Below are 57,671 nucleotides of genomic sequence, written 5' to 3' on the forward strand. Positions count from 1 at the left end.
CCTGGCACCTCACACCGGCCGGCGCATGACCACAGGGGCTTGTCCGGCCTGACGGCCGGACAACCCCTCACCAAGATCTTCATGAGCCTTCTAGGGGCTGTTTGAGGTGGTGACCGTGTGGTTGAAGTGCGCCGGGCCATCGGAGTCGGCGCCGGCTCCGACTCCGGCCTCGGTATTGTGACTTCGTATGACCGACTCCGAGATCGAGATCACCGCAGAGCTGGTGCACGATCTTCTCAAGGACCAGCATCCGGACCTTGCAGGGCTGCCCATCCGTGAGGTGGCGGGCGGCTGGGGCAACCAGATGTGGCGCCTCGGGGATGAGTTGGCCGTGCGCATGCCGCGCATGGAAGGTGCCCCGGATCTCCTGCGCAAGGAGTGCCGGTGGCTGCCTGTCCTGGCCCCGCGTCTTCCGCTCCCGGTTCCGACACCTGTGCGGATCGGCGAACCGTCCGCGCGCTTTCCGAGGCCGTGGAGCATTATGACGTGGGTTCGCGGCGAGCCACTGGACTACACCTCGATCAGTCGCGGCGACCACGCGGCCGACACTCTGGCGGGCTTCCTCAGGGCGCTCCATGTGGAGGCGCCCGCTGAGGCGCCGGCCAGTTCGGACCGCGGCGCTCATCCCAAGGAGTGCACGGGCGGCTTCGAGAGGTTCTTGCAAGCCATTGCCCCCGGGGGCTTTGCCGCCGACGTCCGGGCCGTCCGTGCCGTCTGGGACGACGCTGTTGCGGCCCCCGAGTGGGAGGGTCCGCCGGTATGGCTGCACGGTGACCTGCATCCCGCGAATGTCGTCGTCGCGGACGGGACGCTCGCGGGCGTGATTGATTTCGATGCCATGTTCGCCGGCGATCCGGCGTGGGACCTGGCGGCCGCGTGGGTGCTGCTTCCCGCGGGCGCGGGCTCACGGTTCTTCGAGGTGTACACGCACGCGGACGAGGCGACGATCCGGCGCGCCCGCGGACTGGCCGCCATGAAGAGCCTCTTCCTCATCCTTATGGGCCAGAGCGGGGACCGGGGCCTTCCCGGCGGCAAGCCGACCTGGGGACCCGCAGGCCGGGCAGCGCTCGATCGTGTTCTGCAAGGTGGGTTGACGTAGGCACCGGGGGCATCGTGAGTGACGCGAGAGCGACGTCGCGACGGTTCCGAGCCGGTGCGCGTCCGTCGCAGGTGAGAATATGCAGGATATGTGACGCGCTCATGGCATGGGGGCCCGATGGGTACGCTGAACGGCAGAACGGCTCTGGTCACTGGCGCCGGGCGGGGGATCGGCCGAGCCATCGCCCGCCGTCTCGCGGCGGACGGCGCGCTCGTCGCCGTGCACTACGGCAGTGACGAGTCCTCGGCCCGTGAGACCGTCGCACTGATCACCGATGCCGGCGGGCGAGCTTTTCCCGTGCATGGTCCGCTCGACGCGCCCGACGACATCCGAACGGTTTATGAGCGGCTCGATGCCGGCCTGCGCGCACTGGGCGAGCCGACCACGCTGGACATCTTGGTCAACAACGCCGGCTTCAACATCGGGGGCGGTGTCCGCGAGGTGACCCCGCAGGACTTCGACCGGCTCATGGCCGTCCACGCCAGGGCACCGCTTTTTCTCGTGCAGGAAGGACTTCCGATACTGCGCGAGGGCGGACGCATCATCAACATCAGTTCGGCGGCCACCCGTGTTGCCCTCCCGTCCTCCCTCGCCTACTCCATGGCCAAGGCGGCCCTTGAGGCTCTGACACACACGCTCGCCAAGGAACTTGGGGCCAGGCAGATCACCGTGAACTGTGTGGCACCGGGCTTCGTCAAGACGGATTTGAACCGAAGGCGCTGGGCAACGCCCGAGGCCGAGGCCCAGCATGCCGCGTTCTCCGTGTTCGGCAGGATGGGGCAACCCGCGGACGTCGCGGACGTCGTGGCCTTCCTCGCCTCCTCGGACTCCCGCTGGGTGACGGGGCAGTGCATCGATGTGTCCGGCGGGTCGGCTCTGTGACGCCCGTTGGCCGCCGGGGTCACAGCGGCAGCGTCATGCGAAGACGCGGCGGCGGAAGGTGCCCGAGGAACCGGAGGGCGTCGAGCGACAATCGACACGAGCAGGCCCCACCCGGTACGCGTCTACGACTGGCTGCTGGGCGGCAAGGACAACTGTCCGGTCGATGAGGAGGTGGCGGCGAAGCTGCCACCGGAAGCGCGTCTCAACGCCATGCGCAACAGGGCGTTCATGCACCGTGCGGCGGCCTGGCTGGCCAGCAACGGCATCGTACGTTCCTGGACTTCACCCGGCCGGTCGCCCTGTCGGTGATCGCGCTGATGTACTTCGTCACCGACGACGAGAACCCCTACGGTCTTACGCGGACGCTTCTCGACGCGCTGCCTTCGGGATTCACCGTCACCCACCCAGGAGCCGAGCGGCTTCTACGTCGGCGTCGCCCGCGTGCCGTAAGGATGTCCTCGCACCCGAGGGCAGGGGGCGGCCGAGGATGGAGGGCTGCGCAGGGCCGTGTGAGGCGACAAGCCCGGCCAAAGCCCCCCGCCCGGCCCGCTGTCCAGCACCCCGGACACCTGTTCGCGGTCGGTTCGCCGACCTTCGGCCGCCGCGTACCTCACCTGCTCACACCCGAACTCGGGCGCGACGCGCTACGAGTGAAAAACCCTCATTTGCCGGACTTTGCGAGCCTCTCCCCTCACGATGCAGACAGCAATGTCGAACTTCGGAGGTCATCCGACATGAGAGGGACCAGTGGTATGTCACATACCACCACGGCTCTCCGGCGCACACGGCTGTGCCTCGCCGGGGCGCTGACAGCGTCCGTGCTGCTCACCGCCCCCGCCGCAGGGGCCGCCGAACCGACCGACGGCCACCTCGCCGACCTGGTGAACCCCTTCATCGGCAGCCAGGACGACGGCAACACGTTCCCCGGCGCGGCCGTGCCCTTCGGCATGGTGCAGCTCTCCCCGGACACCGGGCACAGCACCGGCTACGACTACTCCCAGCGCCGGATCCGCGGCTTCTCCCTGGTCCACCTCTCCGGCGTCGGCTGTGCCATCGGCGGCGACCTGCCCGTGCTGCCCACCACCGGGGACGTCACCCGGACGGACTACGCCGCGTACGCCGCCGGGTTCCGGCACGCCGACGAGGCGGCGAGCCCCGGCTACTACCGCGTCGGCCTCGACTCGGGCGTGACCGCCGAGCTGACCGCGACCGCCCGCACCGGCGTCCAGCGCTACACCTTCCCGGCCACCGACCGGGCGAACGTCCTGCTCAACGCGCACCAGGCGCTGCACAAACCGGTCAGCAGCGACGTCGAGATCCTCGACGACCACACCGTCCGCACCAGGATCACCGGCCACGGCTTCTGCCGCGAGAGCGCCCCCTACACCGTCTACACGGTCACCCGTTTCAGCCGCCCCTTCACCGCGTACGGCACCTGGAACGGCAGCAAGGTCACCCCCGGCTCCCGCACCGGAGCCGACGGCGCCTACGTCCGCTTCGACACCACCCGGGACCGTACGGTCGAGGCGACCACCGCCCTGTCGTACGTCGACGCGCAGGGCGCCGAGGTCAATCTGCGCGCCGAGGGCGGACGTTCGTTCGATGCGGTACGACGGCAGGCGAGGGACGCGTGGGAGCGGCGGCTGGGCGGCATCCGCGTCCAGGGCGGCTCCCCGACCCTGCGCCGTACCTTCTACTCGTCCCTGTACCGCACCTTCCTCGCGCCCAACGTCGGCGGAGACGCCGACGGTCGCTACGCAGGCTGGGACCGACGGATCCACCGCGCCCAGGGGTTCACCTACTACCAGAACTGGTCCCTCTGGGACACCTACCGCACCCAGGCCCAGGCGCTCGCCCTGCTCGCCCCGCGTGAGGCCCGGGACATGGCCCTGTCGGTGCTGAAGATCGACGAGGAGGGCGGCTGGCTGCCCAAGTGGGGCTACGGCACGGTCGAGACGAACATCATGACCGGGGATCCGGTCACCCCGTTCCTGACCACCGCGTACCAGATGGGCCTGCTCAAGGGGTACGAGGAGCGGGCCTACCGGGCGCTGAAGAAGAACGCCGACGGTGTGCCGCCGGCCGCCAACGCCGGGGTCGGCCGCGAGGCCAACGCCGAGTACCTCGCCGACGGTTTCGCGCCATACCTCAAGGGCCGCCCGCACACCAAGGTGGGCGACTCCGACTACGACCACGGCGCCTCCGTCACCCTGGAGTACGCGCTGTCGGACGCGATGCTCGGGCAGATGGCCCGGGACCTCGGCCACGGCGCGGACGCGGCCCGCTATGCCAGCCGGGCGCAGAACTACCGCAACGTCTTCGACCCCTCCACCGGCTTCTTCCGCGCCCGCGACGCCTCCGGTGCCTTCACCGGCAACCCCGACCCGGCCCGCGGCATCGGCTTCCACGAGGGCACCGCCTGGCAGTACCAGTGGCTCGTCCCGCAGGACCTGCCCGGTGTGATCTCCCTGATCGGCGGCGCGCGCGCCACCAACGCGCGGCTCGACTCCTTCTTCGCCTACGACCGGCTGCTCGCCGACCCCGCGAAGACCGCGCGCGAGGTGTGGGTGCACGGCAACGCGTACGCCTACTACAACGCGGCCGTGTACAACCCCATGAACGAGCCCGACCTGATCGCCCCGTACACCTACCTCTCCACCGGCCAGCCCTGGAAGACGACCGACGTGGTGCACGCGGCGCTGACCCTGTTCACCGACGGCCCGACCGGGATGACCGGCAACGACGACCTCGGCACCATGTCGGCCTGGAACGTCCTGTCGTCCCTCGGTCTCTTCCCGGTGCAGCCCGGCTACGGCACCTGGGGCCTGTCCACGCCCGTCTTCGACCGGGCCGACGTCCGCCTCGACCGCCGTTTCTGGCCGAGCGGCGGGTTCACGGTGACCGCGCCGGGCACCTCGGCCGCCGTCCGTTACGTGCAGTCGGCCCGGGCCGACGGATCGGAGTACGGCCGTACCTATCTGACGACCGGTGCGCTGCGCTCCCTGCGGTCGCTGGCGTTCACGGTCGGCTCGCGCCCGTCAGAGTGGGGTACGTCACCCGTGGCGGGGCCACCGGCCCTGAAGTGACCTCAGGTGTCCCATGAGTCCCGCCTCTTTCGGAGGGGGCGGGACTTAATCTGCTGTTAACTGAGCGTAGCGTGATCGTACTTGACCGTAATCATGAGTCGGCGTTTGACTGCTGATCCACCCTCCGTCGACGCGAGGCACCCCCTTTGAAGACTGAGACTGCTGACCTGCTCGCTCCTCTCGACCTGGCGTTCTGGAACATAGAGTCCGACCAGCACCCGATGCACCTCGGTGCGCTCGGCGTGTTCTCGGCGCACTCGCCGACCGCCGGCGCGCACGCCGCCGACCTGCTCGCGGCCCGGGCCGCCGCCGTGCCCGGACTGCGCATGCGCATCCGCGACGTCTGGCAGCCGCTCGCGTTCGGCGGCGCCGCCCGCGAGACCGACCCGGACTTCGACCCCCTGAACCACGTCCGGCTGCACGCCCCGACCTCGGACTTCCAGGCCGTGGCGGGCCGGCTGATGGAGCGTCCGCTGGAGCGCGGCCGGCCGCCGTGGGAGGCGCATGTGCTGCCCGGCGAGGACGGGGTGTCCTTCGCGGTGCTGTTCAAGTTCCACCACGCCCTCGCCGACGGGCTGCGCGCCCTCAAGCTGGCCGCCGGCGTCATGGACCCGCTCGACCTGCCCGTGCGCGCCCCACGCTCGATCGAACCGCCGCGCCCGATGCTGGCGCTGCCCGACGTGCGCAGGCTGCCCGAGCTGGTGCGCGGCGCCCTCTCGGACGTGGGCCGCGCCCTCGACATCGGCGCCTCCGTCGCCCTGTCCGCCCTCGGGGTGAGCTCCTCGGCCGCACTGACGTCCGAGCCCACCGGCACCAGGAGCATCGCCGGGGTCGACCTCGACATCGACGACGTGCACCGGGTCCGCAAGGCCGTCGGCGGCACCGTCAACGACGTCCTGATCGCCGTTGTTGCCGGTGCCCTGCGCCGCTGGCTGGACGAGCGCGGCGACGGCACCGAGGGCGTCGCCCCGCGCGCCCTGATCCCCGTCTCCAAGCGCCGCCCGCGCACCGCGGCCCCACAGGGCAACCGGCTCTCCGGGTACCTAATGCGGCTCCCGGTCGACAACCCCGACCCGATCGCCCGCCTCGACCGCGTCCGCCAGGCCATGGTCCGCAACAAGGACGCCGGGCCCAACCGGGGCGCCGGTGCCGTCGCCCTGCTGGCCGACCACGTGCCCGCGCTCGGGCACCGGCTCGGCGGGCCGCTCGTCGGCCAGGCCGCCCGGCTCTGGTTCGACATCCTGGTCACCAGCGTGCCGCTCCCCGGCGTAGGGCTGCGCCTCGGCGGTCACCCGCTCACCGCCGTCTACCCACTGGCCCCGCTCGCGCCCGGCCAGTCCCTGGCGGTCGCCATCTCCACCTACCGCAACCACGTCCACTACGGGCTCGTCGCCGACGCGACCGCCGTCCCGGACCTCGACGTGCTCGCCCGCGCGGTCACCGACGAGGTGGACTCGCTGATCGCGGTATGCGATCCGTGATCCGGACGGGTTTGGAGGTACGGCCCGGTGCTCCGTAAAATTCCCGGTTCGAAAGCGGGCGCGAGTCGGAGCGCCGCTGGTGGACCAGGGAAGCGGCAGCGCGATGACGGTGACACAGGACGGCACGACGGCCGAGGACGCGGTGGAGGCCGTGGTCCACGGCCCCGGCATCGACCCCGAGCGGCTCGCCGTCTGCCTCAGCGTGCTCGCGGAACTGGACGAGCTGGAGGTCGACCACCCCGACGCCATCACGGTGCGCCGGGCCACGGCCGGCCTCTACCGCACGGTCAAGCAGCGCCGCCGCCAGGAGCGCCGGGCCGCCAAGACCGCCCACGACAAGGCGGTCACCGAGGCCACCGCGACCGGCTCCGCCGAGCGCATCGACGACGAGACCGAGGGCCTGCTGCCCTCGTCCCGGACCGAGGAGGGCAGGGTCGCGGGGATACTCCAGCGTCCGCGCTCCTGCTACACCTGCAAGACCCGCTATGTCGAGGTCGACTACTTCTACCACCAGCTCTGTCCGGACTGCGCCGACCTGAACCGCGCCAAGCGCGACGCCCGCGCCGACCTGACCGGCAAGCGCGCCCTGCTCACCGGCGGCCGTGCCAAGATCGGCATGTACATCGCGCTGCGGCTGCTGCGCGACGGCGCCCACACGACCATCACCACGCGCTTCCCGAAGGACGCCATCCGCCGTTTCAAGGCGATGGAGGACTCGGCGGACTGGCTGCACCGCCTGGAGGTCGTCGGCATCGACCTGCGCGACCCGGCGCAGTCCGTGGCCCTGGCGGAGCAGGTGAGCGCGGCGGGCCCGCTGGACATCCTGATCAACAACGCGACGCAGACCGTCCGCCGGCTGCCCTCCGCGTACGCGGCCCTGGTCGAGGGCGAGAGCGCGGCGCTGCCGGCCGGTGAGCTCCCCGCCCACCACGTCATCGGCGCCTTCAACTCCGGAGCCGTCGACGGCATCGCCGCGCTGCCCCTCGGCAGCAGCGGCCTCGACGCCCAGAAGGTCGCCGACCTCGCCCTGGTCGCGGGCAACGCCAGCGTGGCCCGGCACCTCGACGGCACCGCCATCGACGCGGGCGGCCTCGTCCCGGACGTCGTCGACACCAACACCTGGGTGCAGACCATCGACCAGATCTCCCCGGTGGAGCTCCTGGAGACCCAGCTCTGCAACTACACGTCGCCGTTCATCCTGATCAGCGCGCTCCGGCCGGCCATGGCGGTGGCCGCGAAGAAGGCGGCGCGCGGCCGGTCGTACGTCGTCAACGTCTCGGCGATGGAGGGTGTCTTCGGCCGCGGCTACAAGGGCGCCGGGCACCCCAACACCAACGCGGCCAAGGCCGCCATGAACATGGTCACGCGGACCAGCGCGGCGGAGATGTTCCAGACCGACGGCATCCTCATGACCTCCGTCGACACGGGATGGATCACCGACGAGCGGCCGCACTTCGACAAGCTGCGGCTGGCCGAGGAGGGCTTCCACGCCCCCCTCGACCTGATCGACGGCGCGGCCCGCGTCTACGACCCGATCGTGCTCGGCGAGCAGGGCGAGGACGTGTACGGGGTCTTCCTGAAGGACTACGCGCCGGGCAAGTGGTGAGCCTCACTTGACCGTGCGGGTGCGGGTGAGTCGTGGCTGGTCGCGCAGTTCCCCGCACCCCTGGGAGGTCGCGCTTGCGGCGTTGCGGGATGCTGTCGGTCTCGCGTCTACGTAGGGATACGCGCCGCTCTCACCCTCGTACCGCCGTCCACCAGCACGTCCGCTCCAGTCACCCACCTTGCCGCGTCCGAGGCCAGCCACAGCACCGCCCCCGCCACGTCCTCCGGCTCCCCGATCCGCCCCAGCGGCAGGCCGGCGGCGATCTCCTCCTCCCGTGGCTCCCACATGAAGCGGGCCATCTCCGTGCGCACCAGGCCCGGTGAGACCGAGTTCACCCGTACCCGGGGTGCCAGTTCGCCCGCCAACTGCTGGGTCAGGTGCAGGAGTGCGGCCTTGCTGGTGCCGTAGGCGCCCACGTGGGGGCCGACATGGGCCGCGCCCTCCGTGCAGATGTTGATCACCGAGCCGCCGTGCTCCCGCATCCAGCCGCGCCACGCGCACTGCGTCAGCCGCAGCGGTGCCTCCACGTTGACCGTGAACGCCTCCCGCCACAGGCCCAGCTCGGCGTCCATGAGCGGACCGTACGGGCGGTTGGTCGCCGCGTTGTTGACGAGGACGTCCAGCCGCCCGAACTCGGTCAGCGCCAGCCGGGTCAGCTCCCGGGCGTGCTCCGGCTCGGCGACGCTGCCGGCCAGGCCGACCCCGCCCAGCTCCAAGGCTGTACGCCGTACCTCGTCCGGGTCCCGCGCGCTCACGCACACCAGCGCTCCGGCCGCCGCGAGCGCCTCGGCGACCGCGCGCCCGATCCCGCGGGTGCCGCCGGTGACCACGGCCGCCCGGCCCCTGAGCGCGTACGACGGCCCGTGCGATGACGTCATCGCCGTACCGTCTCATGACGGAACGTCAGTCGACAGCCCCCAGGCGGGAGTTGCGGGCGGCGACCAGTTCCAGGACGGTCCGCCAGTCCTCCAGGACGCCCGCGTCGAAGCCCGAGGTGCGGCTCTCCTCGTCGGCCTGGCGCAGTCGCAGCACGTCGTCGTCGGTGGCGGCGCCGTCCCCGCGGACGAGGTGGTAGACGCGTTCCCCGAGCAGGTGGCGTACCGCGTGTGCGGCGCCGTCGGCGGGGCCGAGCAGTTCCTCGACGCCGTGCACCAGGCCCGCCACCTGGAGTTCCTTGTCGGCGGGGCGGCCGCGGCGCAGCAGGGCCGCGGTGCGCAGGGCGCGCTGGTGCCGGCAGGCGTACAGCAGATCCATCAGCTCCTCGACGCTGCGCAGCTCCATGCGTCAGTCCTTCCGCGAGACAGCCGTTGTCCTGTGCCATCGGATCATGTCGAGTTTTCGACCCGGCCAACGCAACCTGAACTGCACAGCCTGTGAAGGGAGCGGGCGGCTGTGTGATCGAAGGCGTGTTCGCATGGATGGGCCGAGCGGGTGGGTCGCAAAAGGGGCATCATGTTACGAACGGGTGCATTTGTGGGTCATCGAAGTGCGCAACGACTCGCGATAGTTACACCTTGTTTGCACTCCCTATCGAGCGGACCCCTGCTCATTTGGTTAATCTATAGAGGACGGACAGCAACTAGGGGTCCCACCCACACCCACGGTCCGTCCCGGGGCAAGCCGGTCGACAACGGCCTGCTCTTTCGAGAATCACCGGCGCCACCGCGTCCGAACCGGCCTTCCATCCAGACCCGAGCGGGCGCCCGGCACCGGAACGCAGACCGTCCGGTACGCCCCGAGGGTGACCGACACATAAGGAGTGCGCGGTGACACCTGAGAAGACGAATCGCGAGCAGCGCCCCAAGGAACGCACGGAGCGCGCGGGCACCCGGCCCGGACAGCTCGGCAGCCTCGACGTGTGGGCCCGGTCCGCCCCGATCCGCCTCGCGGGTTACGAGGAGGACCTCGCCGAGCCCCACATCCTGCCCAGCGTGGACTGACCGGCCGGTCAGTCCCGTCGCGATCGCCGACGCGCATGGGCGTGCGAGACTCACGCCCATGCTGATCAGAGAAGCCACCGTGGCCGACTGGCCGCAGATCTGGCCCTTCTGGCACCGGATCGTCGCCGCCGCCGAGACCTACGGCTGGGACCCCGACACCTCTCAGGAGGCGGCCCGCGCCCTGTGGATGAGCCCGGCGAAACGCGTCTACGCCGCCGAGGACCCCACCGGAGCCGTCGTCGGCTCCGCCTACCTGACCCCCAACTACGGGGGCCCCGCCGCAGGTGTCGCCAACGCCGGCTTCATGGTCGACCCCGGCCGGGGCGGCCGGGGCATCGGGCGCGCGCTCGCCGAGCACGTCCTCGCCGAGGCCCGGGCGCACGGCTACCGGGCGATGGTCTTCAACGCCGTCGTCGAGACCAACCCCGCCGTGGCCCTGTGGACCTCCCTAGGCTTCACGATCGTGGGCACGGTCCCGCGCGCCTTCGACCACCCGAACCACGGCCCGGTCGGCCTGCACATCATGTACCGCGCCCTGTGACCCTTCCGGCCGGCGCCTGCGGTCCCTAGCCGATCAGCGCCTCGGACACCTGCCACAGCCGGGCCGCGTTGTCCCGGTCCAGGGCGTACGGCGCCACTCCGCCGACGGCACCGGCCCGTTCGGTCACCGGCTTCGCCTCCGCGCAGTCCTCGTAGTAACGGCCGCTGACGCCCGCCACCGTCGGCGAGCCGGCCAGCAGCACCGAGGTCGCGGCGCCCTGCTCCACGGTCTTCTGCGGCGGCAGCGCGATGGCGCCCGAGGCGATGAAGTCGGCGATCTCCTGCATGTCCAGGTGCCGGGCCAGGTTGGTGTCGGCGATGTTGCCCGGCATCAGGGCGTTGGCGGTGATCCCGTCGTCGGCCCAGCGCTCGGCGGCGGCGACGGCGAACAGGATGTTGGCGGTCTTCGACTGGCCGTAGGAGGTCCACGGGTCGTAGGGGCGGAACCGGTAGTCCAGGTCGTCGAAGACGACGGGGGAGAAGAGGTGGCCGGTGGAGCTGACCGAGACGATCCGGGCGCCGTCCGCCGCCGCCAGGGCCCGGTGGAGGCCGGTGGTGAGGGCGAAGTGGCCCAGGTGGTTGACGCCGAACTGCTGCTCGCGGCCGTCGGGGGCGCGGGTGATCTCCTGCGGGGCCATCACGCCGGCGTTGTTGACCAGGATGTGCAGCGGGCCCTGCCAGTCGGCCACGAAGGCCGCGACCGTCGACCGGTCGGCCAGGTCCAGCCGTCCCACGGTCAACGCGCCCGAGCCGGGCGGAAGTTCGGCCTCCAGGCCGGCGACCACGCGGTCGCCCGCGGCGGTGTTGCGCACGGCCAGGGTGACGTCGGCGCCGGCCGAGGCGAGCGCGCGGGCCGTCTCCACGCCGATTCCGGAGCTGGCTCCGGTCACCACCGCCCGGCGGCCGTGCAGGTCGACGCCGTCGACGACCTCGGCGGCGGTGGTGGTGGCACCGAAGGCGGCGGGGGTCTGGGGTACGGACATGAGGGGTGTCTCCTGTGGATTGGTGGGGGGTGTGGCCGGGGCGAGCCCCGGCGGGATCACCGGGAGGAAGCGGGCGAGTCGCCGACGGGGGTCCAGACGCGGGTGGCTCCGGCCCGGGTGACACGGCCGAACACGTCGTCCATGAAGTGCCCGGCCGCGATGACCGTGTCCGGCCGTCCGAGCAGTCGGTCGCGGACCTCCCGGGCCTGGTCGGGGGCCACGTCGGAGGCGAAGGCCAGATCGGGGTCCGCGACCTGGGCGGGGGAGTGCAGGACGTCACCGACGATCCAGACCTCCTCGGTGCCGCGGCCCGACGGGTCCCGTACGACGACCGCCAGGTGGCCGGGGGTGTGTCCGGGGGTGGCCTCGACGGTGACCCCGGGCGCGAGCAGGTCGCCGCCGCCGACGAACTCGACGACGCCCTGGAGCGGCTTGAGCACCGCCTCGGGGTCCGGTCCGCCCAGCTCGGCCTCCCTGGTCGTCCAGTACTGCCACTCGGCCTCGGACATGAGGTGGCGGGCCCCGGCGAAGGTGAGACCGGTGGGCGCGGCCGCCGCGGGGGCGCCGGGGAGCGGTGCGACGTCGCTGGTCCAGCCGACGTGGTCGAGGTGCAGGTGGGTGTAGACGACCGTGTCGATGTCGGCGGCGGACAGCCCTTCGGCGGCGAGGTTCCGGAGCAGCTCGCCTCCTTCGAGACGGGCGATGCCGGGGACGTCCACGTCGATCTTTCCGGTGGCCAGGTCCACGAGGATCCTCCGGTCCCCGGCCTGGATCAGGAACGATCCGAAGGTGAGGACGAGCTGCCCGTCCTCCAGGTGGCCCGGGCGCGTCGTCCAGTCCACGCCGGGGAACAGGGTGTCGGGGTTGTGGGCGCCGAAACCGTCGGGGAGGTAGGTGATCGTCGTGTCGCCGACGGTGATCCGGGACCGCTTGGCGGGCTGAGGCATGCTGATGACCTTTTGAAGTGCTCTCGAAGTGCTCTTGGGGTACTCGTGAAGTGCTTTGGAGGGCTTGGGAGTTGTCGGAGGGCAGGGGAGGCGTCGGCTGTCAGCCGTTCAGGGTCCCCATGTGCTCCGGCGCGTACCGCTCGCCGGTGACCGCGCCGTGCGGGGCGACCGCCTCGATGGCGGCGAGGTCGTCCGCGGTGAGGGTGACCTCGGTGGCGGCGACGTTCTCCTCCAGGTAGCGGCGGCGCTTGGTGCCGGGGATGGCGACCGCGCCCTGGTGCTGGACCCAGGCGAGGGCCAGCTGGGAGGGGGTGACGCCCTTGTCGGCGGCGAGCCGGCGGACCTCGCGGACCACGTCGAGGTTGCGCTGGAAGTTCTCGCCCTGGAAGCGCGGGTCGGTGCGGCGCCAGTCGTCCGCGGCGAAGTCGTCGGGGCCGGTGATCGCGCCGGACAGGAAACCGCGCCCCAGCGGGGAGTAGGCGACCAGGCCGATGTTCAGCTCCCGGAGGGTGTCCAGGACGCCGTCGTGCTCGATACCGCGCTCGAAGAGGGAGTACTCGATCTGCAGGGCGGCGACCGGGTGGACGGCGTGGGCCCTCCGGATGGTCTGCGCGGAGGCCTCGGAGAGACCGATGTGCCCGATCTTGCCGTCGGCGACCAGCTCGGCCAGGGCGCCCATGGTCTCCTCGATGGGCACCTTGGGGTCGATGCGGTGCAGGTAGTAGAGGTCGACGTGGTCGGTGCCGAGGTGGCGCAGCGACCGGTCCAGGGCGTGGCGCACGTACTCCGGCGTGCCGTTCAGGCCGACGACCCGACCGTCGTCGGTGATCTCCACACCGGTCTTGGTCGCGACCACGGCGGACTCCCGGCGCCCGGCCAGTGCCTTGCCGAGCAGCTGCTCGTTGACGAAGGGGCCGTAGCTCTCGGCGGTGTCCAGCAGGGTGACGCCGAGCTCCAGCGCCCGGTCGACAGTGGCCAGCGACTCGGTCTCGTCGGTGGCGCCGTAGAAGACGCTCATACCCATGAGGCCGAGGCCCTGGACGCCGACGGTCAGGCCCTGGCCGCCCAGTGCGCGCTGTTCCATGAGGCTCCTCGATTCCGTGTTCAGATCCATAACTAACTGGATAGATACCTAGACCGTAAGCCTGCTCGTCATCGATGTCAATAACTGGATAGTTACTTGCTAGGGTGGTGACCATGTCACGGGATTCCAGCGCCACCAAGGCCCGGCTGCTCGACGCGGCCTTCAGCGAGTTCGCCGCCTACGGCATCGCCGGTGCCCGGGTTGACCGGATCGCCGAGGCCGCCGGGGCGAACAAGCGGCTGATCTACGTCTACTTCGGCAACAAGGAACAGCTCTTCGACGCGGTGCTGCAACGGGCGATGACCGCGGGCGCCGAGTCCGTGCCGTTCGACGTCGGGAACCTGCCCGGATACGCCGGCGCGATCTTCGACCACCTGGTCGCACGGCCGGACCTGATGCGCCTACGACTGTGGAAGCTGCTGGAGCGCCCCTCCGCCACCGGACTCGAACAGGACGCGTTCCGGAACAAGGCGGCCCTGGTGGCCGAGGCGCAGCAGCGCGGCGACCTCGACCCGGCCATGGCCCCCGACGACCTCCTGACCATGGTGCTCGCCGCCGCTCAGGCCTGGTTCTGGGCTGCCGAGGGCGTCGACCCCAAGGAGGTGAGCGAGTCCTGGCCCGAGGAGCGGCTGGCCCTGCACCGTGCGGCGGTCGTCGAGGCGGCCCGCCGGATGACCGAGCCGACGAAGCCGTAGTACTCCGGTCACACCCGCGTCGCCCTCGCGCCTCGCGCGTCACATGGGCACCGCGAAGCACGAAAAGCCCCAAGCCGCACCCCGGACAACTCACCGGCGCCGAGCCACGAACGACGGCCCATCGCGGCGCTGCCACGTGAGGGCTCAGTCGACAGGCGCCGTCCGCTGCCACGGACGCAGCGTCTCCAGCTGCTGGGCCACCTCCAGCAGGACCGCCTCCGAGCCCGGCCGGCCCACCAGCTGTACGGCGCAGGGGGCCCCCGAGGGCAGCGTGCCGAACGGGACCGACATCGCGGGCCAGCCGGTGAGGTTCCAGGCCGGGGTCAGGGGGGAGTAGTTGGAACCGGCCAGCGTGTTGCGCAGCCAGCCCCGCTCGTGCCAGGGGGCCGCCCGGGGGGAGCGGCGGGCCAGGGCCGGGGTGAGCAGCACGTCGTGCTCGGCGAAGAACGGGGCGAGCCGGGCGCGCAGCCGCTCACGGGCGTCGCCCGCCTGCACCCCGCGCAGGAAGCGGCGCCCGATGGCCGCGTGCACCCGGGTCCGCCGGGCCAGCAGGGCGGGGTCCAGGCCGGCCGCGTCCACGGCCGTCCCGGCGGTCCAGTGCCGGATCGCGGTGACACCGATCGACACCGGGTACGGCGGCTCGGCGCGCCGCAGCTCGTGCCCGGTGCCCGCCAGCAGCCCGGCCGCCTCCGTCACCGCGTTCGTATACGGCTTGCTGACGGTCACGCCGACGAGCGGGCTGTGCAGCGAGACGGCGATCTTCCGCGGGGTGCGCTGCCCGGCGCCCGCGAACTCCTTCTCCGCCAGCACCGCGAGCACCAGCCGGGCGTCCGCCACGGTGGTCGCCAGCGGCCCGTTCTCCGACATGCCGAACCAGTCGCCGTTGCCGATCCCGGCCGGCACCACGCCGAACCCCGGCTTGATGGTGACCAGCCCGCAGTTGGCCGCCGGGATCCGCAGCGAGCCCATGCCGTCGTTGCCGAGGGCGATCGGCGCCAGCCCGGCGGCGACCGCAGCCGCGCTGCCGCCCGAGGAGCCGCCCGCGCTGCGCCCGGTGTCCCAGGGGTTGCGGGTGATGCCGTTGATCCCCTCGGTGGTGCCGAAGACACACAGCTCGGGCACGTTCGTCAGCCCGATGACCACCGCGCCCGCCGCCCGCAGCCGTGCCACGGTGACATGGTCCGCGTCTGCGGGCGTGTCCGGCATCGCGGCCGAACCGTCCAGGTGCGCCTCGCCGCGTACCGCCAGGTTGTCCTTCACCGCCAACGGAACCCCGGCGAGGGGGAGTTCGGCGAGGTCGGCGCGGGCCGCGACCTCGTCCGCCTCCGCCAGCGCCGCGTCCGCCCGGACCTTGCGGAACGCGCCGATCCGTCCGTCGAGGCGCGCGATCCGCTCCAGATGCCCGGCGACCACCTCCCGGGGAGTGACCCGCTTCTCGCGTACGGCGGCGGCGATCTCGGTGGCGGTCCGGCCGGCCCAGTTGGTCACGGGCGCTCCTCGGGGTGCGGAAAAGCTGCTTACTCGTCGGTACGAAAGGGCACTCTGCCCCGCCGCGGGCTTCGCGTCGAGAGTTCCCGCACCCGGAGACGGCGACCAGGTGTGCTGCGGGTCGCTCGCCGAGGTCAGCGCTCCGCTCGCAGGTCATCCGACGACTGGCTCAACTCCCGTCCGTGCACGCCCCATTGACAGGCTCATGGGCCCGCTCAATCATCAGACATCCGATGAATGGAGCCGCTCATGAGCATGTCTCCCTACCCAAGACGTCAGGTTCTGGAGGTCGTGGCGGGGGCCGTCGCGGCGGCCTCCCTGCCCCTCGCCGTGCCGACCGAGGCGCACGCCGCGCCGGAGGCGCCCGCCGCCGAGCCGGCCGGTGGGCGAACCGCCGGTGCGGCGGCCGCGTCGTCCTGGGTTCCGGTCCCCGTGCCGATCCCGGTGCCGCTCGACGCCCTGTTCGACAACGACGGCATCGACACCGCCGCGGCCCGGGGCGGTGACTTCGACGGCTCCGGCTACACGTTCCCGGGCGAGGAACTCCCGGCCGGCCGGATCGAGGTCGACGGCGTCCCCTTCGACTTCCCCGCCGCGACGGCGGGCGCCGGGAACAACGTTGTCGCGCTGGGCCAGCGCGTCGACCTTCCGCAGGGCCGCTACCTGTCGGCCGTCTTCCTCACCTCCGGCAGCTACGGCAACGCCGCCGGCACGGCCACCGTCCACTACGCCGACGGCACGACCAGCACCGCGGGTCTGAGCGGCGGCGACTGGTACGCGGTGGGCGGATCGCTGTCGGCGCCGTACCGCTACCAGCCGGACGGCGGCAAGGACGCGCACAGCGTCGGCATCGGCACCTCCGAGGTGTGGATCGACCCGCAGCGCGAGGCCGTCGCCCTCACCCTGCCGGTCACCAACCCGGCCGAGGCGGGCAGGACCGCCCTGCACGTCTTCGCGCTCTCCCTCCAGGCCGTCGCCCAGGGCCGGGCACTGGCCCTGCGCGACACCTGGTCCACCAGCTCCCTGCTCGACGCCTCCGGCGCCCAGAGCGTCGAGGCCACCGTCGTCAACGCGGGCACCGTGGCGATCCTGGCGGGCGACGCGGTGTCCGTGCGCGTCGAGGTCCCCGGCGCCCGCACCGTCGAGCCCGCCCGCATCCGCCGCCTCGACCCCGGCGAACAGGCACGTGTCCACGTCGGCATCCGCAACCGCACGGGCACCGCCCCCGGCACCGCGCAGGACGGCACGGTGAGCGTGCACGGTCGCGGCACACAAGTCGCCGCGAACAAGAGCACGTTGACGCTCGGCACCGCCGACTACCAGCCCACCGAGACCTCGTTGGCCGGCCACCGGGCGCCGTACTGGTTCAACGACGCCAAGTTCGGGATCTTCATCCACTGGGGCGTCTACGCGGTGCCCGCGTGGGCGCCGGTCGGGGTGCAGTACGCCGAGTGGTACTGGGACCAGATGCAGGACCCGAACAACCCGACGTACGCCTATCACCGGGACACCTACGGCGCGGACTTCGCCTACGACGACTTCATCCCGCGCTTCACCGCGGAGAAGTTCGACCCGCGTGCCTGGGTTGAGCTGTTCCGGGACGCCGGTGCCCAGTACCACGTCCTGACCTCCAAGCACCACGAGGGCTTCGCCCTGTGGGACACCAAGGTCTCCGACCGCAACGCGGTGAAGATGGGTCCGAAGCGGGACCTGGTCAAGGAGCTGTTCGAGGCGTCCCGGCGGTACACCCCCGAACTCCACCGCGGCCTCTACTTCTCCATGCCCGAGTGGTTCAACCCCGACAGCCCCTGGATGGGCCACGCCCCGCGCAACCCGTACACCCTGGATCCGCTGCCGTACACCGGATACACCGCGGGCAAGGACTTCGTGCGGGACTACCAGGCCCCGCAGATGCTCGAACTGGTCCACGGCTACGACCCGGAGATCATCTGGTGCGACATCGGCGGCGGCAACGACAGCGTCCATGTCCTCGCCGAGTACTTCAACCACGCCAAGAACCGGGCCCGCCCCGTCGACGTGACCGTCAACGACCGCTCGGGCATCGGCTTCCACGACTTCACCACGCCCGAGTACACGACGTACGCCGACACGGTCGTCGCCAAGTGGGAGGCCAGCCGCGGACTCGACCCGCGCAGCTACGGCTACAACCAGGCGACCCCGGACGGCTCCTACATGACCGCCGAGGAGGTCGTGCACAGCCTCGTCGACATCGTCTCCAAGAACGGCAACTTCCTGCTCGACATCGGCCCGCGCGCCGACGGCACCATCCCGGAGATCATGCAGACCCGGCTGCGCGAGACGGGCGCCTGGCTCGCCGTCAACGGCGAGGCGATCCACGGCACCACGTACTGGTCGCGCATGGCCCAGCTCGGCGACGACCTGCGGTTCACGGTCCGCCCGGACGAGGCCTTCTACATCCACTCCCTGACCCGGCCGGGCGCCAAGCTCACCGTCGAGGCCCCGGTACCGGTCCGCGCCGGCGACAAGGTGACCATGCTCGGTCACGGCCGGCCGCTGACCTGGACCGTCGCCAACGGGGCCCTGGTGATCGACGTGCCCGAGGCGGCCCGCAGGGCGGGACAGCACGTGTGGGTGTTCAAGGTGGAGTGGCATGCGTGAGGTCGGGCAAAGGCTGCTGCGCCTCCTCCGGGCCGCGGCGGCGCTGACCCTGCCGGCGGCCGTACTGGCCCTGCCGACGACGGCACCGACCGCGGCGGTCGCGCAGGAGCAGCAGGCGGCCACGCCGGTCACCGTGCCCGCGCTGACCAACTGGGCTTCGGCGCACGGAAGTTACACGTTCGGTCCCGGCACGCGTCTCGTCATCTCCGACGCGGCCGGGCGCAGGGTCGCCGACACCCTCGCCGGTGACCTCCGCGCGGCCGGACACGGCGTGGTCCCGGTCGCCACGGGCGCCGCCCGCCCCGGCGACATCGTCATCGGCGTCCGCCCGTCGGCCGCGCCCACGCTGGGCGCCGAGGGCTACGCACTCGACTCCGGACGCAGGCTGTCGATCACCGGAGCGACCGAGACCGGCGCCTTCTACGGCACCCGCACCCTGCTCCAGCTGCTCGCCCAGGACGACCGGATCCCGGCCGGGCACACCACCGACGTACCGCGCTACCGCGAGCGGGGCGTCGGCGTCTGCGCCTGCTACATCCACGTCTCCCTGCCCTGGCTGGAGAACCTGGTCCGCGAGATGGCGTACCACAAGCTCAACCAGCTGCTCCTGGAGCTGAAGGTGAAGAGCGAGGCCCATCCCGAAGCCAACACCTGGGGCTACTACACCAAGGACGAGATACGGCAGCTCGTCGCCCTCGGCGACCGCTACCACGTCGAGATCATCCCGGAGATCAACTCCCCGGGCCACATGGACCCGTGGATCGAGAACCGCCCCGACCTCCAGCTCACCGACTCCGACGGTGCCAGGCAGCCCGCCCGCCTGGACGTCACCCAGCAGGCCGCCTTCGACTACTACACGAGCCTGATGGACGAGTACGCCCAGGTCTTCACCGCGAAGTCCTGGCACATGGGCGCCGACGAGTACATGCTCGGTTCCGACTACGCCAAGTACCCGCAGATGCTGAAGTACGCGCAGGACGAGTACGGTCCGAACGCCACCCCGCAGGACGCCTACGTCGACTTCGTCAACCGCGTCCAGGCCTACGCGGCGGGCAAGGGCCGGCACCTGCGCATCTGGAACGACGGCCTCACCGGCGCCAACACCGTCCCCGTGGCCGCCGGGACCACGGTCGAGCACTGGCTGAACGTGGCGGTGAAACCGAGTCAACTGATCGCCCGGGGCTATGCGGTGATGAACGCCTCGTACTCCCTCTACCTCGTGCGCGGCGGCTTCCACAGCGACACCGAGGCGCTGTACGACCAGAGTTGGGACCCGCGCTCCTTCGAGGGCGAGAGACTCGCCTCCGCCGACGGCATCACCGGCGCGAAGATCAGCCTCTGGCCGGACAACGGCAGCGGTGAGACCGAGAACGAGGTGGCCGCCGAACTGTGGCCCGCCCTGCGCCACATCGCCCAGGCCACCTGGGGAGACCCGCACCCCGACGCCACCTACGCGGAGTTCACGGCACGCGGCACGGCCGTCGGGCACGCACCCGGCCTGCGGGACCTGACCGAGGTACCGGTACCGGACGGGACGTACACCTTCCGGGCGGACGGGGTGTCGTACCGGGCGGAGGTCCGCCGCACCGCCGACGGCTACGCGACCCTGCGCGGCGCCGACGGCTGCCTGGAGATCCGGGGCGGCAAGCTCACGCTCAACGCCCCGCTCCAGCCCGGGGTGCAGGCGACCTGGGAGCCGTGCGACGACCAGAACACCTTGCAGCGCTGGGAGTTGGAGCCGACTGCGACCGGCTACCACCTGATCGACGCGATCACCCGTATGGCACTGACCGTGACGGACGACGGCCGGCCGGTCCAGTACCCGCCCGATCAGCGCGCCCCCGCCCTCTGGCACCTCTCCTGACCCGAGGAGTACGCCCATGGATCTCTCAAGACGCGTCTTCGTCACCTCGGCGGCGGTCGTGGCGATGACGGCCGGACTTCCGGCCCTCCCGGCCGCCGCCACCGCGGACACCGACCGGTCCCGGATCCCGGTCAGCCCCGACGACACCGAGGCCGACCTGGTCCGCAAGGCCTCCCAAGTCCGCCCCACCGCACGGCAGATCACCTGGCAGGCCCTGGAACGCACCGCCTTCCTGCACTTCGGTGTCAACACCTTCACCGGCCTGGAGTGGGGCACCGGCGACGAGGACCCGGACGTCTTCCAGCCCACCGGCCTCGACACCGACCAGTGGGCCCGCGCCCTGCGCGAGGGCGGCTTCCGGCTGGCGATCCTCACCGTCAAGCACCACGACGGCTTCGTCCTCTACCCCTCCCGGTACACCGACCACACCGTGGCATCGAGCAGTTGGCAGGGCGGACACGGCGACGTGCTGCGCTCCTTCGCGGACTCCATGCGCCGTTACGGCCTGAAGGCCGGCGTCTACATCTCCCCGGCCGACGAGAACCAGTACCTGCACGGCGTCTACGCCAACGGCAGCGCACGGGCTCCCCGCCTGATCCCGACACCGACGGACGGCGACGACCGTGTCCCGTCCCGCTCCTTCACCCTCGACGCCACCGACTACGGCGCCCACATGCTCAACACCCTCTACGAGGTGCTCACCGAGTACGGCCCGGTCGACGAGGTCTGGTTCGACGGCGCCCAGGGCCACATCCCGCCGGACAAGGTGGAGGACTACGACTGGGACAGCTGGTACACGCTGGTGCGCTCGCTCGCCCCGGACGCGGCGATCGCGGTCACCGGCCCCGACCTGCGCTGGGTCGGCAACGAAGGCGGGCTGGCGCGTGCGGACGAGTGGAGTGTCGTCCCGGTCAAGGAGAACCAGTACGGGCGCACGGACTGGGCGCTGTCCTACGACACCGCCGACGAGGGCAGCCGGACCGCGCTGGTCGCGGCCCGGCCGAAGACCGACTACCTCCAGTGGTGGCCGGCCGAATGCGATGTGTCGGTCCGGGACGGCTGGTTCTACCATCCGGACCAGCAGCCAAAGTCCGTCGACGAGTTGACGGAGATCTACTTCGGCTCGGTCGGCCGCAACGCCGTCCTGCTGCTCAACGTCCCACCGGACACGGACGGGTTGCTGCACGACACGGACGTGACCCGGCTGCGTGAGTTCCGCGACCGGGTGGACCGGGAACTGCCCGAGGACCTGGCGCGGGGTGCGCGCCGGTCGGTGACGCCGGGCGGGGTGACCGTGGACCTGGGCCGGGAGCGGGAGGCGGACCGGGTCCGGCTGGCGGAGGACATCCGGTACGGGCAGCAGGTCGAGGGGTTCGTGGTCGAGGCGTACGCGGCGGGCTCCTGGACCCAGGTGGCCGCGGCCGGGACGGTCGGCGCGAGCAGGATCCTGAGGCTCGCGGAACCGGTACGGGCCCGGCACTGGCGGGTACGGGTCACGGAGGCCCGGGGCGCGGTGCGGTTCGCGGAGTTCGCACTGTTCCGGTCGTCGGTCTAAGCGGTCCTGGTGAAGTCCGCTGCGGAACAGCGCCCCGTAAGGGGCGCGGGGAACTGCGCGACCAGCCCCCACCGGCCCGCGGTGAACGGACTGCATGATCAGCGGAGCGCTCAGGCACGAGCGGGTGCCGTGCTGCCCCGAACCGTCAGCCGGGGCACCGGCACCCGCACCGCGCGTGCGGCACCCCCGTCCAGCAGGGCCGTCAGTTCCCGTGCCGCCGTGCGGCCGAACTCCGTGCTGTCGCGGGAGAGGGCGGAGAGCCAGGGTTTGACCATGCGGCACAGGGCCGAGTCCTCCCAGGAGACGACGGAGACGTCGTCCGGTACCGCGTAGCCGAGTTCGGCCGCCGCCGCGACCCCGGCCACCGCCATCACGTCGTTGTCGTAGATCAGGGCCGTCGGGGGCGGGGTCGCGCGCAGGACGCGGCGGGTGACGGCCGCGCCCTCGGCGTCCGAGTAGTCGGTGGTGACCGAGCTGACCTCGCCCAGGCCGCGCCGGTCGGCCTCGGCGCGCAGGGTGCGGATACGGCGCTGGGTGTGCGCGAGGCCGGGCAGGCCGGCGATGTGGACGATGCGCCGGTGACCAAGACCGGTCAGCTCGTCGACCACCGACGCCATCGCGGCCGCGTCGTCCGCCCACACCGTGGACAGACCCGGGTGCCGGTCGTCGGGTGCGCCGCCGATCACCACGGCGGGCAGGCCCAGTTCGTCGAGCAGGTCGGGGCGCGGGTCGTCGGCCCGCGGGTCCACCATCAGGATTCCGTCGACGCGGTGTTCCGCCCACCAGCGGCGGTAGACCGCACACTCGTCGGCCACGTCCTCCGCCATCTGGAAGAGCAGACCGAGATGGCGTTCGGCGAGCACCTCCTGGATGCCCGAGACCAGTTGGAGGAAGAAGGAGTCCACGCCCAGGGAGTGCGCTGGGCGGGCGAGGACGAAGCCGACCGTGGCCGCGCCCTCCCCGGAGAGGGCGCGGGCGGCCGTGCTGGGCCGCCAGCCGAGCTGCTCGGCCACCCGCTGCACCCGGGCCCTGGTCGTCTCGGAGACCCCCGGGCGGCCGTTGAGCGCGAAGGATACCGCGCTCTCGGAGACTCCGGCGCGGCGCGCGATGTCCTTCATCGTCGGCCGGCGCGCGGGGACGCGTTTCTCCGCCAACTCACTTCCTCATTCGGTCTGGACGGTGATCTGCTAATGCGCTTGAGTCCAAACACCCTAAAGCGTATTAGCGATCGACCGCAATACGCTCGTAACACCTTGCTGAGCAGGGGATTTGGGTCACTAATGACTTTAGCTCCGCTGAATCCATTGACGCGGTGCGGAAACGGCGTGCAAGGTCTGCCGCGGCACCTTCGGCCCACCCCGCTGCAAAGGAGCAACGGACCATGCGTATCTCCCGCAGAGCCTTCGCCCTCGCCGCTGCCGCCGTCCTCGCCCTGCCGCTGAGCGCCTGCGGTTCCGGCGGGGACGACGGCGGTTCCACCGACGCCTCGGGAAAGGTCGAGGGCGACATCACCTTCCAGACCTGGAACCTGCGCGCCAACTTCAAGTCGTACTTCGACGGCCTGGTCTCCGACTTCGAGAAGAAGTACCCGGGCACCCATGTGAAGTGGATCGACCAGCCGGCCGAGGGCTACGCCGACAAGATCAGCGCGGACGCGGCCGGCGGCACGCTTCCCGACGTCGTCAACGTCTCCCCGGACCTGGTCGCCCCGCTCGCCAAGGCGGGCCTCGCGCTCGACCTCGACAAGGCCGCGAGCAAGTACAAGCCCGAGTATCTGGCGGGGGCCTGGGCCAGCCACCGGATACCGGGGACGAGCGGGACGTACGCCTTCCCCTGGTACCTGAACACCGGACCGCTGTTCTACAACAGGACCCTGTTCAGGCAGGCCGGGCTCGACCCCGACCAGCCGCCGAAGACGTACGACGAACTCTTCTCCGACGCCCTGAAGATGGCGCAGCAGAGCGAGGGCAAGGTCGCCACCCTCGCCAACGTGCCGACCATCGAGGACTTCGGGCGGTACGGCTCGCAGCTGATGAACAAGGCCGGGACCGGGTTCGCCTTCAACGACGCCAAGGGGGTCGAACTGCTGACCAAGTACAAGGAGTTGTACGACGCCAAGGCACTCGACCCGCAGGCGCTGACCGCCACCCCCGAGTCCACCGGCAAGAAGTTCCTCACCGGGGCCGTCGCCATGAACCCCGGCAGCGCCCTCGACCTCGACAACTTCAAGAAGCAGGCGCCGAACCTGTACAAGAACATCGGCATCACCGACCAGATCACCAGCACCGGGCACGTCAACATGTACGTGATGGGCGTGATGGTCAACTCGAAGACAAAGCACACGGCGGCCGCCGTCGCCTTCGCGCACTTCGTGACCGACGCACAGAACCAGATGTCCTTCGCCAAGAAGGTCGCCATCTTCCCGAGCACCGCCGGCTCTCTCGACGACCCGTACTTCACCAAGGAGGACGGCACCGACGAGACCCGGGTGCGCATCGCCGCCGCCAAGTCGCTGAAGAACGCGGTCAACTACACGCCGGTGCTGTTCAGCGACCAGATGAAGACCGCGCTGCGCAACGAGGTCGCCAAGACGCTGCAGGGCAAGGAGAGTCCCAAGGCGGCCCTCGACAACGCTGTCAAGGCCTGCGACCGGCTGCTCCAGCAGGAGGGCTGAGGACCCGATGGCCGGCGTGTCTCGCGTGCGGCGCCAACTGCCCACCAGCCCCTGGCTGTTCGCCGCCCCCGGGCTGCTGGTCGTCGGTGCCTTCGTGCTCTACCCGTTCGTCTCGACGGTGGTCAACTCCTTCACGGACCGCCGCACCCTGATCCCGGGCCGCTTCGTCGGCCTCGCCAACTTCCGCGAACTGATCCACGACGACATGTTCTGGACCGGCCTGCGCAACAGCACCCTCTACATCGCCGGGGTGGTGCCAGCCCTTGTCGTCCTGCCCCTGCTGCTCGCCCTGCTGGTGCAGAAGAACATCCCGGGCATCACCTTCTTCCGGTCCGCCTTCTACACCCCGGTCGTCGCCTCGATCGTCGTGGTGGGGCTCATCTGGGTGTGGCTCCTGGACGAACGCGGCCTGGTCAACTCGCTGCTGGAGGCCGTCGGGATCGGCCGGGTCGGCTTCCTCAGCGACCAGTGGCTGCTCCTGCTGAGCGCGATGGCGGTGACGGTCTGGAAGGGCCTCGGCTACTACATGATCATCTATCTGGCGGCGCTCGCCGACGTCCCGCGCGAGCTGCACGAGGCCGCCGCCGTGGACGGTGCCGGAGCGGTCCGCCGGTTCCTCACCGTCACCGTCCCCGCCGTACGCTCCACGATGGTCCTGGTCGCCGCGCTCTCCTCGGTCGCCGCCTTCAAGACGTTCTCCGAGGTCTACCTGCTGGCAGGCCCGGACGGCGGCCCGGCCGGCGAGGACACCACCCTCGTCATGCTCGTCCAGCAGACCGGCACCGGTCTCACCGGCCGCGTCGGCTACGCCTCGGCGCTCTCCGTCGTCGTCTTCGTCGTCACCGTCGCGCTGATGCTCCTCGTGCTGCGCGCCGACCGCAGGGAGCGCCCGTGAGCACCACCCCGCCCGCGCGCGCGGCCAAGGAGTCCCGCTTCACCGACGAACACGGGCGCCGCATCCGGATCGGCGAACTGGTGTTGCGCTACGCCCTGTTGCTGCTCGTCCTCGCGGTCACCGTCGGGCCGTTCCTGTGGCAGCTGTCCACCTCGCTCAAGGGCCCGACCGAAGACATCTTCAGCTCACCGCCCAGCTTCCTGCCGGCACACCCCACCCTGCACAACTACCGGCGGGTCGCCGACACCATCCCCGTCTGGGACTACGCCCTCAACTCCCTGAAGGTCGCGAGCGCGAGCGTGGTGACCAACTGCGTCGGCTCCGCACTCGCCGGCTACGCCCTGGCCCGGCTGCGCTACCGCGGCCGCCGGATCGCCACCCTCGTGTTCATCCTCGCGATGCTCGTGCCGGTGGAGGGCATCATCATCGCCCAGTTCACCACGATGCGTGAACTCGGCCTCAACAACACCCTGATCGGCGTCGTCCTGCCCGGCTCGATCGGCGCCATGAACGTGCTGCTGATGCGCAACGCCTTCCTCAACCTGCCCTACGAGATCGAGGAGGCGGCCTACGTCGACGGCGCCAACGCCTGGCAGCGGTTCCTGCGGATCGCGCTGCCGTCGGTGCGGGGCACGCTCGCCGTCGTCGCGATCTTCGCCTTCATGGGCGCCTGGGACGACTTCCTGTGGCCGCTCATCGTGCTCAGCGACCCCTCCAGGTTCACCCTCACCATCGGCCTCAACTACCTGCACGGCACCTTCACCAACGACGAACGGCTCGTCGCCGCCGGCACCGTGATCGCCGTGGCCCCGCTCATCGCCCTGTTCGCCTGCCTCCAGCGGTACTTCTTCCGCGGGGTCGGCGAAGGCGCCGTCAAGGGCTGAACACCCCGTTCCCGCAAGGAGACCGCATGCCTGAGGCCGTGCGCTTCGGCGTCAACTACACCCCCAGCGAAGGGTGGTTCCACCACTGGCTCGACTTCGACCTCGACTCGGTACGCGCCGACCTCGACTCGATCGCCGCGCTCGGCCTGGACCACATCCGGGTCTTCCCGCTGTGGCCCTACTTCCAGCCCGACCGCACCCTGATCCGCCCGCGCGCGGTCGAGCAGCTCCTCGCCCTCGCCGACGCGGCCGCCGAGCGCGGTCTGGACGTCAACGTCGACGGTCTGCAGGGGCACCTGAGCAGCTTCGACTTCCTGCCCGCCTGGACCCGTACCTGGCACCGGCGCAACCTCTTCACCGACCCGCAGGTCGTCGAGGGCGAGGCCGCCTATCTGCGCACCCTCGCCGCGGCCCTCGCGGACCGGCCCAACTTCATCGGGATGACGGTCGGCAACGAGGTCAACCAGTTCGCCGCAGGACCGCATCCCGATCCGGACCGCATCAGCGCGGCGGAGGCGGAGCAGTGGCTCGGACGGCTGCTGGCGGCCTGCGCCGAGGGCGCCCCCGGCGGGCTGCACCTGCACGCCTCCTACGACGCCGCCTGGTACCAGGACGACCAGCCCTTCACCCCCGCCCACTCGGCCCGCCTCGGCGACGTCACCGCCGTGCACTCCTGGGTGTTCAACGGCACCGCCCAGCGGCACGGCCGCACCGCTCTGCAGACCGAGCAACATGCCGCGTACCTGGTGGAGTTGAGCAAGGCCTGGGCCGAGGACGCGCACCGGCCCGTCTGGCTCCAGGAGGTGGGCGCGCCCGCGCCGCTGATCCCCGCCGAGCACGCGGCGGCCTTCGCCGAGGCGACGATCACCGCCGTACTGGACTGCCCCGACCTGTGGGGCATCACCTGGTGGTGTTCCCACGACGTCAGCCGGAGCCTCGCCGACTTCCCCGAACTCGAATATGGTCTAGGCCTGTTGACCAACGACCGCAAGCCCAAGGACATCGCCCACGTCCTCGCGGCGGCCGAGCCGAGGGCGGCGCGGACCCGCGGCACGGCGCTCGTCGTGCCCTCCGAACCGGCCCTGCGCTCCCGGTGCGCGCCCGGCGGACCCGTCTTCGACGCCTGGTTCCGGCTCGCCGCCGACGGCGCCCGCCCCACCACCGTCCTCGACGCGCGCGCGACCGACCGGGAGCATCTCGTCGCGCGCGGCATCACCGAAGTCGTCACTCCCGACCAGGTTCTCCCCACCCCACAAGGAGGCACCCGCTCGTGAACCCCAGCAGACGCACCGTCCTCATCGCCGCCGCCGCGGCGGCCTTCTTACCCACCCCCGCCATGGCCGCCACCTCGAAGGCCACCGCGGCCGCCACCACGGCCACCCCGCCGTACGCGTCCTACTTCTACCCGGACTCGTTCCCCTCCGGCAGCCCGGGCACCGGGATCACCTGGCGCAGTCTGAAGACCTGGACGGCGGCCGGCGACACCGACCTCGCCTTCAACGCCGCCTCCGTCCCGCTCGCCGCCCGTTTCACCCCGACCCCCGCCAACACCACCGCCCGCTCCGGGCAGGCCCGCATCCAGTCGCTGGTGTCCTTCGGGCCCACGTCCAGCAACCCGTCCCAGGGCTCGGCCACCGCCGACTACTACGCCCTCACCCACTGGGCGTACCTCGACGAGCTGGTCTTCTGGGGCGGTTCGGCGGGAGAGGGGCTGATCCTCGCCCCGAACGCGCCGATCGTCGACGCGGCCCACCGGCACGGCGTGCCCGTCCTCGGCAACATCTTCCTGCCGCCCACCGCCTACGGCGGCCAGCTCCAGTGGACCCGCGACCTGGTCCAGACGGACACCACCGGGCACTACCCCCTTGCGGCCCAGCTCGTCGCCCTCGCCGCCGCCTACGGCTTCGACGGCTGGTTCGTGAACGCCGAGACCAGCGGCGGCAACACCGCCCTCGGCACCGCCATGCTCGGCTTCGTCACCGAGCTCAAGTCCCTTGCGGCAGCCCGGGGACAGCGGGTCACCTGGTACGACGCGATGACCGTCAACGGCACGGTCAGCTGGCAGGGCGCGCTGAACAGCCAGAACCAGTCGTTCTTCCAGGCCGCCGACGACATGTTCGTCGACTTCCGGTGGAGCACCTCGACACTCGCCTCGTCGGGCACGAACGCCGTCCAGCTCGGCCGCAGCCGCTACGAGCTGTGGGCCGGGGTCGACGTCGAGTCCAACGGCTCCAACACCTCCGTGAACTGGAACGCGATGGTGCCCAGCAGCTCTGCGCACATCACGTCCATCGGCTTCTACCGGCCCGAGTGGACCCGCAACCACCTGCCCGCGAGCCGTACCCCCGGCGACTTCCACGCCGCCGACGACCGGTTCTGGACCGGGCGGTCACTCGACCCGTCCCTGCCCGACAGCACGGATCCCTGGCGGGCACCGGCCGTGTCGGTGGCGGACCGGTCGACGGTGACGGCGGTGCCGTTCGCGAGCGTTTTCAACACCGGGCACGGACTGCGCTGGTACGAGGACGGCGAGGTCACCTCGGACGCGCCCTGGAACCACCTCGGCCTGCAGGACCGGCTGCCGTCGCGGCGCTGGGCGGTCCGGACGGCGGGCACCAGGCCGGCCGTGACCTTCGACTTCGCGGACGCCTGGCGGGGCGGCAGCAGCGTGCTGGTGAACGGCGCGCTGGACCAGGCGGTGGTCCTGGACCTCTACGCGACCCAGCTCCCGATCACGGCACAGACGGGTGTCGAGCTGACCTGCCGGACCGACTCTGGAGGCGTGGACGTCGAGCTGGCCATCGCCACCGCCGAGCCGGGCAGCGCCGGTGCCGCACCGCCGTACACCTATCTGCCGGTGGAGTCGGGCGACGGCTGGTTTACCGCGACCGTGCCGCTGACCGGTCTCTCCGGCACCGTGCACGCCCTCGGTGTCCGCCTCACCGCGACCGACGGACCCGTCCAGTGGCGGCTCGGCGCGATCGCCGTACGGGAGGCGCCGAGCACCCCCGTCGCTCCCGCCGCCGCGCAGGTCACCGCGGCCGACGGCGGCAGCCTGCGGCTCGCCTGGGACGCCGCGCCCGGCGACGTACGGCACTACACCCTGCACCGGCTGCTGGCGGACGGCACCCGGCGCTTCCTCGGCGCCACCGGCCAGCGGGCCTATTTCCTGACCGGTCTCCAGCCGGAGCAGGGCGAGGCCACGGCACGGTTCGAAGTGCGTGCCGTAGGGGAGCTGTACACCTCGTCGGATCCCGTGACCGTCACGCACACCTGGTAACCGGTAACCAACAAACGGAGCACCCCACATGCATGACGACCGCAGCCTGGTCGAAGCCCGCCTCCGGCGCGTCCTCGACGAGCGCATCCGTCCCGCCGTGTACCCCGAGTCCGTGCCGCTCGACGTCGCGGTGTGGCACGCGCCCGGCGAGCCCGTGCCGGTCGCCGAGGGACTCGCGGCCGAGCCCGAGCCGATCGCGGTGGGCGCAAGGTGGGGTGCTCCCTGGGGCACCAGCTGGTTCCGGGTCACCGGGACCGTCCCCGAGGAGTGGGCCGGGCGGACCGTGGAGGCCCTGCTCGACCTCGGCTTCGACGAGAACATGCCCGGCTTCCAGTGCGAGGGTCTTGTCTACCGGCCCGACGGCACCCCGGTGAAGGGCCTCAACCCGCGCAACCAGTGGGTCCGCGTCGGCGCCCCCGCGGCGGGCGGCGAGGAGGTACGGCTGCACGTGGAGGCCGCCTCCAACCCCGTGATCCTCGACTACCACCCCTTCCGGCTCACCTGGCTCGGTGACAAGGACACCGCCGGGCACGAGCCGCAGTACACGCTCACTCGGATGGACCTCGCCGTCTTCGACGAGACCGTGTGGCAGCTCGTCATCGACCTGGAGGTGCTCGGCGAGCTGATGGCCGAACTGCCGGCCGACGCACAGCGCCGGTACGAGATCCTGCGCGCGGTCGAGCGGGCCCTGGACGCCGTCGACCTCCAGGACGTGAACGGCACCGCGGAACGGGCCCGTTCGTGTCTCGCAGAGGTCCTCGCCGTCCCCGCCGCGCCCTCCGCGCACCGGATCACCGCGGTCGGGCACGCGCACATCGACTCGGCGTGGCTGTGGCCGCTGCGCGAGACGGTCCGCAAGGTGGCCCGCACCACCGCCAACATGACCGCCCTCATCGAGGACGAGCCCGACTTCGTGTTCGCCATGTCCCAGGCCCAGCAGTGGGCGTGGGTCAAGGAGCACCGGCCCGAGGTGTGGGCGAAGGTGAAGAAGGCGGTCGCGGAGGGGCGGTTCGTGCCGGCCGGCGGGATGTGGGTGGAGTCGGACACCAACATGCCGGGCTCGGAGGCGATGGCCCGTCAGTTCGTGCACGGCAAGCGGTTCTTCCTGGACGAGTTCGGCATCGAGAACGACGAGGCCTGGCTGCCGGACACCTTCGGTTTCGCCGCCGGGCTCCCGCAGATCATCAGGGCGGCCGGCTCGACACGGCTCCTCACCCAGAAGATCTCCTGGTCCCAGACGAACAGGTTCCCGCACCACACCTTCCACTGGGAGGGCATCGACGGCACCCGCATCTTCACCCACTTCCCGCCCGTCGACACCTACAACTGCTCCATGAAGGGCAGCGAACTCGCCCACGCGGCCCGCAACTTCAAGGACAAGGGCCGCGCCCGGCACTCCCTCGCGCCGACCGGCTGGGGTGACGGAGGCGGCGGCACGACCCGCGAGATGGTCGCCAAGGCGGCCCGGGTACGGGACCTGGAAGGCTCGCCTGCCGTCGTCTGGGAGACGCCCGCCGGCTTCTTCGCCAAGGCCGAGGCCGAATATCCGGACCCGCCCGTCTGGGTGGGCGAGCTCTACCTCGAACTGCACCGTGCGACCCTCACCAGCCAGGCGAAGACCAAACAGGGCAACCGGCACAGCGAACACCTCCTGAGAGAGGCCGAGCTGTGGGCCGCGACGGCTGCCGTGCGCACCGGATTCCCGTACCCCTACGAGGACTTGGACCGGATCTGGAAGACGGTCCTGCTCCACCAGTTCCACGACATCCTGCCCGGCTCGTCGATCGCCTGGGTGCACCGGGAGGCCAGGGCGACGTACCAGCGGATCGCCGCCGAACTCGACGGGATCATCGGCGCGGCCCAGCGCGCACTGGCGGGGGAGGGCGACCGGCCGCTGCTGTTCAACGCGGCGCCGCACGGCCGGGGCGGCGTCCCCGCCGGGGGAGCGGGGCCGGAACAGCCGTCCGGAGAGGTGACGGTCTCGGACCGGCCCGACGGCGGACACGTCCTCGCCAACGGCCTCCTGCGCATCGAGATCGACGCCCGGGGTCTCGTCGTGTCCGCCTACGACCTCGACGCCGACCGCGAGACCATCGCCCCCGGCACGGCCGCCAACCTGCTCCAGCTCCACCCGGACTTCCCCAACATGTGGGACGCCTGGGACGTCGACGCCTTCTACCGCAACGCGGTCACCGACCTCACGGACACCGACGAGCTGACAGCCGGCGCGGACGGCCGGTCCGTCCGGGTCGTACGGTCCTTCGGCTCCTCCCGGGTCACCCAGGTGCTGTCGCTGCCGCCCGGGGAGCGCCGCCTGCTGATCGACACGGAGGTCGACTGGCACGAGACGGAGAAGTTCCTGAAGCTGGCGTTCCCGCTCGACCTGCACGCCGAACGGTACGCGTCCGAGACCCAGTTCGGGCACTTCCACCGCCCGACCCACACCAACACCTCCTGGGAGGCCGCCAAGTTCGAGGCCTGCAACCACCGCTTCGTCCAACTGGAGGAACCGGGCTGGGGCGTGGCGGTCGTCAACGACTCGACGTACGGCCACGACGTGACCCGCAGCGTCCGCACGGACGGCGACCGGGGTACGACGACCACGGTCCGCGTCTCACTGCTGCGCGCGCCCCGCTTCCCGGACCCGGAGACCGACCAGGGCATCCACCGCTTCAGGCATGCACTGGTGCCGGGCGCGGGCATCGCGGACGCGGTACGCGAGGGCTGGCGGATCAACCTGCCGGAGCGGACGGTCACCGGCGCCCACGAGGTCGCTCCGCTGGTGACGGTCGACAACGACGCGGTCGTCGTCACCGCGGTGAAGCTGGCCGACGACGGCAGCGGGGACCTCGTGGTCCGGCTCCACGAGGCCCACGGCGGCCGGGCACGCGCCACGCTGACGGCGGGGTTCGAGGTGGCGGACGTCACGGTGACCGACCTGCTGGAGCGAGTGCTGCCGGACGTGCCGGAGTACACGGGCAACGACGTCGAGCTGCGCCTTCGTCCGTTCGAGTTGAGGACACTGCGCTTCACCAGGGTGTGAGCGGTGCCCCGTCGCAGCATCGCCGGGCCACATGCCGTCCGGGGACTTTTGCATCACGGGGACCGCGGGGGCACCGGCGCGGCCGGTACGGAGTCCTGCACGACGGCGATGGGCCGGACGGTGCCGTCGCGCAGGACCCGGACACGGGCGCGGCGGCTCGCCTCGTAGGCATGGCGGTGGGCCTGGGGAAAATGCATGCTGTCGAGGTCACCGCCGGGCAGGAAGCGGATCAGCCAGGCGACGGACTCGGGACCTTCGGTGGCCGCCGCGGTCGCCGTCAGGAGCTTCTCGTAGTCATTGCGGAGGTTGCCGAAGCCGGCGCTCGGGGTGCTCTGGAAGTACCGGAAGACCGCCTGGGTCCGTGACGGCGGGACGTCATTCGGGACTTCGTACGTGTTGAGGTGCTCGCCGCTGCTGAGCCGGCGCAGGCAGTCGTCCACCTCGTCCTCCCGGGAGAAGGCGTAGAGCCAGTCCCGTGCCTTCACCCCGTCGGTGCCCGGCAGCCCCGCCCTGGCGCGCAGCTCCTCCACGATGCCCGTGACGCCGTAGGGCGCCAGTATCGAGACCAGCCGGTGCGGGGCGGAGACGGACTCGTCCATGTCGTCCTGGATGTTCCAGCGGTCCAGGAGCACCACCTCGCCGTTGACGATCGCCGTACGGATGACATCCAGCCCCACCGGTACTCCCCACGCGGCCAGGGTCGCCGAGGCGGCCACCCTGATGCTCACGTCGGCGTGGCGGACGAGCCCGTCGAGTTCCTCGGGGTCTCCGGGGCTCTCGTCCAGGCACTCGAGCGCCAGGCAGCGGGCCTGGACCGTCACGGTGTGGTCCCGGACGAGGGCAAGCAGTTCTTCGCGCGGTGCGCGGCCGTGGCCCGCGGCGACATGGTCGCGTACGGCCGTCAGCAGAGCGGTGCCGCTGCCCATGGACCGGAAACGGTCGAGCAGCATCCGTACCCCGGCCTCACCTGCCGCGTCCAGGTATGCCCCGGCCACGTCCTCGTGATCGAGCGGCCGCTGGAGGAGCTCCAACAGCCGTTCGGCAGTGCCGGGCTCCCGGGTGTTCTTCAGCGCGTCCCGCACGGCCGCCGCGACGACCTCGAACCACTGGAGGCCCACATGCCTCTCCAGCGCCCTCAGGGAGACGTCCGCGGGAGCGCCCGCCTGGCCCAGTGCGCGCACGACGAGCGCGATTTCCTGGGCCCCCCACCAGGTGCCGCGTCCGGACCCGTCACCCACATACGTGAGCCGCCGGTCCAGCTCGGTGTGGAGCGCGGGGACTGCGGCCTCTACCCGTAGCGTGCCCAGAGCGGTGATCAGCGCCTCGCGCAGGTAGTGGACGGAGTCGACCCCGCCCAGTGAGAACGCGCCCAGCAGCCGCTCACCCACCCGTCGGCCGCCGTGCGCCTCCAGTGCCTGGATCAGCGCGAGCCGGGCCTCGCCGTCACGTTGGTCGTCGCAGATGTACGCGACGACCTCGTCCAGTTGCTCGTCCGACCGTGCGACCCCGACCAGCGCCTCGGCCGCACGGCGTTTCTCGTCCAGGTGCAGGGAACTGCCCAGCAGATCCCAGACCGTGGCCACGATCTCCCGCCGCAACGCCACGTCGGCCACCCTGGGGCTCCCCGTCAGACAGCGGGCCGCCAGCAGCAGGTCGGTGTGGAAGAGGTCGTCATCGGGTAGGACGAGAAGCCCGGAGTCGTCGGTACGCGGCTCGTCCGGCCCCAGTTGCAGCAGCCCCGCCAGCAGCGGAGACGCGTCCGGCAGCACCCCTGCCAGCAGCAGGATCACCTCCTCCCACCACGGGTCGTACCGTGCTGTCACCGCCTGCCGAACCCCCTCCGCACCCCGCTCCAGCAGAGCGGCCGCGGTGAAGTGCTCCTGGAGCGTGAGGTGCAGGAAGCCGTACCAGCCGTGCGCCTGCGGCTTGAGCAGACCGTACTGCGCGGCGATCTCGTCGAGGATCGAGCGGCTGTCCTCCGGGGCGAGATCGATCGTCGGCAGAAAGCGGGCGATCTGGTCGAGAAGGTCGTCCTCGGGGAAGTAGCGCAGTCCACGCTGGTGGTAGTGCCGGGCGATCTCCTTCAGCAGATCCTGTTTGCGGTCGGTGGTGAAGCGGCTGTAGCGCGAGATCTTGCGGTGGGCGTCCCACTCGCGGAGCAGGACCTCCACACACCGCTGGTACAACGCCGCCCGCCGTTCGGGGAGTTCGAGATCCCGTTCGTAGACGATCGCGATCAGGCTGAGCAGCAGCGGATTGGCGGCCAGGGTCTGCAGCCGGCCGTTCGCCGACAGGGCGCGGACCAGGCCTGCGCGACGACGGTCGTCCGGGCCGAACCAGTTGGAGACGAACGTCTCGATCTGCGGCCACTCGAAGTCCAGTGCCTCCAGTACCTGGAACTGGGGCAGCCCGCCCCGCCAGCCCTGTCGGCGGCATGTCGCGGCGATCGGCGCTCGGGGGAACCGCGTTGCCAGCCGGGCGAGTTCGGCGGTGACCCGGCGATAGGCGCTCTCCGCCTCCCATGCGCTCTCTCCGCCCAGTACCTCGTCCAGGCCGTCCAGCAGCAACGCCGCGCTGCCGTCGGTGAGTTTCTCCACGATGTAGTCGCGGGCGTCCTCGAAGCCGTACTGGTCCGCCCAGTGTTCGGCCAGGTGGTCGAGCAACGACTCGTGCCCGCTCTCGATGAACCGGAACAGCTCGACGTAGGCCGGGAGCACGGGCAGCGACTCGTGCTCCGACTGGGTGGCCATGCGCAGAGCCAGGTGTCGCAGCATCGTCGTCTTGCCGGCGCCCGGGTCACCCACGACCACGATGCGGCGGTAACGCTGGAGGGCGTCCACGGGTGCGTAGCTGTGGACGGCGGCCTGGGTCTCCGCCGCCGCCCTGGCCTCGGCACGCTCCGCCTCCGTACGCCAGCTCCGGCGCTCCGCGTCCGGCCGGTGGGCCTGCCGCTCCACCTCGTCGGCGGACAGGAACCGCAACGGCTGCTGTTCCTGCACCCCTACCTGTACGTACAGTCGCTCCAGCCGCAAGGGCCGCGACATGTCCAGGATCCGCAGGGTCGACAGTTCCTGCACCAGCCGACCGCAGTACGCCGCCGCCCCCGCCTCCAGACTGGAGCGCCGGGCCGCCACTCGCCGGGCGGCCTGCTCCTGCTCCTGTTCCTCCTCCCGGGCGGCCCGTCGGCGCTCCCGCTCCGTCTGCTGCCGCTCGTGCTCCCACTCCTGCTCTTTCAACCGCATCTGGGCGGCTGTCTCCAGCCGGATCTTCTCCCGTTCCAGGCCCTGGACGCGCTGCACCTGCCACAGTGCCACCGCCGCGGCGATCATCGCGGCCAGCAGCCCGCCCAGTGCGGTGACGACGGACGCGCTGTCCAGCGCAAGGTGCTCACCCGACAGCGACACAGGCCCCCGCCCCTCTGTACGATCCCTGTCGATTGTGGCAGCCCGCCCAGCTGATGAAACCCCTTTGTCCCTATGTCAGTTGTGGACTTCTCCCAGAACAGGCCCACGGTGTCGGTGAACCTGCCGGTACTACGTGCCCACCTGGGTCCGCAGCCACTGCTCCACCTCGCCCACATGCGCGGCCGCCGCGGCCCTCGCCGCCTCCGGGTCCCGGGCGACCAGGGCCCGGTGGATCGCCGCATGCTCCCGGCGCGTCCGGGCGAACGCCCCCTCCTCCTCGTACCCGCGCCACACCCTGGCCCGGAAGGTCCGGGACGACAACCCTTCCAGGATCGCGGCCATCGTGTCGTTCCCCGCGGCGCCCGCGATCACCCGATGGAACGCGAGGTCGTGCGCGAGGATCTCCTCGGGATCGTCCGTCGCGTTCATGGCCGTGAGGTGCTTCTCCACCTCGGCCAGCTGGTCGGGCGTGATCCGCGCCGCGGCCAGGGCCGTCGCCGTCGACTCCAGTACCCGCCGCACCTCCAGCAGCTCCACCAGCTGCGGCCCGCGTGACAGATCGGCGACCACGCCGAACGTCTCCAGCAGGTCTCCCGCCTCCAGCTGGGTGACGTAGATGCCGGAGCCGTGCCGGGCCTCCAGGACGCCCAGGACCGTCAGCGCGCGGATCGCCTCGCGCATGGAGCTGCGGGACATGCCCAGCTGGGCGGCGAGGTCCCGTTCCGTCGGCAGTCGCTGCCCCGGCTCCAGCCGGCCCTCCGCGATCATCGCCTTGATCCGCTCGATGGCGCGCTGCGTCACCGTGCCCTTCTGCGGAGCACCAACGCCGTTCTCTGCTTCCCCGGTGTCCGCCACGCCACTCCTCCTGTCGCCGGTGCGCCGAAGTCTAACCAGCGAGGTGGTCGGACCACTATGGCTCGTTCGACGGCTCATCGACGGAAAATTAGCGTCTGCGGGGTGTTGAATCCGCCGAGTGGTCTGATAAGTATGCGGTCATCTGCTCGAACACGCTCGATGAGGAGCTGCCAAGATGCCCGGCAGAACACTGAGGAAGCGGAACAGGTCCCGGATCACCGGTGCGACGGCCCTGGCCGTCGGCGCCTCGCTCGTGCTCGCCGCCTGCGGCAGCACGAACGACACCGGCAGCGGCAGCGCCGGAGGCGGTGGCACCGGCAAGGTCGGGGTGATCCTGCCCCTGCTGACCTCGCCGTTCTGGCAGTCGTACAACGACTACGTGCCCAAGATGGCGAAGTCCGAGGGCGTGGACGCGCTGAAGACGGTCAACTCGAACAGCGACCCCTCGCAGCAGATCACCGACATCAACAACGAGCTCAACCAGGGTGTGAAGGGTCTCGTCGTCGCGCCGCTCGACAGCGCTGCCATCGAGGCCGGACTCGACCAGGCCGAGCGCAAGGGCGTGCCGGTGGTCGCCGTGGACGTGGCGCCCGACAAGGGCAAGGTCGCCATGGTGGTGCGCGCCGACAACGTCGCCTACGGCACCAAGGCCTGCGACTACCTCGGCCAGCACGTCACCAGCGGCAAGGTCGTGCAGATCATGGGCGACCTGGCCTCGGTCAACGGCCGGGACCGCTCCGAGGCGTTCCGCTCCTGCGTGAAGAAGAAGTACCCGAAGCTCAAGGTCCTGGAGATCCCCGCCAAGTGGGAGTCCGACACGGCCGCCTCCCAGCTGAGCACCCTCCTCAACGCCAACCCCGACATCAAGGGCATCTACATGCAGGCCGGCGGCGTCTACCTCGCCCCGACCCTGCAGACCCTGAAGTCCAAGGGCATGCTCAAGACGGCCGGGCAGAGCGGGCACATAGTGATCGTCTCCAACGACGGCATACCGCAGGAGTTCGACGCCATCCGCAAGGGCCAGATCGACGCGACCGTCTCCCAGCCCGCCGACGCCTACGCCAAGTACGGCATGTACTACATCAAGGCGGCGATGGAGGGGAAGACGTTCAAGCCCGGTCCGACCGACCACGACTCCACGATCGTCAAGCTGTCCAGCGGGATCCTGGAGGACCAGCTCCCGGCACCGCTGGTCACCAAGGACAACGTGGACGACCCGAAGCTGTGGGGCAACACGGTCAAATGATCACGCCACTCGTTGAGGCCCGGGACATCGTCAAGCGGTACGGCCCCACCGTCGCCCTCGCCGACGGCCGGCTCACCGTCCTGCCGGGCGAGTCCCATGCCCTCGTCGGCCGCAACGGCGCCGGCAAGTCCACCCTGGTCAACGTCCTCACCGGCCTCCAGGCCCCGGACGAGGGCACGGTCCGTTTCGACGGCGAACCCGCGCCCCCGCCGGCCGACCGGGACGCCTGGCGGCGCAGGGTCGCCTGCGTCTACCAGAAGCCCACGGTCGTACCGGAGCTGACGGTCGCCGAGAACCTCTTCATCAACCGGCAGCCCCTGCACCGGGGTTTCATCAGCTGGCGGCGACTGCGGAGCGAGGCGGCTGCCCTCCTCGACACCTGGGACGTCCATGTCGACCCCGAGGCGCGCACCGCCGACCTCAAGGTCGAGGACCGTCAAATGGTCGAGATCGCACGGGCGTTGAGCTTCGGCGCCCGGTTCATCGTCCTCGACGAACCGACCGCCCAGCTCGACAACCGGGAGATCGAGCGGCTGTTCAGCCGGATGCGGGCGCTCCAGGACTCGGGCGTGACCTTCCTGTTCATCTCGCACCACCTCCAGGAGGTGTACGAGGTCTGCCAGACCGTCACCGTGCTCCGCGACGCCCGCTGGATCATCACCGCCCCCGTCGCCGACCTGCCCAGGGCCGCCCTGGTGGAGGCGATGGCGGGGGAGGCGGTGACCCGCCAGGAGCAGCGGCCGCGGGACGCGGTGGCCACCGAGGCGCCCGTCGTCCTCAGCACCAGTGGGCTGACGTCGGAGTCGTACGACCGTATCGACCTCACCGTCCGCAGCGGCGAGGTCGTCGGCCTCGCCGGTACCAGCGGCAGCGGAAAGATCGAGCTCGCCGAGACCATCGCCGGGCTGCGCACTCCGACGGGCGGGACCGCACAACTGCAGCAGGAACAGCTGCCGTTCGGTGATGTGCGGGCCGCGCTGCAGGCCGGTGTCGGCTTCGTGCCCCGCGACCGGCACGACCAGGGACTCGTCCCCGGCATGAGCATCGGCGACAACGCCACCATGACCGTGCTTGACCGGCTCGGCCGCGGCGGGTTCGTCGGCGCCGACCGCAAGCGCCGCTTCGCCACCGGGCTCATCGAGCGCCTCGACATCCACGCCGAGGGCCCCGAACAGCCCGTCTCCGACCTGTCCGGCGGCAATGCGCAGAAGGTCGTCATGGCCCGCGCGCTCGCCTCCGACCCCCGGCTGCTCGTCCTGGTCAACCCCACCGCGGGCGTCGACGTGAAGTCCAAGGAGTCGCTGCTGGCCCGCGTGGACAGCGCCCGTGAGGACGGCACCGCCGTGCTGGTCGTCTCCGACGAACTCGACGACCTGCGCCGCTGCGACCGAGTCCTCGTTCTCTTCCACGGCCGGATCGTCGCCGAACACCCGGCCGGCTGGCACGACCACGAGCTGATCGCCTCCATAGAAGGAGTGGACTCCATGCCCGAAGGAGTGGACCATGGCTGAGACCAAGGCCCCGGTGTTCACCCCGGTGCGCTCCCCGGACCCGCGCGCGGCCCGTACCGTCCTGCTGCGCCGGGCCCGTGAACTCGCCCTCGTTCCAGCCCTGTTGCTGCTGATGGTGCTGGGTGCGGTGGTCAACGACTCGTTCCTCACCGAGCGCAACCTGATCTCCATCCTCGGCGCCTCCGCCGCCCTCGCGATGGTGGTGCTCGCCGAGTCGCTGGTGCTGATCACCGGCAAGTTCGACCTCTCCCTGGAGTCGGTCGTCGGCATCGCGCCCGCCGTCGGTGCCCTCCTGGTGCTGCCGTCGGCCGAGTCCGGCTGGGGCACCGAACTCCCCGCCGCCCTCGCCATGGTGGCGATCCTCGTGGTCGGCGCGGCAGTCGGTGCCTTCAACGGGATCCTGGTCGTCAAGTTCAAGCTCAACGCGTTCATCGTGACGCTCGCGATGCTGATCGTGCTGCGCGGTGTGCTGGTCGGCGCCACCAAGGGCAAGACCCTGTTCGGGATGCCCGACAGCTTCTTCACCCTGGCCACCTCCACCTTCCTCAGCGTCCCCATGTCGGTGTGGCTGGCCGCGGTCGCCTTCGCGGTCACCGGGCTCGTGCTGAAGTACCACCGGGTCGGCCGCGCCCTCTACGCCATCGGCGGCAACGCAGACGCGGCCCGCGCCGCCGGTATCCGCGTCGACCGCGTGATGCTCGGGGTGTTCACGGTGGCCGGTGTCCTCGCCTCCGTCGGCGGGATCATGCAGACCGGGTACGTGGGTGCGATCAGCGCCAACCAGGGCAACAACATGATCTTCACGGTGTTCGCCGCGGCGGTGATCGGCGGCATCAGCCTGGACGGCGGCAAGGGCACCATGTTCGGCGCCCTGACCGGCGTACTCCTTCTGGGTGTCGTACAGAACCTGCTCACCCTGGCGCAGGTGCCGTCGTTCTGGATCCAGGCCATCTACGGCGGCATCATCCTTGTCGCCCTCATGATCGCCCGTGTCACCACGGGACGGGCCCAGGACTGACCGGCCCGCGTCCCGCACTCCCCCCGACGGAAAGGCAATCCGTGTCCCCGAGCCCCGGCCCCTCCAGTCGCGTCACCGCGCTCGAAACCTACGACATCCGCTTCCCCACCTCGCGCGAGCTCGACGGCTCCGACGCGATGAACCCGGACCCCGACTACTCGGCGGCCTATGTCGTGCTGCGCACGGACGCGGGCGACGGCCACGAGGGGCACGGGTTCACGTTCACCATCGGGCGGGGCAACGACGTCCAGGTCGCCGCGATCGACGCGCTGCGGAACCATGTGCTCGGCCGCCCGGTGGACGAGATCTGCGACGACCCCGGATCCCTCTACCAGGACCTGATCGGCGACAGCCAGCTGCGCTGGCTCGGCCCCGAGAAAGGCGTGATGCACATGGCGATCGGGGCGGTGGTCAACGCCGTCTGGGACCTCGCGGCCCGCCGCGCCGGAAAGCCGCTGTGGCAGCTGCTCGCCGACGCCGAACCCGAGTGGATCGTCCGCCAGATCGACTTCCGCTACCTGACCGACGCCCTCACCCCCGAGGAGGCCCTCGCCATCCTGCGCCGGGGCCGGGAAGGTGCCGAGGAGCGCCGGGCCCGCCTCCTTGAGCGCGGCTTCCCCGCCTACACCACCTCGGCCGGCTGGCTCGGCTACGACGACGAGAAGCTCACCCGGCTCGCCGCCCAGGCGGTCGCCGACGGCTTCAGGCAGATCAAGCTGAAGGTGGGCGCCGACATCGAGGACGACATCCGGCGCTGCCGGGTCGCCCGCCGGGTCGTCGGCCCGGACATCCGGATGGCCGTCGACGCCAACCAGCGCTGGAACGTCGACGAGGCCATCCGCTGGACCAAGGCCCTCACCGAGTTCGACCCGTACTGGATCGAGGAGCCCACCAGCCCCGACGACATCCTCGGCCACGCGGCGATCCGCCGGGCGGTCGCCCCGGTCAAGGTCGCCACCGGCGAACACGTCCAGAACCGGATCGTCTTCAAGCAGTTGCTCCAGGCCGGCGCCCTCGACATCGTCCAGATCGACGCGGCCCGGGTCGCCGGCGTCAACGAGAACCTCGCCATCCTGCTGCTCGCGGCCAAGTTCGGCGTCCCGGTCTGCCCGCACGCGGGCGGTGTCGGGCTGTGCGAACTCGTCCAGCATCTCTCGATGTTCGACTACCTGGCCGTCTCCGGCACCACCGAGGACCGGGTCATCGAGTACGTCGATCATCTGCACGACCACTTCCTCGATCCGGTGGTGATCCGCGATGGTCACTACACGGCACCCACCGCACCGGGTTTCTCGGCCGCCATGCGACCGGAGTCCGTCGCGGAGTACACCTATCCGGGCGGCACCTTCTGGGCCGCCGATCCGGAAACGCAGAAGGGACAGGCGGCATGACCGACTTCGAGGGGCTGAAGGCCCTGGTCACCGGAGGGGCCTCCGGGATCGGCAGGGCCACGGCCGACCTCCTCGCCGAGCGCGGCGCCCAGGTCGCCGTCCTCGACCTCGACCCGTCCTCCGTCGAGAAGCCGCTGCTCGGCTTCCGGGCCGACGTCACCGACGACGCCTCGGTGCGGACGGCCGTGGAGAGCGCCGTCGAGGCCCTCGGCGGCCTCGACGTGCTCGTCAACAACGCCGGCATCGGCGCCCAGGGCACGGTCGAGGACAACGACGACGACGAATGGCGCCGCGTCTTCGACGTCAACGTCCTCGGCATGGTCCGCGCCGCCCGCGCCGCCCTGCCGCACCTGCGCCGCTCGGAGCACGCGGCGATCGTCAACACCTGCTCCATCGCCGCCACCGCGGGCCTGCCGCAGCGCGCCCTCTACAGCGCCACCAAGGGCGCCGTGTACTCCCTCACCCTGGCCATGGCCGCCGACCACGTCCGCGAGGGCGTCCGGGTCAACTGCGTCAACCCCGGTACGGCGGACACCCCGTGGATCGGCCGGCTGCTCGACAAGGCGTCCGACCCGGCCGCCGAACGTGCCGCCCTGGAGGCCCGCCAGCCCGCCGGCCGCCTGGTCTCGGCCGCCGAGGTCGCCGGTGCCATCGCCTACCTGGCGAGCCCGCTGTCCGGCGCCACCACCGGTACCTCCCTCGCCGTCGACGGCGGCATGCAGGGCCTCAGGCTGCGGCCGGTGGGCCAGTGAACGCCCTCGGCCGCAGCGGCGTCCGGGTCAGCCCGCTGGGCCTCGGCGCCGCCGTGATCGGCAACCTCTACACCGAGCTCCCCGACCAGCAGGCGTACGAGACCGTCACCGCCGCCTGGCAGCAGGGCATCCGCTACTTCGACACCGCCCCGCACTACGGCCTCGGGCTGTCCGAGCGGCGGCTGGGTGAAGCCCTGCGGGACTACGACCGGGACGCGTACACCCTCTCCACCAAGGTCGGCCGCCGCCTGGAGCCGGGGCCCGGCGACGGCGACGACCTCGCCAACGGCTTCGCCGTGCCCGACACCCTGCGCCGGGTCTGGGACTTCTCCGACGACGGTATCCGCCGCACCCTGGAGGCCAGCCTGGAGCGGCTCGGCCTCGACCGAGTCGACGTCGTCTACCTGCACGACCCCGACGAGCACGCCGAACAGGCCTTCCGCGAGGGCTACCCGGCGCTGGAGAAACTCCGCGCCGAGGGGGTCGTGGGCGCGATCGGCGCCGGCATGAACCAGACGGCCATGCTCACCCGGTTCGTGCGCGACACCGACGTCGACGTGGTGCTGTGCGCAGGCCGCTACACCCTCCTCGACCAGAGCGCTCTCGCCGACCTCCTCCCGGCCGCCGAGGAACGCGGCACCTCGGTGGTGATCGGCGGCGCCTTCAACTCCGGCCTGCTGGCCGACCCGAAGCCCGACGCCACCTACAACTACGCGCAGGTGTCGGGCGAGTTGCTGTCCCGCGCCCTGCGTCTCAAGGAACTCGCGGAACAGCACGGCACCACCCTGCGCGCCGCCGCCCTCGCCTTCTGCGCGGCCCACCCGGCCGTGGCGAGCGTCCTGGTCGGCGCCCGCTCGGCGGCCGAGATCGCGGACGGGGCGGAGCAGTTCGCCACGCATGTCCCCGCCGCCTTCTGGCAGGAGCTGCACGCCACCGGCCTGCTGCCCGCTGACGCCCCCGTACCCGGGGCGGACCAGTCATGAGAGTGGCCCTGCACACCAAGGTCCGCGCGGACCGCGTCGCCGAGTACGAGGCCGCCCACCGTGAGGTCCCCGCCGAACTCACCGACGCCATCCGGGCCGCCGGCGCCACCTCCTGGACCATCTGGCGCAGCGGCACCGACCTCTTCCACGTCCTGGACTGCGCCGACTACGGCCGCCTCCTCGCCGAGTTGGAGAAACTCCCGGTCAACGTGGCCTGGCAGGCCAGGATGGCCGAGCTTCTCGACGTCGTCCACGACTACTCCGAGGCGGGCTCGGAGGCCGGCCTGCCCGTCGTATGGGAGCTGCCATGACGATCGACGCCCACCACCACGTCTGGGACCTCTCGGTACGTGACCAGGACTGGATCGCCGGCCCCGAACTCCAGCCGCTGAGAAGGAACTTCACCGTCGAGGACCTCGAACCGCAGGCGGCGGCGGCCGGGGTCACCCGCACGGTCCTCGTCCAGACGGTCACCGTCCCCGAGGAGACCCCCGAGTTCCTCGTCCTCGCCGACACCCACGACCTGGTCGCCGGAGTCGTCGGCTGGACCGACCTCACCCGCCCCGACGTCGCCGAGGAACTCGCCCGCCTGAGCGAACTCCCCGGCGGCTCCTACCTGAAGGGCATCCGCCACCAGGTCCAGGGCGAACCCGACCCGGAGTGGCTGCTGCGCCCGGACGTCGGCCGGGGGCTGACCGCGCTCGCGGACGCGGGCCTGGTCTACGACCTCATCGTCCAGCCCCACCAGCTCCCGGCCGCCGTCAAGGCCGCCGAGACCCACCCTGGGCTCACCTTCGTCCTGGACCACCTGGGCAAGCCCCCCATCGCCGCCGGCGCCCGGGAACCCTGGGGCTCCGCCGTCCGCGCCCTCGCCGCCCTCCCCAACACCGTCTGCAAGCTCTCCGGCATGGTCACCGAGGCCGACCCCGCCGCCTGGACCGTCGACGACCTGCGCCCGTACGCCGAGACGGTCCTGGACGCCTTCGGCCCGGACCGCCTGATGTTCGGCTCGGACTGGCCGGTGTGCGTCCTGGCCGGGACCTACGGCGAAGTCTTCGACGCGGCAACCCGGTTGATCACCCCGGCCGACCGCACCGCCGTCTTCGAGACCACCGCCGCCCGCGTCTACCGCCTCTGAGCGGCCCTCGCCAGTCGCGTCGGCGGCAGGAACTCCCGTACGTACGTCCGCTCCCAGCACGCGCCCGTCTCCCGAAGCTCCCGCCAACCGGTGTAGCGGTAGCGGAAGAGGCGGGCGCGGACGAAGCGCGGGGGTTCGTCGGGCGGGAAGGGGGAGCGGCGCAGCAGCCGCAGCGTGTCGCGGTCGTTCTCCAGGAGGCGTTCCACCAGGCCGCCGAACCAGTCGCCGGCGTACGCGGGGGAGAGGGCGGCGAACCACATCAGCCAGTCCAGGCGAAGATGGTAGGGCGCGAACTGGCGCGGCCAGTGCCGGGGATCGCCCGGCTTGCCCTTGAACTCGTACTCCCGCCAGTCCGAGTCCTCGCGCGGGGTGCCGTCCAGCGTGCCCTCGACCACCACCTCGTAGCGCACCCGGCTGACGCTGCCGAAGGCGCCGTAGGTGTTGACCAGGTGGAGCGGGTCGAAGGAGCGGTTCATGACCTGGCGGCGGGAGACCATGTTCAGCACCGGGTGGTAGCTCAGGTAGAGGAGCAGCGCGGCCACGGCGAGGACGACCACCTCGTACCAGAGCGGGGTGGGCGGCGCGGTGGTGTGGTCCGTGGGCAGCCGGAGGGCCGACAGGGCCAGCACGATGGCGATCCAGTTCAGCCAGGAGAAGTTGCCGGAGGCCACCAGCCAGAGCTGGGTGAGGATCATCAGGGACGCGGCCGCCGTCGCGACCGGCTGCGGGGTGAACAGCAGGACGGGGACCAGCAGCTGGGTGACGTGGTTCGCGGCCACCTCCGCCTTGTGCACCGGCCCCGGCAGGTGGTGGAAGAACCAGCTCAGCGGGCCCGGCATCGGCTGGGTCTCGTGGTGGTAGTGGAGACAGGTCAGCTTGCGCCAGCAGGCGTCCCCGCGCATCTTGATCAGACCGGCCCCGAACTCCACCCGGAACAGGATCCAGCGCAGCAGGAAGAGCACGACGACCGGCGGGGCCACCTCGTCGTTGCCCAGGAACACGGCCAGGAAGCCGGTCTCCAGGAGCAGCGACTCCCAGCCGAACGCGTACCAGGTCTGGCCGACGTTCACGACGGACAGATACAGCGCCCAGGGGATCAGCCACAGCACCATCCCGGCCCACAGCGGGAGTTCGGAGTCCGCTCCCGCCAGCAGCGCCGCCGACACCGCGCAGCCCGCCCAGGCGCAGCCCGCGAAGAACCGGTCCGAGTAGTGCAGATGGAAGAGGCTCGGCGCCCGCCGGAAGGGGACCCGGGCGACGTACCGCGGGATCGGCAGCATCCCGCGCTCGCCCAGCAGAGCCCGGAACTGCAGCGCCGCCGCCAGGAACGCGACGAGGTACACGCCGGCCAGAGCCCGCTGGAAGACCAGCCGGCTCAACCAGTACCCGGGTGCGGTGAACCAGTCCACGGCCGTGCGCTCCTGCCTCTCTCCATTGTGCGGCCCCCGGATCGGAGGGCGCCTGTCACCCTGTGTACCGCGCCTCCCCGCTTGCGTAACCCGAGCGAGTGAAGCAGACAATAGGGGAGGAATTGCCCATATGGGGTTCCCCTGGCATGGTGGCCCCATGGCTGATCGGGGAGCGAGGGCTCCGTCACTCCCGGACGACTGGCCCGCCCACCCGGACCACCTGATCCTGGCGCTCAACCGCATGGGCACCTTCGACTGGGACCTCGATGCCGGCCTGTTCCACCTGGACGCCCAGGCGTACGAGGTGTTCGACCTGACCCCCGAGGAGTACGACGGCCGCCCCGAGACCCTCGCCGCCCGGGTGCCCCCGGCGGAGTCCAGCAGGCTGGACGCGGTGGTCTCCCAGGCCATCAAGGACGGCAGCGAGAACTACGGGACGTACTTCCGCATCCGGCGCCGCGACGGCACCCCGCGCTGGACCCACACCCAGGGCTACATCCGGCGCGACGAGACGGGCCGCCCGCGCCGGGTCGTCGGGATCGTCCGGGACGCCACCCAGGAGCTGGAGGACAGCGAGGCGCGCAACCTGCGGGACGCCCAGGGGCAGGCGCTGCGCCGGCAGACCGGCGTCGTCCAGGCGGTCACCGCGGCGCTCGCGCACGCCAGCAGCGTCCAGGAGGTCATCGACGTCCTCAAGGACACCCACGGCATCCCCAACCTGGGCGCGACCAGCCTGGTGATGGGCCTGGTCGAGGCCGGGCGGATCCGGCTGGTCGCCGAGGGGCCGGCCGGCAGCTTCGTGCCCGGCACCCGGATCACCCGGATAGAGGAGCCCTACCCGATGGGCGAGGTGGTGCGGACCCTCAGCCCGTGCTTCATCGAGTCGCCGGAGGAGTTCGCCGAGGGCTACCCGATACTGTGGCCGCACATCACCGACCTGCACATCACCTCGGCCGCCTACCTGCCGCCGATCGCCCAGGCCCGCCCGATCGGCGCCATGGGCCTGCTCTACAACGACCGGCACGGCTTCTCCAGCGAGGAGCGGGCCGTCCTGGTCGCCCTCGGCAGCAGCATCGCGCAGAGCCTGCAGCGGGCCATGCTCTTCGAGCAGGAGAAGGACCTCGCGCAGGGCCTCCAGCAGGCGATGCTGCCGCGCACCATCCCCAGCGTGCGCGGGGCCGACGTCGCCGTCCGCTACCGCTCGGCGAGCGCCGGCGGCTCCCTGGGCCGGGACATCGGCGGTGACTGGTACGACCTGATCCCGCTGCCCGGCGGCCGGGTCGGCGCGGTCATCGGCGACGTCCAGGGCCACGACACGCACGCGGCGGCCGTCATGGGCCAGCTGCGCATCGTGCTGCGCGCCTACGCCGCCGAGGGCCACGCCCCGGCCACCGTGATGGCCCGCGCCTCCGTCTTCCTCGACGAGCTCGACACCGACCGCTTCGCCACCTGCCTGTACGCCGAGGCCGACCTGGCCACCGGTGTCGTCCAGGTGGTCCGCGCCGGGCACATCGACCCGCTGGTCCGCTCCGCCGACGGCGGCGGCTGCCGCCGGGTCCCCGTCGAGGGCGGGCTGCCCCTCGGTCTGTCCGCCGAGTTCCAGAGCCTGGAGTACCCGGTGTGCACCCTGGAGCTCGACCCCGGCGAGACGCTGCTGCTGTGCACCGACGGGCTCGTCGAACAGCCCGGCGCCGACCTCGGGGACGGCATGCGGGCCCTGGCCGAGCAGGTCGCCGAGGGGCCCGAGGACGTGCGGGACCTCGCCGACCTGCTGATCGAGATCGCCGACGAGCGGGGCGGTGACGACGACGTGGCCCTGCTCCTGCTGCGCCGCCGCGGCTCCGACACCGCACAGGCCGTCGGCCGCCTCCAGCAGCACGTGGCCTCCGGCGACCCCGAGGCGCTCGCCCTGGCCCGGCACATGGTCCGCGCGGCCGTCCGCGCCTGGGGCGCCGGGGACCGCGCCGACGAGATCGAGCTGGTCGCCGACGAGCTGATCACCAACGCGCTGATGCACACCGAGGGCTCCGCGATCGTCACCCTCAGGGTCCTCGGCGGCGGCGACCGCCGGCTCCGCGTCGAGGTCGAGGACTCCTCCAGCGCCCTGCCGCGCCGCCGCGAGGCGGGCGAGGACGGGGTGTCCGGGCGGGGGCTGCTGCTCGTCGACGAGATCGCCGACGTGTGGGGCGTGGAGGCGCGCGGCGGCGGCAAGGCGGTGTGGTGCGAGTTCCGGATGCCGGAGAAGGACGACGGCAGCGCCCCGTAAGGGGCGCGGGGCCGGGACATGTGCGGCTCCGCCGCGTGGGCGCGACCAGCCCCCACGGCGCCGCCGCCGTAAGACGACCCGATGCGGCACTTCCGGCGGAGCGTAGGCGCAGCGGATGGCACTCTGGACGCATGCCCGAACTGCCCGAGGTCGAAGCGCTCAGGGACTTCCTGACCGAGAACCTGGTCGGCCGCGAGGTCGTGCGTGTCCTGCCGGTCGCCATCAGTGTCCTGAAGACGTACGACCCGCCGGTCGGCGCCTTCGAGGGCAGCGAGGTCGTCGCCGTGCACCGGCACGGCAAGTTCCTGGACCTCGAGGGTGACCGCGGACTTCGGTTCGTCACCCACCTGGCCCGCGCGGGCTGGCTCCAGTGGAAGGACCGGCTGCCGGACGGGCTGCCCCGCCCTGGGAAAGGCCCGCTGGCCCTGCGGGCGGCCCTGGAGACCGGTGCGGGCTTCGACCTCACGGAGGCCGGCACCCAGAAGAAGCTGGCCGTGTACATCGTCCGGGACCCGCAGGACGTCCCCGGTATCGCCCGGCTCGGCCCCGATCCGCTCGCCGCGGACTTCGACGAGGCCCGCCTGGCGGCCCTGCTGGGGGACGAGCGACGGCAGCTGAAGGGCGCCCTGCGCGACCAGAGCCTGATCGCCGGGGTGGGCAACGCCTACAGCGACGAGATCCTGCACGCGGCGAAGATGTCCCCGTTCAAGCTGGCCGCGTCCCTGACACCCGAGGAGACGCACCGGCTGTACGAGGCGCTGCGCACCACCCTCACCGAGGCGGTGGAGCGCTCCCACGGCCTGGCGGCGGGGCGGCTCAAGGCCGAGAAGAAGAGCGGGCTGCGCGTCCACGGCCGGACCGGCGAGCCCTGCCCGGTCTGCGGCGACACCATCCGTGAGGTCTCCTTCAGCGACTCCTCGCTGCAGTACTGCCCGACCTGCCAGACCGGCGGCAAGCCGCTCGCGGACCGCCGGATGTCCCGGCTGCTCAGGTAGCCGGCGCTCACTTGGGGTCCAGGGTCACCAGGCGCTGTCCGTCCGCGTCGCGCACCTCGTAGCGGTCGATCTCGTCCGGGTGCATCGAGGAGCCGCCCGTCATGGTGCTCACCCGGTCGTCGTGGTCCCGCTCCGCCCAGGTGGTCACGATCTGCTCGGAGCCGTCGTCGCCGACGGCGACCAGACGGCAGGAGCGCGGCCCGTCCGGGTCCTTCACCTCCAGCTCGATCGTGCTGCCCGAGTCCGTGTCCTGCGACTTCACCTGTGCCCAGATGCCGGACTGCGCGTCGGTGGCCGCGGTGACCTGCACGGCCGGGGCGGCGTCGTGGCCGACGTAGGTCGCGATGCCGGGGCCGGCGACCGCGAACACCACCGAGGCGGCGAGGCCGTACAGCAGCTTGCGGCGCTTGGCCCGGTGCCGGGTCGCGACCTCGGCGAGCAGCCGGTCGAGGAGCCGGGGGCCGGGCTGGGCCATGGGATGCACGAAGCGCGGCGTGGCCCGGCGGTACAGCATCAACTGCCGTGCCGCGGGGCCGAACTCGGTCACGTGTGCCGTACAGCTGGGGCACTCCATGAGATGGTCCTCGAAGCGGAAGGCCTCCGCCTCGTCCAGCACGCCGAGCGCGTACGCGCCGACGTCGCGATGCCTTTCCAGGGACCTCATGCCGAATCCTCGTGCCGATGGGTGCGGGTGGGGGTTACTCGTTGTTCCTTGCTCCCACCCGTACGCAGTCGGCAGCCGTTTCACTCAAGCCACGTACAGAATCGTAATCAACGGATTCGGAGCGGCCGGGCCCGCGGATTGGTCCTGAATCAAAAAAGATGGATGGCGAGGTGTCCGAGGGGCAGACCGAGCCGCCAGGCGGCCGTCCACACCTTCGGTCCGTCGTCCTCGCCGAACACCGAACCGCCGCCCGGCACCGCGTCCAGGTCGGGCGCGAGCAGCTCGGTCTCCTCCAGCCAGCGCCAGGCGGCGGCGGCCAGATCCAGGTCCGGTGACGGCCCGCCCGACTCGGCCGCCTCGGCGGTCACTACAGCCATACGTTCCCCGACCCAGTCCTGCCACGGCTGGTCGTACGCCGTCAGCGAAAGCCAGGTCTCCAACTGGGACACGACCCGGATGCCCGACAGTTCGCCGTCCGTGTCGGAGAGGAAGATGGTCAGCGCCAGCGCGTCACGGCCGGCCCGGAACTCGAAGGATGTCGGTGGCATGAGATCGCCGGTGCGCAGCAGTTCGTCGGCGATGTACTCGGCGTACAACCAGGCCATCGGGACCGCCAGTTCCCCGCTTCCGGCCCCGTCCGTGCTCTCTTGACCTCTGTGCAGCATCCCGTCCTGCCTTCCTCCGGTGCGCGCGCGTGGCCCCGACCCAGGGTCCGTCCCTCTCCCGGTGCGGAACACGGATGAAGACAGCTGATTGCCCAAACATGGTCCTCAGCAAGGCGCTTTACCGAGGTTTGACCTGGCTTACGGTTTCATCGCAGGTCGGGTGCATAACCGGGCAGAACCCGGCGCAGAGCGCGCAGCGCGTAGTAAGCGCGCGACTTCACGGTACCGGGTGGAATCCCGAGGGTCTCGGCGGCTTCCGCAACACTCGCCCCTTGGAAATACACCAGCACCAGGACTTCACGGTGTTCCGGGGTGAGAGTCTTCACAGCCTCCCGGACGTCGAGCGCCGCGGCGGCGCGTTCGGCGTGGTCGCCGATGGCCCGGGTGTTCTCCAGGACGGCGTCGTGCACCTCGGCGGGCCGTGCCTGCCGGGCCCGCCGCGCGTCGATGGCGAGCCGCCGGCCGACGGTCAGCAGCCAGGGCAGCACGGAGTCGAAGGCGTCGGCGCGCAGCGCCTCGGGGTGCTGCCAGGCGCGTACGAGGGTCTCCTGGACGAGGTCCTCGGCCCGCTGCCGGTCCCCGTCGCTGAGCCGCAGCAGCAGCGCGAAGAGCGGTCGGCCGTGGTCGCGCTGGAGTGCGACGAGCTCGTGCTCGGCGGTCGTCGTCCCGTGGGGAAGGGTGGTTCCGGCCGTCATGGCCGTATGGCATCGCAGGGTCCGGCCGGGGGACAGGGGGTGCACAGGGATGTGCGGCGGACGGTCGATCGCGTCGGCGAACGGTGCGACGAACGGTCCGTCACACCCCTTACCCGACCCGGATGGGTCAATCGGGGCGCCTGAGTTGTTTGCGGCCGCCCTCACCTTCGTACCCATTGATCTGTAAATCGGACAAGGCTTGCGACTCTGGGGTGCTCCTGATGATCAATCGCAGACGCCAGGCGGCCCTGGCCCTGACCGCCCTTCTCGCCGCCGCAGCCGCCTGTCAGAACCATGTGCGGGAGGAGCGTGCCGTCCCGCCCGGCCACCCGGCACCGGCGGTGCCCGCCACCGGCGGCTTCACCCTCGTCGCCGGCGGCGACGTCATGCCGCAGAAGTCCGCGGTGGACCACGCGAACTTCGACGCCGGCGGCAACGGCTACGACTTCCGCCCGATGCTCGCCGGCGTCGAACCCATTGTCTCCCGAGCCGATCTGGCGCTCTGTCACCTGGCGGCCGTCACCGGCGCGGACGGCGCCCACGCCGGCCCCACCACCCCGCCGCAGCTCGCCGAGGCCCTCGCCGCCACCGGCTACGACGGCTGCTCCACCGCCTCGGACCGCGCCCTCGACGACGGCGCCGCGGGCATCCAGCGCACCCTCGACGCGCTGGACCGGGTGGGCCTGCGGCACTCCGGCACCGCCCGCACCGATGCCGAGGCCGGCACCCTCACCCTGATGAACGCGGGCCGGGCCCGGGTCGCCCAGCTCTCCTACACCTACGACGTCAACGGCAACTCGCTGCCACCCGGCCAGCCCTGGGCGGTCGGCCTCCTCGACGAGAACCGCGTCCTCGCCGACGCCCGCGCCGCCCGGCAGGCCGGCGCCGACGTGGTCGTCGTCTCCGTGCACTGGGGCACCGAGGGGACCGACGCCCCCGACCAGCAGCAGCTCACCCTCGCCAAGCGGCTCACCGCCGCGCGCACCGGCGGCCGCCCCGACATCGACCTGCTCCTCGGCACCCACGCGCACATCCCGCAGGCGTACGAGAAGGTCAACGGCACCTGGGTGGTCTACGGCCTCGGCGACCAGATGGCCGGCGAGATGTACAACAGCCAGGGCCGGCAGGACCCGCGCGGCAACGAGTCCACCCTCGCCCGCTTCACCTTCACCCCGCCCACCCGCCCGGGCGGCCGCTGGGAGGTGGCCAAGGCCGAGTTCATCCCGCAGCTCTACGACCTCGACGCGGGCCGGGTCGTCGACCTCGACGCGGCCATCGGCCAGGGTGCCGACTTCACCGCCACCCGCGACGCCATCCGGGACGTCGTGCTCAGCCGCGGGGCCGCCAAGGACGGGTTGGTCATGGGGGAGTAGCGGTGGTCACGCGGCGGTCACTCCACGTCGACGTGGTCGAACGTCACCAGCAGCTGCTTCAGCACCCGTACGCACGCCGTGATCTCGGCGTCGGTCAGGTCGCCGCCGACCTGCCGGTTCAGGGCGTGCTCGCGGGCGAGGACCGCGGTGATGGTCGCCCGGCCCTGGTCCGTCAGCCGGATCAGCGAGGAGCGCTGGTGCGCCGGGTTGGGGGTGACCTCGGCCCAGCCGCGGGCCACCGCGTCGTTCACCATGCGCTGCACGAACTGTCTGCTCAGCGCCATGATCCGGCCCATCTGGGGGACCGTCATGGGCTCGTACCGGCGCAGCAGGTCCAGCACCGAGCGCACTCCGACCGAGGCCCCCTCGACCTGCTCGCCCTGTTCGATCTTGCGGAAGGCGCGCCGGTAGAGCGGGCCGATCAGATCGAACACCTCGGTGATGCGCTCGCCCAGCTCGTCGGGGGCGAGGGGCTTGTCGATGTCGTTCACCCGGCCATCATGCACCGCGCCGTCATGGCAACCGAGGTGTCAAAGGCTTCATGACAACCAGGTTGTCAAAGTCTCCCGAAGGTGACACCTTGGTTGTCATGAATGGTGCTGCGGACGTCCGCTTCTTCCCGTCCTCCGACGGCGACCTCGCCTACCTCGACACCGGCTCCGGCGACCCGGTGGTCCTGCTCCACTCCGGGTACGTAGACCACCGCTTCTGGCATGCGCAGATTCCCGCACTCGCCGCCGAATTCCGGGTGATCGCCCCGGACGTGCGAGGCCACGGCTCCTCCGCCAACGCGAGCAGGCCATTCCGCTGGGCCGATGATCTGGCGGAGCTGCTGCGCCATCTGGACGCGGGGCCCGCCGTCCTCGTCGGCCTGTCCATGGGCGGGGTGATCGCCACCGACACGGCGCTGGAACACCCCGAGCTGGCCCGCGCGGTGGTCACCTGCGGTGCGGCGACCGGCGACTTCCGGTACACCGACAGCTGGCACAAGGGACTCCAGTCCGAGTACGCCCGCACCCTCGGCGCCGGCGACATCGAGGGCTGGCTCGACGCCTTCCTGCGGGGCGTGGCCGGCGAGCGCCGTGCTGTCGCCGACCTCGACCCGGACATCCCGCGCCGACTGCGGGAGATGGCCCTGCGCACGATCTCCAAGCACACCCCCGGCGAGCCGGACTGGCATGTCCCGGTGACCGACTCCTGGCCCCGGGTACCCAAGATCGACATGCCGGTCCTCACGATCAACGGCAGCTGGGAACCCGCGGACCTGCTCACCGCCGCCGAACGCCTCGCCCGCGAGGTCCGAAACGGCCGCGCGGAGGTCGTCGAAGGGGTCGGCCACTATCCGAACCTGGAGAAGCCGGAGGAGTTCAACGCCCTCCTGCTCGGCTTCCTCCGTGGCCTCTAACGTCCGGCCGGCTGGGGCCCCTCGCTGACCTCGGTCTCCTTGAAGGGGCGGAAGGCGCCACGCACGGTCTCGGCCCAGCCCGGCGTCCAGGTGCGGGCGGCGGTGTGCGGCGGGCGGGTGTCGGCGAGATGGGTGCGCAGGGCGGTGAGCGCCGGGTGCGGGTTGGCGGCGGCCCACAGCAGGGAGTGCGGGTAGAGGGGGGTCGGGTCGAGCAGCGGGATCCGGCGCAGGTCGTGGCCGTCCGGCCAGGTCAGCCGGGTCTGCTCGCTGACCAGGGTCGCCAGGGTGTCGGAGCCCGCGAGCGCGTCCTGCAACGCCCCGCTGAAGTTGGGGCCGGAGGAGTCGACGGCGAGCCCGAACTCGGCGGCGAGGGAGGCGTAGTACGCGGCCCACTCGGTGCCGTCCACGATCCCCGGGATCCAGATCCGGTGCCCGGCCAGCTCCCCGGGGGTGACCGAGGTCCGGCCGGCCAGGGCGTGCCCCGGGCCGGTGAGCAGCTGGACCGGCTCGTCGTACACCCGGGCGGCCTCGACACCTCTGGGCAGCGGCCGGCCGGGCATGGCGACGGCCCGGAAGGACGCGTCGACCGCCCCGGAGCGCAGCGCGGTCAGCGCCGAGTCCACGTCGAAAAGGGTGACGACGTCCAGCGGAAGGTCCGGGTGCGCCTCGTGGAAGCCGCGCAGCAGCGCCGCCGGGGCGAGCCGGGCGCCGACCACGTCGACCCGCAGGGGACGTCGGCCGCGCCGTACGGAGGCGGCCGCCCGTTCCTCGGCCAGCAGCAGTTCGCGGGCGTGCGGCAGGAAGGTCCGGCCGTCGGCGGTCGGCTCGGCGCCCCGGGCGGTCCGGGTGAACAGCCGCACCCCCAGCTCCTTCTCCAGCGCCGCGACCCGCTTCGACACGGCCTGCTGGGTAACCGCAAGCACGGCCGCGGCCTCCTGGAACTGCCCGGATTCGGCCACGGTGACGAAGGTGCGCACGGCGGTGAGGTCCACGTCCACACCGTACAACCGGTGGTTGTGGCAGCGGGCCCGGAAGTTGTTTGATTCGGCGGCCACCTGCACGTTTTCATGTCCCGGGTCAACGGGAGGTTGTGCATGGATCGGCGGTTCGGGTGGCTGTGGGCCGCGTACTCGGTGAGTGCGCTCGGTACCTACCTCGCCTTCGACGCGTTCTCGGTGATCGCCGTCATCGCGCTGCACGCCGGGTCGGCCGAGGTGGCGCTGCTCGCCGCGAGCGGGCCGGCCGTGGGCGCGGTGGCGGCGGTCCCGCTCGGGCCGTGGGTGGAGTTCCGGCGCAAGCGGCCGGTGATGATGGCCATGGACCTGATCAGGTTCGCCGCACTGCTCACCGTCCCCGCCGCCTACGCGCTCGGCGCCCTGAGCCTCGGCCAGCTGCTGCTGGTCTCGGTGGTCGTCGCGGCCGCCGACATCACCTTCGGCGCGGCCTCCGGCGCCTTCCTGAAGTCCCTCGTCCCGGCCGACCGGCTGCTCACCGCGAACGCCCGCTTCGAGTCCACCAACTGGACCGCGCTGGTCCTCGGCCCGCCCCTCGGCGGCGCCGCGATCGGCCTGTTCGGCCCGGTGACCACGGTCGCGGCGAACGCGGCCAGCTTCCTGCTGTCGGCCCTGGGCATCCGGGCCGTGGGCGGTGGCGAGCCCCGCCCCGCGCCCAGGGACACGCAGCGCCTGCGCGCCGGCGACCTCCTCGACGGCTGGCGGTACATCCTCGCCAGCCCGGCCCTTCGGCCCCTCTTCTTCAACAGCCTCGCGGGCAACGCCCTGATCATGGTCGCCGTGCCGCCACTGGCCGTCCTGATGCTCGGCACGCTCGGCTTCGCCCCCTGGCAGTACGGCCTCGCCTTCGCCGCGCCCTGCCTGGGCGGCCTCGTCGGCGCCCGGCTGGCCCGGCCGCTGGTCGCCCGGTACGGGCAGTGGCGGGTGCTGCGCGCCGCGAGCGCCCTGCGCGCCGTCTGGCCCCTCGGGCTGGCCTTCGTCGGGCCCGGGCTGCCCGGACTGCTGCTGGTGATGGTCCTGGAGCTCGGCGTGATCACCTGCTCGGCCGTCTACAGCCCGGTGTACGCCACCCGCCGCCTGGAGCACACCCCCGACGACCGGGTCGCCCGCACCCTGTCCGCCTGGTCGATCACCGGCAAGGCCACCACGGCCGCCATGACCGCCCTGTGGGGCCTGCTGGCGAGCCTCACCGGCCCGCGCACCGCGATCGCCGCGGCCGGGATCCTGCTCCTGGCGACCCCGCTGCTGCTCCTGCGGGCACCCGCTACGGCACGACCGTCACCGGCCACCGTCCCGCCTTCACCAGACGGATCGCGACCGAGCCGATGAACCGGTGGCCGGCCTGCTCGGAGGCGCCCACCACGACCGCGTCGGCCTTCAGCTCGTCGGCCGCCTTCACCAGTCCGCCGTAGGCGTCGCCGCGGAAGGTGTGGAACTCCCAGCGCACCTCGAATATCCCCTTGAGCCGCTCGGCCGCGTCCCGGATCTGCGTGACCAGGTCCTCCGCGATCTCGTCGGTGGTCTCCGCCACCGGTGCCCCGAGCACCGCCCCGGCCGCCAGGACCGGCTGGACGTACACGACGGCCAGCAGCGCGTGCTGCCGCCGGGCCAGACCGGCGGCATAGGAGGTCGCGCGCCACGAGGAGTCCGAGCCGTCCATGCCGACCACGATGACCTTGGGGCCGTCCGTGCCCCGCTCGAACTGGTGTTGATCCGCCACGCTCCGAGGCTATCGGAATACACAGGTCCGGTGGGTGTCCGGGGCGGCCCGCCGTACGGATGCGGGCCGGTGGGGGCTGGTCGCGCCCACGCGGCGGAGCCGCACATTGATACAGCCCCGCGCCCCTATAAGCAGGGGGCTGCACGGCGACCCGTCAGGGGCGCGGGGAACTGCGCGGGCAACCACCCACAACCCGCAGCCGCCCGCCGGCCGGTCCGAGGTCGCTCGACGGGCGGGCCCGGCGGGCCCTTCCTACAGTCGGACCATGAGTGCCGCCGTGGAGCCCGCCACGGGCAGGGAGCCGGCGGGCCCGATACGCCCGCCCGGCGACGGGCGGCTGACCTGGGTGCCGGAGGCCTTCGGGACGTTCTTCGGCACCCTCGCCCTGCTGTGCGCCCTGCTCTCCTTCGTCGCCCCGCTGCGCGTGCTGCTCCACCCGGTCGTGCACTTCGTCGACGCCGTCGTGGTGCCCGTCAGCCCCAACCTGGCCTACGCGGTCTTC

The 57,671-nt window shown here is 71.5% G+C and carries 47 protein-coding genes and 1 pseudogene (1 of these 48 running past the window's edge); 32 read left to right on the plus strand and 16 right to left on the minus strand.

From position 1 onward, the window contains the following. Positions 1–187 precede the first annotated feature (187 nt). From ACFWPS_RS36915 to ACFWPS_RS36940, 6 genes and pseudogenes are all read left to right on the plus strand, one after another. Entirely contained in the window at positions 188–1,099 is a 912-nt protein-coding gene (locus ACFWPS_RS36915) for an aminoglycoside phosphotransferase family protein (protein WP_383713588.1), read from the plus strand. Positions 1,100–1,216: 117 nt separating this feature from the next. Further along, complete coding sequence (locus tag ACFWPS_RS36920) at positions 1,217–1,981, plus strand: SDR family oxidoreductase (RefSeq protein WP_383713591.1); 765 nt, start codon at positions 1,217–1,219, stop codon at positions 1,979–1,981. Positions 1,982–2,071: 90 nt separating this feature from the next. Next, a pseudogene (locus ACFWPS_RS36925) lies at positions 2,072–2,370 on the plus strand (SAM-dependent methyltransferase); the annotation flags it as partial. Positions 2,371–2,733: 363 nt separating this feature from the next. Then, positions 2,734–5,067, plus strand: a complete 2,334-nt coding sequence (locus ACFWPS_RS36930; RefSeq protein ID WP_383713729.1) for a GH92 family glycosyl hydrolase — start codon at positions 2,734–2,736, stop codon at positions 5,065–5,067. Positions 5,068–5,288: 221 nt separating this feature from the next. After that, positions 5,289–6,548: a wax ester/triacylglycerol synthase family O-acyltransferase gene (locus ACFWPS_RS36935; RefSeq protein ID WP_383713731.1), complete on the plus strand. Its 1,260-nt coding sequence runs from the start codon at positions 5,289–5,291 to the stop codon at positions 6,546–6,548. A gap of 103 nt (positions 6,549–6,651) precedes the next feature. Next, complete coding sequence (locus ACFWPS_RS36940; RefSeq protein ID WP_383713594.1) at positions 6,652–8,154, plus strand: SDR family NAD(P)-dependent oxidoreductase; 1,503 nt, start codon at positions 6,652–6,654, stop codon at positions 8,152–8,154. A 107-nt stretch (positions 8,155–8,261) separates the two neighbouring features. Here the strand turns inward: ACFWPS_RS36940 and ACFWPS_RS36945 are convergent, their stop codons facing one another. After that, entirely contained in the window at positions 8,262–9,032 is a 771-nt protein-coding gene (locus ACFWPS_RS36945) for an SDR family oxidoreductase (RefSeq protein ID WP_383713599.1), read from the minus strand. 25 nt (positions 9,033–9,057) lie between these two features. Continuing rightward, the gene (locus ACFWPS_RS36950) at positions 9,058–9,435 is read right to left on the minus strand and encodes a hypothetical protein (RefSeq protein WP_383713602.1); all 378 of its coding nucleotides are present in this window, start codon (positions 9,433–9,435) and stop codon (positions 9,058–9,060) included. 485 nt (positions 9,436–9,920) lie between these two features. Between ACFWPS_RS36950 and ACFWPS_RS36955 the strand changes: the two genes are divergently transcribed. Beyond that, the gene (locus ACFWPS_RS36955) at positions 9,921–10,094 is read left to right on the plus strand and encodes a hypothetical protein (protein ID WP_107436349.1); all 174 of its coding nucleotides are present in this window, start codon (positions 9,921–9,923) and stop codon (positions 10,092–10,094) included. A 58-nt stretch (positions 10,095–10,152) separates the two neighbouring features. Then, the gene (locus ACFWPS_RS36960; protein ID WP_383713605.1) at positions 10,153–10,635 is read left to right on the plus strand and encodes a GNAT family N-acetyltransferase; all 483 of its coding nucleotides are present in this window, start codon (positions 10,153–10,155) and stop codon (positions 10,633–10,635) included. 25 nt (positions 10,636–10,660) lie between these two features. Here the strand turns inward: ACFWPS_RS36960 and ACFWPS_RS36965 are convergent, their stop codons facing one another. The 3 genes from ACFWPS_RS36965 to ACFWPS_RS36975 all read right to left on the minus strand — a co-directional run bounded on the left by ACFWPS_RS36965 (position 10,661) and on the right by ACFWPS_RS36975 (position 13,648). Continuing rightward, entirely contained in the window at positions 10,661–11,617 is a 957-nt protein-coding gene (locus ACFWPS_RS36965; RefSeq protein ID WP_383713608.1) for an SDR family NAD(P)-dependent oxidoreductase, read from the minus strand. 56 nt (positions 11,618–11,673) lie between these two features. Further along, positions 11,674–12,564 carry an MBL fold metallo-hydrolase gene (locus tag ACFWPS_RS36970; protein WP_383713610.1) on the minus strand — a complete coding sequence of 297 codons (891 nt, stop codon included), beginning with the start codon at positions 12,562–12,564 and terminating at the stop codon, positions 11,674–11,676. Between the two features lie 100 nt (positions 12,565–12,664). Then, positions 12,665–13,648 (minus strand): aldo/keto reductase, encoded by a 984-nt coding sequence (locus ACFWPS_RS36975; protein ID WP_383713613.1) that lies wholly within the window; start codon positions 13,646–13,648, stop codon positions 12,665–12,667. Between the two features lie 113 nt (positions 13,649–13,761). On the opposite strand from ACFWPS_RS36975, the gene ACFWPS_RS36980 reads away from it, so the two are divergent. Then, positions 13,762–14,343, plus strand: coding sequence for a TetR family transcriptional regulator (locus ACFWPS_RS36980; protein ID WP_383713616.1), 582 nt, complete (start codon positions 13,762–13,764; stop codon positions 14,341–14,343). Positions 14,344–14,487: 144 nt separating this feature from the next. Here the strand turns inward: ACFWPS_RS36980 and ACFWPS_RS36985 are convergent, their stop codons facing one another. Further along, entirely contained in the window at positions 14,488–15,831 is a 1,344-nt protein-coding gene (locus ACFWPS_RS36985) for an amidase (RefSeq protein WP_383713619.1), read from the minus strand. Positions 15,832–16,086: 255 nt separating this feature from the next. Between ACFWPS_RS36985 and ACFWPS_RS36990 the strand changes: the two genes are divergently transcribed. From ACFWPS_RS36990 to ACFWPS_RS37000, 3 genes are read left to right on the plus strand one after another with little or no spacing between them, the layout of a single operon-like run. After that, complete coding sequence (locus tag ACFWPS_RS36990) at positions 16,087–18,471, plus strand: alpha-L-fucosidase (RefSeq protein WP_383713733.1); 2,385 nt, start codon at positions 16,087–16,089, stop codon at positions 18,469–18,471. Next, positions 18,464–20,335, plus strand: a complete 1,872-nt coding sequence (locus ACFWPS_RS36995; protein WP_383713622.1) for a family 20 glycosylhydrolase — start codon at positions 18,464–18,466, stop codon at positions 20,333–20,335. Before ACFWPS_RS36990 ends, ACFWPS_RS36995 begins: the two co-directional genes overlap by 8 nt. A 16-nt stretch (positions 20,336–20,351) precedes the next feature. After that, positions 20,352–21,890 carry an alpha-L-fucosidase gene (locus ACFWPS_RS37000; protein ID WP_383713625.1) on the plus strand — a complete coding sequence of 513 codons (1,539 nt, stop codon included), beginning with the start codon at positions 20,352–20,354 and terminating at the stop codon, positions 21,888–21,890. A 110-nt stretch (positions 21,891–22,000) separates the two neighbouring features. Here ACFWPS_RS37000 and ACFWPS_RS37005 read toward each other — a convergent pair whose 3' ends face one another. Continuing rightward, the gene (locus ACFWPS_RS37005; RefSeq protein ID WP_383713736.1) at positions 22,001–23,008 is read right to left on the minus strand and encodes a LacI family DNA-binding transcriptional regulator; all 1,008 of its coding nucleotides are present in this window, start codon (positions 23,006–23,008) and stop codon (positions 22,001–22,003) included. Between the two features lie 263 nt (positions 23,009–23,271). Between ACFWPS_RS37005 and ACFWPS_RS37010 the strand changes: the two genes are divergently transcribed. From ACFWPS_RS37010 to ACFWPS_RS37035, 6 genes are read left to right on the plus strand one after another with little or no spacing between them, the layout of a single operon-like run. Next, positions 23,272–24,564 carry an ABC transporter substrate-binding protein gene (locus ACFWPS_RS37010; RefSeq protein WP_383713628.1) on the plus strand — a complete coding sequence of 431 codons (1,293 nt, stop codon included), beginning with the start codon at positions 23,272–23,274 and terminating at the stop codon, positions 24,562–24,564. Between the two features lie 7 nt (positions 24,565–24,571). Further along, positions 24,572–25,459, plus strand: coding sequence for a carbohydrate ABC transporter permease (locus ACFWPS_RS37015; RefSeq protein WP_383713631.1), 888 nt, complete (start codon positions 24,572–24,574; stop codon positions 25,457–25,459). Then, complete coding sequence (locus ACFWPS_RS37020) at positions 25,456–26,343, plus strand: carbohydrate ABC transporter permease (protein WP_383713634.1); 888 nt, start codon at positions 25,456–25,458, stop codon at positions 26,341–26,343. Before ACFWPS_RS37015 ends, ACFWPS_RS37020 begins: the two co-directional genes overlap by 4 nt. A 26-nt stretch (positions 26,344–26,369) precedes the next feature. Continuing rightward, positions 26,370–27,617 carry a glycosyl hydrolase gene (locus tag ACFWPS_RS37025; RefSeq protein WP_383713637.1) on the plus strand — a complete coding sequence of 416 codons (1,248 nt, stop codon included), beginning with the start codon at positions 26,370–26,372 and terminating at the stop codon, positions 27,615–27,617. After that, positions 27,614–29,623: an endo-beta-N-acetylglucosaminidase gene (locus tag ACFWPS_RS37030; RefSeq protein WP_383713639.1), complete on the plus strand. Its 2,010-nt coding sequence runs from the start codon at positions 27,614–27,616 to the stop codon at positions 29,621–29,623. The genes ACFWPS_RS37025 and ACFWPS_RS37030 overlap by 4 nt, the downstream gene beginning before the upstream one ends. A 28-nt stretch (positions 29,624–29,651) precedes the next feature. Further along, positions 29,652–32,666: an alpha-mannosidase gene (locus ACFWPS_RS37035; protein ID WP_383713641.1), complete on the plus strand. Its 3,015-nt coding sequence runs from the start codon at positions 29,652–29,654 to the stop codon at positions 32,664–32,666. Positions 32,667–32,719: 53 nt separating this feature from the next. On the opposite strand, the gene ACFWPS_RS37040 is transcribed toward ACFWPS_RS37035, so the two are convergent. Both ACFWPS_RS37040 and ACFWPS_RS37045 read right to left on the minus strand, forming a co-directional pair. Next, on the minus strand, positions 32,720–36,070 hold the full coding sequence (locus ACFWPS_RS37040) for an NACHT domain-containing protein (protein WP_383713644.1): 3,351 nt from the start codon (positions 36,068–36,070) through the stop codon (positions 32,720–32,722). A 129-nt stretch (positions 36,071–36,199) separates the two neighbouring features. After that, positions 36,200–36,925, minus strand: a complete 726-nt coding sequence (locus ACFWPS_RS37045) for a FadR/GntR family transcriptional regulator (protein WP_383713647.1) — start codon at positions 36,923–36,925, stop codon at positions 36,200–36,202. 175 nt (positions 36,926–37,100) lie between these two features. On the opposite strand from ACFWPS_RS37045, the gene ACFWPS_RS37050 reads away from it, so the two are divergent. Genes ACFWPS_RS37050 through ACFWPS_RS37085 form a run of 8 tightly spaced genes read left to right on the plus strand, consistent with a single transcriptional unit; the run spans position 37,101 to position 44,964 of the window. Next, on the plus strand, positions 37,101–38,171 hold the full coding sequence (locus ACFWPS_RS37050; RefSeq protein WP_383713650.1) for a sugar ABC transporter substrate-binding protein: 1,071 nt from the start codon (positions 37,101–37,103) through the stop codon (positions 38,169–38,171). Continuing rightward, positions 38,168–39,682, plus strand: a complete 1,515-nt coding sequence (locus ACFWPS_RS37055; protein ID WP_383713653.1) for a sugar ABC transporter ATP-binding protein — start codon at positions 38,168–38,170, stop codon at positions 39,680–39,682. Before ACFWPS_RS37050 ends, ACFWPS_RS37055 begins: the two co-directional genes overlap by 4 nt. Continuing rightward, positions 39,675–40,700, plus strand: a complete 1,026-nt coding sequence (locus ACFWPS_RS37060) for an ABC transporter permease (RefSeq protein ID WP_383713656.1) — start codon at positions 39,675–39,677, stop codon at positions 40,698–40,700. Before ACFWPS_RS37055 ends, ACFWPS_RS37060 begins: the two co-directional genes overlap by 8 nt. 41 nt (positions 40,701–40,741) lie before the next feature. Further along, positions 40,742–42,091, plus strand: coding sequence for an L-fuconate dehydratase (locus ACFWPS_RS37065; RefSeq protein ID WP_383713658.1), 1,350 nt, complete (start codon positions 40,742–40,744; stop codon positions 42,089–42,091). Next, positions 42,088–42,843, plus strand: a complete 756-nt coding sequence (locus ACFWPS_RS37070) for an SDR family NAD(P)-dependent oxidoreductase (protein WP_383713660.1) — start codon at positions 42,088–42,090, stop codon at positions 42,841–42,843. The genes ACFWPS_RS37065 and ACFWPS_RS37070 overlap by 4 nt, the downstream gene beginning before the upstream one ends. Further along, complete coding sequence (locus tag ACFWPS_RS37075; RefSeq protein WP_383713663.1) at positions 42,840–43,826, plus strand: aldo/keto reductase; 987 nt, start codon at positions 42,840–42,842, stop codon at positions 43,824–43,826. Before ACFWPS_RS37070 ends, ACFWPS_RS37075 begins: the two co-directional genes overlap by 4 nt. Beyond that, positions 43,823–44,137, plus strand: a complete 315-nt coding sequence (locus ACFWPS_RS37080) for an L-rhamnose mutarotase (RefSeq protein WP_383713665.1) — start codon at positions 43,823–43,825, stop codon at positions 44,135–44,137. The genes ACFWPS_RS37075 and ACFWPS_RS37080 overlap by 4 nt, the downstream gene beginning before the upstream one ends. Next, a complete protein-coding gene (locus ACFWPS_RS37085) occupies positions 44,134–44,964 on the plus strand; it encodes an amidohydrolase family protein (RefSeq protein ID WP_383713668.1) in 831 nt (276 codons plus the stop codon). Before ACFWPS_RS37080 ends, ACFWPS_RS37085 begins: the two co-directional genes overlap by 4 nt. On the opposite strand, the gene ACFWPS_RS37090 is transcribed toward ACFWPS_RS37085, so the two are convergent. Then, on the minus strand, positions 44,952–46,373 hold the full coding sequence (locus ACFWPS_RS37090; protein WP_383713670.1) for a lipase maturation factor family protein: 1,422 nt from the start codon (positions 46,371–46,373) through the stop codon (positions 44,952–44,954). The genes ACFWPS_RS37085 and ACFWPS_RS37090 overlap by 13 nt on opposite strands. Before the next feature lie 157 nt (positions 46,374–46,530). On the opposite strand from ACFWPS_RS37090, the gene ACFWPS_RS37095 reads away from it, so the two are divergent. Both ACFWPS_RS37095 and ACFWPS_RS37100 read left to right on the plus strand, forming a co-directional pair. Then, positions 46,531–48,639 (plus strand): SpoIIE family protein phosphatase, encoded by a 2,109-nt coding sequence (locus ACFWPS_RS37095; protein ID WP_383713673.1) that lies wholly within the window; start codon positions 46,531–46,533, stop codon positions 48,637–48,639. A gap of 131 nt (positions 48,640–48,770) precedes the next feature. Beyond that, positions 48,771–49,634, plus strand: coding sequence for an Fpg/Nei family DNA glycosylase (locus ACFWPS_RS37100; RefSeq protein ID WP_383713675.1), 864 nt, complete (start codon positions 48,771–48,773; stop codon positions 49,632–49,634). Positions 49,635–49,641: 7 nt separating this feature from the next. On the opposite strand, the gene ACFWPS_RS37105 is transcribed toward ACFWPS_RS37100, so the two are convergent. The 3 genes from ACFWPS_RS37105 to ACFWPS_RS37115 form a co-directional block, all read right to left on the minus strand. Next, positions 49,642–50,298, minus strand: coding sequence for a zf-HC2 domain-containing protein (locus tag ACFWPS_RS37105; RefSeq protein ID WP_383713678.1), 657 nt, complete (start codon positions 50,296–50,298; stop codon positions 49,642–49,644). A 149-nt stretch (positions 50,299–50,447) separates the two neighbouring features. Further along, entirely contained in the window at positions 50,448–50,963 is a 516-nt protein-coding gene (locus ACFWPS_RS37110) for a hypothetical protein (protein ID WP_383713681.1), read from the minus strand. Between the two features lie 146 nt (positions 50,964–51,109). Continuing rightward, the gene (locus ACFWPS_RS37115; RefSeq protein ID WP_383713684.1) at positions 51,110–51,658 is read right to left on the minus strand and encodes a sigma-70 family RNA polymerase sigma factor; all 549 of its coding nucleotides are present in this window, start codon (positions 51,656–51,658) and stop codon (positions 51,110–51,112) included. A 221-nt stretch (positions 51,659–51,879) separates the two neighbouring features. Here ACFWPS_RS37115 and ACFWPS_RS37120 point away from each other — a divergent pair, with 221 nt between their 5' ends. Beyond that, positions 51,880–53,031: a CapA family protein gene (locus ACFWPS_RS37120; RefSeq protein ID WP_383713686.1), complete on the plus strand. Its 1,152-nt coding sequence runs from the start codon at positions 51,880–51,882 to the stop codon at positions 53,029–53,031. A gap of 17 nt (positions 53,032–53,048) precedes the next feature. Here ACFWPS_RS37120 and ACFWPS_RS37125 read toward each other — a convergent pair whose 3' ends face one another. After that, positions 53,049–53,522 carry a MarR family winged helix-turn-helix transcriptional regulator gene (locus ACFWPS_RS37125; protein ID WP_383713689.1) on the minus strand — a complete coding sequence of 158 codons (474 nt, stop codon included), beginning with the start codon at positions 53,520–53,522 and terminating at the stop codon, positions 53,049–53,051. 98 nt (positions 53,523–53,620) lie between these two features. Here ACFWPS_RS37125 and ACFWPS_RS37130 point away from each other — a divergent pair, with 98 nt between their 5' ends. Next, positions 53,621–54,436 carry an alpha/beta fold hydrolase gene (locus ACFWPS_RS37130; RefSeq protein WP_383713692.1) on the plus strand — a complete coding sequence of 272 codons (816 nt, stop codon included), beginning with the start codon at positions 53,621–53,623 and terminating at the stop codon, positions 54,434–54,436. Here ACFWPS_RS37130 and ACFWPS_RS37135 read toward each other — a convergent pair. Beyond that, positions 54,433–55,428, minus strand: a complete 996-nt coding sequence (locus ACFWPS_RS37135) for a LysR family transcriptional regulator (protein ID WP_383713739.1) — start codon at positions 55,426–55,428, stop codon at positions 54,433–54,435. The two genes, ACFWPS_RS37130 and ACFWPS_RS37135, sit on opposite strands and share 4 nt — an antisense overlap. A 102-nt stretch (positions 55,429–55,530) precedes the next feature. Here ACFWPS_RS37135 and ACFWPS_RS37140 point away from each other — a divergent pair, with 102 nt between their 5' ends. Beyond that, positions 55,531–56,778: an MFS transporter gene (locus tag ACFWPS_RS37140; protein WP_383713695.1), complete on the plus strand. Its 1,248-nt coding sequence runs from the start codon at positions 55,531–55,533 to the stop codon at positions 56,776–56,778. Here the strand turns inward: ACFWPS_RS37140 and ACFWPS_RS37145 are convergent. Further along, positions 56,714–57,169, minus strand: coding sequence for a universal stress protein (locus ACFWPS_RS37145; protein WP_383713697.1), 456 nt, complete (start codon positions 57,167–57,169; stop codon positions 56,714–56,716). The two genes, ACFWPS_RS37140 and ACFWPS_RS37145, sit on opposite strands and share 65 nt — an antisense overlap. 265 nt (positions 57,170–57,434) lie before the next feature. Here ACFWPS_RS37145 and lysX point away from each other — a divergent pair, with 265 nt between their 5' ends. Then, positions 57,435–57,671 carry the start of a bifunctional lysylphosphatidylglycerol synthetase/lysine--tRNA ligase LysX gene (gene lysX / locus ACFWPS_RS37150; protein ID WP_383713700.1) on the plus strand. The gene runs 3,036 nt beyond the window's last position, so the window shows 237 of its 3,273 coding nt (coding positions 1–237); its start codon is at positions 57,435–57,437; its stop codon lies off the right edge, out of view.

Source organism: Streptomyces sp. NPDC058457, from assembly GCF_042720695.1.
Classification (GTDB): Bacteria; Actinomycetota; Actinomycetes; order Streptomycetales; family Streptomycetaceae; genus Streptomyces.

Bases quoted from the DNA above. Each gene is read 5' to 3' on its own strand.
- ACFWPS_RS36915 (WP_383713588.1), top strand. From the start codon at position 188: ATGACCGACTCCGAGATCGAGATCACCGCAGAGCTGGTGCACGATCTT.
- ACFWPS_RS36920 (WP_383713591.1), top strand. From the start codon at position 1,217: ATGGGTACGCTGAACGGCAGAACGGCTCTGGTCACTGGCGCCGGGCGG.
- ACFWPS_RS36930 (WP_383713729.1), top strand. From the start codon at position 2,734: ATGTCACATACCACCACGGCTCTCCGGCGCACACGGCTGTGCCTCGCC.
- ACFWPS_RS36935 (WP_383713731.1), top strand. From the start codon at position 5,289: ATGCACCTCGGTGCGCTCGGCGTGTTCTCGGCGCACTCGCCGACCGCC.
- ACFWPS_RS36940 (WP_383713594.1), top strand. From the start codon at position 6,652: ATGACGGTGACACAGGACGGCACGACGGCCGAGGACGCGGTGGAGGCC.
- ACFWPS_RS36945 (WP_383713599.1), bottom strand. From the start codon at position 9,032: ATGACGTCATCGCACGGGCCGTCGTACGCGCTCAGGGGCCGGGCGGCC.
- ACFWPS_RS36950 (WP_383713602.1), bottom strand. From the start codon at position 9,435: ATGGAGCTGCGCAGCGTCGAGGAGCTGATGGATCTGCTGTACGCCTGC.
- ACFWPS_RS36960 (WP_383713605.1), top strand. From the start codon at position 10,153: ATGCTGATCAGAGAAGCCACCGTGGCCGACTGGCCGCAGATCTGGCCC.
- ACFWPS_RS36965 (WP_383713608.1), bottom strand. From the start codon at position 11,617: ATGTCCGTACCCCAGACCCCCGCCGCCTTCGGTGCCACCACCACCGCC.
- ACFWPS_RS36970 (WP_383713610.1), bottom strand. From the start codon at position 12,564: ATGCCTCAGCCCGCCAAGCGGTCCCGGATCACCGTCGGCGACACGACG.
- ACFWPS_RS36975 (WP_383713613.1), bottom strand. From the start codon at position 13,648: ATGGAACAGCGCGCACTGGGCGGCCAGGGCCTGACCGTCGGCGTCCAG.
- ACFWPS_RS36980 (WP_383713616.1), top strand. From the start codon at position 13,762: ATGTCACGGGATTCCAGCGCCACCAAGGCCCGGCTGCTCGACGCGGCC.
- ACFWPS_RS36990 (WP_383713733.1), top strand. From the start codon at position 16,087: ATGTCTCCCTACCCAAGACGTCAGGTTCTGGAGGTCGTGGCGGGGGCC.
- ACFWPS_RS36995 (WP_383713622.1), top strand. From the start codon at position 18,464: ATGCGTGAGGTCGGGCAAAGGCTGCTGCGCCTCCTCCGGGCCGCGGCG.
- ACFWPS_RS37000 (WP_383713625.1), top strand. From the start codon at position 20,352: ATGGATCTCTCAAGACGCGTCTTCGTCACCTCGGCGGCGGTCGTGGCG.
- ACFWPS_RS37005 (WP_383713736.1), bottom strand. From the start codon at position 23,008: ATGAAGGACATCGCGCGCCGCGCCGGAGTCTCCGAGAGCGCGGTATCC.
- ACFWPS_RS37010 (WP_383713628.1), top strand. From the start codon at position 23,272: ATGCGTATCTCCCGCAGAGCCTTCGCCCTCGCCGCTGCCGCCGTCCTC.
- ACFWPS_RS37015 (WP_383713631.1), top strand. From the start codon at position 24,572: ATGGCCGGCGTGTCTCGCGTGCGGCGCCAACTGCCCACCAGCCCCTGG.
- ACFWPS_RS37025 (WP_383713637.1), top strand. From the start codon at position 26,370: ATGCCTGAGGCCGTGCGCTTCGGCGTCAACTACACCCCCAGCGAAGGG.
- ACFWPS_RS37035 (WP_383713641.1), top strand. From the start codon at position 29,652: ATGCATGACGACCGCAGCCTGGTCGAAGCCCGCCTCCGGCGCGTCCTC.
- ACFWPS_RS37050 (WP_383713650.1), top strand. From the start codon at position 37,101: ATGCCCGGCAGAACACTGAGGAAGCGGAACAGGTCCCGGATCACCGGT.
- ACFWPS_RS37055 (WP_383713653.1), top strand. From the start codon at position 38,168: ATGATCACGCCACTCGTTGAGGCCCGGGACATCGTCAAGCGGTACGGC.
- ACFWPS_RS37060 (WP_383713656.1), top strand. From the start codon at position 39,675: ATGGCTGAGACCAAGGCCCCGGTGTTCACCCCGGTGCGCTCCCCGGAC.
- ACFWPS_RS37070 (WP_383713660.1), top strand. From the start codon at position 42,088: ATGACCGACTTCGAGGGGCTGAAGGCCCTGGTCACCGGAGGGGCCTCC.
- ACFWPS_RS37080 (WP_383713665.1), top strand. From the start codon at position 43,823: ATGAGAGTGGCCCTGCACACCAAGGTCCGCGCGGACCGCGTCGCCGAG.
- ACFWPS_RS37085 (WP_383713668.1), top strand. From the start codon at position 44,134: ATGACGATCGACGCCCACCACCACGTCTGGGACCTCTCGGTACGTGAC.
- ACFWPS_RS37095 (WP_383713673.1), top strand. From the start codon at position 46,531: ATGGCTGATCGGGGAGCGAGGGCTCCGTCACTCCCGGACGACTGGCCC.
- ACFWPS_RS37100 (WP_383713675.1), top strand. From the start codon at position 48,771: ATGCCCGAACTGCCCGAGGTCGAAGCGCTCAGGGACTTCCTGACCGAG.
- ACFWPS_RS37105 (WP_383713678.1), bottom strand. From the start codon at position 50,298: ATGAGGTCCCTGGAAAGGCATCGCGACGTCGGCGCGTACGCGCTCGGC.
- ACFWPS_RS37110 (WP_383713681.1), bottom strand. From the start codon at position 50,963: ATGCTGCACAGAGGTCAAGAGAGCACGGACGGGGCCGGAAGCGGGGAA.
- ACFWPS_RS37115 (WP_383713684.1), bottom strand. From the start codon at position 51,658: ATGACGGCCGGAACCACCCTTCCCCACGGGACGACGACCGCCGAGCAC.
- ACFWPS_RS37120 (WP_383713686.1), top strand. From the start codon at position 51,880: ATGATCAATCGCAGACGCCAGGCGGCCCTGGCCCTGACCGCCCTTCTC.
- ACFWPS_RS37130 (WP_383713692.1), top strand. From the start codon at position 53,621: ATGAATGGTGCTGCGGACGTCCGCTTCTTCCCGTCCTCCGACGGCGAC.
- ACFWPS_RS37140 (WP_383713695.1), top strand. From the start codon at position 55,531: ATGGATCGGCGGTTCGGGTGGCTGTGGGCCGCGTACTCGGTGAGTGCG.